Origin of the sequence: Exiguobacterium sp. s194 (assembly GCF_018618275.1) — a bacterium.
Classification (GTDB): domain Bacteria; phylum Bacillota; class Bacilli; order Exiguobacteriales; family Exiguobacteriaceae; genus Exiguobacterium; species Exiguobacterium chiriqhucha.
The window spans coordinates 230686-287290 of record NZ_JACSLT010000001.1; the positions used below are offsets into that span (position 1 = coordinate 230686).

63 protein-coding genes, 1 pseudogene and 1 riboswitch (2 of these 65 running past the window's edge) are annotated in these 56605 nt (G+C 54.3%); of the genes and pseudogenes, 2 read left to right on the plus strand and 62 right to left on the minus strand.

What is annotated here, in order from left to right:
* The 40 genes from KNP85_RS01165 to smc form a co-directional block, all read right to left on the minus strand.
* A protein-coding gene (locus tag KNP85_RS01165; protein ID WP_021067132.1) for a flagellar biosynthetic protein FliO crosses the window boundary here: on the minus strand, positions 1-433 show its 5' portion. 62 nt of this gene lie to the left of the window's left edge; only the first 433 of its 495 coding nucleotides appear in the window; it begins with the start codon at positions 431-433; its stop codon lies off the left edge, out of view.
* Positions 430-795, minus strand: coding sequence for a response regulator (locus tag KNP85_RS01170; RefSeq protein ID WP_021067131.1), 366 nt, complete (start codon positions 793-795; stop codon positions 430-432). The genes KNP85_RS01165 and KNP85_RS01170 overlap by 4 nt, the downstream gene beginning before the upstream one ends.
* A gap of 12 nt (positions 796-807) precedes the next feature.
* Positions 808-1923, minus strand: coding sequence for a flagellar motor switch phosphatase FliY (gene fliY / locus KNP85_RS01175; RefSeq protein ID WP_021067130.1), 1116 nt, complete (start codon positions 1921-1923; stop codon positions 808-810).
* Positions 1920-2909: a flagellar motor switch protein FliM gene (gene fliM, locus KNP85_RS01180; protein WP_214800868.1), complete on the minus strand. Its 990-nt coding sequence runs from the start codon at positions 2907-2909 to the stop codon at positions 1920-1922. Before fliM ends, fliY begins: the two co-directional genes overlap by 4 nt.
* Positions 2910-2918: 9 nt before the next feature.
* Complete coding sequence (locus KNP85_RS01185) at positions 2919-3368, minus strand: flagellar basal body-associated FliL family protein (RefSeq protein WP_021067128.1); 450 nt, start codon at positions 3366-3368, stop codon at positions 2919-2921.
* Complete coding sequence (locus tag KNP85_RS01190; RefSeq protein ID WP_021067127.1) at positions 3361-3579, minus strand: flagellar FlbD family protein; 219 nt, start codon at positions 3577-3579, stop codon at positions 3361-3363. Before KNP85_RS01190 ends, KNP85_RS01185 begins: the two co-directional genes overlap by 8 nt.
* Positions 3579-4370: a flagellar basal body rod protein FlgG gene (gene flgG, locus KNP85_RS01195; RefSeq protein WP_021067126.1), complete on the minus strand. Its 792-nt coding sequence runs from the start codon at positions 4368-4370 to the stop codon at positions 3579-3581. The genes KNP85_RS01190 and flgG overlap by 1 nt, the downstream gene beginning before the upstream one ends.
* Before the next feature lie 11 nt (positions 4371-4381).
* Positions 4382-4813, minus strand: a complete 432-nt coding sequence (locus tag KNP85_RS01200) for a flagellar hook capping FlgD N-terminal domain-containing protein (RefSeq protein WP_021067125.1) — start codon at positions 4811-4813, stop codon at positions 4382-4384.
* The gene (locus tag KNP85_RS01205; RefSeq protein WP_251136175.1) at positions 4785-5831 is read right to left on the minus strand and encodes a flagellar hook-length control protein FliK; all 1047 of its coding nucleotides are present in this window, start codon (positions 5829-5831) and stop codon (positions 4785-4787) included. Before KNP85_RS01205 ends, KNP85_RS01200 begins: the two co-directional genes overlap by 29 nt.
* A 20-nt stretch (positions 5832-5851) precedes the next feature.
* Complete coding sequence (locus tag KNP85_RS01210; protein WP_021067123.1) at positions 5852-6412, minus strand: MotE family protein; 561 nt, start codon at positions 6410-6412, stop codon at positions 5852-5854.
* Between the two features lie 4 nt (positions 6413-6416).
* Positions 6417-6851: a flagellar FliJ family protein gene (locus KNP85_RS01215; RefSeq protein WP_021067122.1), complete on the minus strand. Its 435-nt coding sequence runs from the start codon at positions 6849-6851 to the stop codon at positions 6417-6419.
* Positions 6848-8167 (minus strand): flagellar protein export ATPase FliI, encoded by a 1320-nt coding sequence (gene fliI, locus KNP85_RS01220; protein ID WP_214800873.1) that lies wholly within the window; start codon positions 8165-8167, stop codon positions 6848-6850. Before fliI ends, KNP85_RS01215 begins: the two co-directional genes overlap by 4 nt.
* Complete coding sequence (locus KNP85_RS01225; RefSeq protein ID WP_214800875.1) at positions 8154-8876, minus strand: FliH/SctL family protein; 723 nt, start codon at positions 8874-8876, stop codon at positions 8154-8156. The genes fliI and KNP85_RS01225 overlap by 14 nt, the downstream gene beginning before the upstream one ends.
* Positions 8860-9867, minus strand: a complete 1008-nt coding sequence (gene fliG, locus KNP85_RS01230; RefSeq protein ID WP_021067119.1) for a flagellar motor switch protein FliG — start codon at positions 9865-9867, stop codon at positions 8860-8862. Before fliG ends, KNP85_RS01225 begins: the two co-directional genes overlap by 17 nt.
* A 5-nt stretch (positions 9868-9872) precedes the next feature.
* Positions 9873-11441, minus strand: a complete 1569-nt coding sequence (gene fliF, locus KNP85_RS01235; protein ID WP_021067118.1) for a flagellar basal-body MS-ring/collar protein FliF — start codon at positions 11439-11441, stop codon at positions 9873-9875.
* 21 nt (positions 11442-11462) lie between these two features.
* A complete protein-coding gene (gene fliE, locus KNP85_RS01240; protein WP_021067117.1) occupies positions 11463-11747 on the minus strand; it encodes a flagellar hook-basal body complex protein FliE in 285 nt (94 codons plus the stop codon).
* A gap of 13 nt (positions 11748-11760) precedes the next feature.
* The gene (gene flgC, locus KNP85_RS01245; protein ID WP_021067116.1) at positions 11761-12189 is read right to left on the minus strand and encodes a flagellar basal body rod protein FlgC; all 429 of its coding nucleotides are present in this window, start codon (positions 12187-12189) and stop codon (positions 11761-11763) included.
* Between the two features lie 2 nt (positions 12190-12191).
* Positions 12192-12560 carry a flagellar basal body rod protein FlgB gene (gene flgB, locus KNP85_RS01250; protein ID WP_021067115.1) on the minus strand — a complete coding sequence of 123 codons (369 nt, stop codon included), beginning with the start codon at positions 12558-12560 and terminating at the stop codon, positions 12192-12194.
* Positions 12561-12833: 273 nt separating this feature from the next.
* Positions 12834-13613, minus strand: a complete 780-nt coding sequence (gene codY / locus KNP85_RS01255) for a GTP-sensing pleiotropic transcriptional regulator CodY (RefSeq protein ID WP_016508279.1) — start codon at positions 13611-13613, stop codon at positions 12834-12836.
* A gap of 37 nt (positions 13614-13650) precedes the next feature.
* Positions 13651-15021 carry an ATP-dependent protease ATPase subunit HslU gene (gene hslU / locus KNP85_RS01260; protein ID WP_029595703.1) on the minus strand — a complete coding sequence of 457 codons (1371 nt, stop codon included), beginning with the start codon at positions 15019-15021 and terminating at the stop codon, positions 13651-13653.
* Positions 15018-15566 carry an ATP-dependent protease subunit HslV gene (gene hslV / locus KNP85_RS01265; protein WP_021067113.1) on the minus strand — a complete coding sequence of 183 codons (549 nt, stop codon included), beginning with the start codon at positions 15564-15566 and terminating at the stop codon, positions 15018-15020. Before hslV ends, hslU begins: the two co-directional genes overlap by 4 nt.
* Before the next feature lie 11 nt (positions 15567-15577).
* Entirely contained in the window at positions 15578-16459 is an 882-nt protein-coding gene (locus KNP85_RS01270) for a tyrosine-type recombinase/integrase (RefSeq protein WP_021067112.1), read from the minus strand.
* 186 nt (positions 16460-16645) lie between these two features.
* Positions 16646-17953 (minus strand): FADH(2)-oxidizing methylenetetrahydrofolate--tRNA-(uracil(54)-C(5))-methyltransferase TrmFO, encoded by a 1308-nt coding sequence (gene trmFO / locus KNP85_RS01275; protein WP_021067111.1) that lies wholly within the window; start codon positions 17951-17953, stop codon positions 16646-16648.
* A gap of 2 nt (positions 17954-17955) precedes the next feature.
* On the minus strand, positions 17956-20052 hold the full coding sequence (gene topA / locus KNP85_RS01280; RefSeq protein WP_021067110.1) for a type I DNA topoisomerase: 2097 nt from the start codon (positions 20050-20052) through the stop codon (positions 17956-17958).
* Positions 20053-20117: 65 nt separating this feature from the next.
* A complete protein-coding gene (gene dprA, locus KNP85_RS01285) occupies positions 20118-20909 on the minus strand; it encodes a DNA-processing protein DprA (RefSeq protein ID WP_251136176.1) in 792 nt (263 codons plus the stop codon).
* A 53-nt stretch (positions 20910-20962) separates the two neighbouring features.
* Positions 20963-21880 carry a succinate--CoA ligase subunit alpha gene (gene sucD, locus KNP85_RS01290; protein WP_021067108.1) on the minus strand — a complete coding sequence of 306 codons (918 nt, stop codon included), beginning with the start codon at positions 21878-21880 and terminating at the stop codon, positions 20963-20965.
* A gap of 12 nt (positions 21881-21892) precedes the next feature.
* Entirely contained in the window at positions 21893-23053 is a 1161-nt protein-coding gene (sucC, locus tag KNP85_RS01295; protein WP_021067107.1) for an ADP-forming succinate--CoA ligase subunit beta, read from the minus strand.
* Positions 23054-23164: 111 nt separating this feature from the next.
* On the minus strand, positions 23165-23434 hold the full coding sequence (locus tag KNP85_RS01300; RefSeq protein ID WP_021067106.1) for an EscU/YscU/HrcU family type III secretion system export apparatus switch protein: 270 nt from the start codon (positions 23432-23434) through the stop codon (positions 23165-23167).
* Positions 23431-24276: a hypothetical protein gene (locus tag KNP85_RS01305; protein WP_214713795.1), complete on the minus strand. Its 846-nt coding sequence runs from the start codon at positions 24274-24276 to the stop codon at positions 23431-23433. The genes KNP85_RS01300 and KNP85_RS01305 overlap by 4 nt, the downstream gene beginning before the upstream one ends.
* A gap of 11 nt (positions 24277-24287) precedes the next feature.
* Positions 24288-25040, minus strand: a complete 753-nt coding sequence (locus KNP85_RS01310) for a ribonuclease HII (protein ID WP_214800879.1) — start codon at positions 25038-25040, stop codon at positions 24288-24290.
* Positions 25041-25081: 41 nt separating this feature from the next.
* Positions 25082-25942: a ribosome biogenesis GTPase YlqF gene (gene ylqF / locus KNP85_RS01315; RefSeq protein ID WP_214800881.1), complete on the minus strand. Its 861-nt coding sequence runs from the start codon at positions 25940-25942 to the stop codon at positions 25082-25084.
* Between the two features lie 12 nt (positions 25943-25954).
* Entirely contained in the window at positions 25955-26497 is a 543-nt protein-coding gene (gene lepB / locus KNP85_RS01320) for a signal peptidase I (RefSeq protein WP_214719447.1), read from the minus strand.
* 82 nt (positions 26498-26579) lie between these two features.
* Positions 26580-26933, minus strand: coding sequence for a 50S ribosomal protein L19 (gene rplS, locus KNP85_RS01325; RefSeq protein ID WP_021067101.1), 354 nt, complete (start codon positions 26931-26933; stop codon positions 26580-26582).
* Positions 26934-27046: 113 nt separating this feature from the next.
* The gene (gene trmD, locus KNP85_RS01330; RefSeq protein WP_214800883.1) at positions 27047-27763 is read right to left on the minus strand and encodes a tRNA (guanosine(37)-N1)-methyltransferase TrmD; all 717 of its coding nucleotides are present in this window, start codon (positions 27761-27763) and stop codon (positions 27047-27049) included.
* Positions 27753-28268 (minus strand): ribosome maturation factor RimM, encoded by a 516-nt coding sequence (gene rimM / locus KNP85_RS01335; RefSeq protein WP_214719449.1) that lies wholly within the window; start codon positions 28266-28268, stop codon positions 27753-27755. The genes trmD and rimM overlap by 11 nt, the downstream gene beginning before the upstream one ends.
* 53 nt (positions 28269-28321) lie before the next feature.
* Complete coding sequence (gene rpsP, locus KNP85_RS01340) at positions 28322-28597, minus strand: 30S ribosomal protein S16 (RefSeq protein WP_214800885.1); 276 nt, start codon at positions 28595-28597, stop codon at positions 28322-28324.
* Between the two features lie 81 nt (positions 28598-28678).
* Positions 28679-30019, minus strand: coding sequence for a signal recognition particle protein (gene ffh, locus KNP85_RS01345; RefSeq protein ID WP_021067097.1), 1341 nt, complete (start codon positions 30017-30019; stop codon positions 28679-28681).
* A gap of 11 nt (positions 30020-30030) precedes the next feature.
* A complete protein-coding gene (locus tag KNP85_RS01350; protein ID WP_021067096.1) occupies positions 30031-30354 on the minus strand; it encodes a putative DNA-binding protein in 324 nt (107 codons plus the stop codon).
* A 96-nt stretch (positions 30355-30450) separates the two neighbouring features.
* On the minus strand, positions 30451-31452 hold the full coding sequence (gene ftsY, locus KNP85_RS01355; protein WP_021067095.1) for a signal recognition particle-docking protein FtsY: 1002 nt from the start codon (positions 31450-31452) through the stop codon (positions 30451-30453).
* Entirely contained in the window at positions 31449-35006 is a 3558-nt protein-coding gene (gene smc / locus KNP85_RS01360) for a chromosome segregation protein SMC (protein WP_214800887.1), read from the minus strand. The genes ftsY and smc overlap by 4 nt, the downstream gene beginning before the upstream one ends.
* 115 nt (positions 35007-35121) lie before the next feature.
* Here smc and KNP85_RS01365 point away from each other — a divergent pair, with 115 nt between their 5' ends.
* Positions 35122-35316, plus strand: a complete 195-nt coding sequence (locus tag KNP85_RS01365; protein WP_021067093.1) for a DUF1128 family protein — start codon at positions 35122-35124, stop codon at positions 35314-35316.
* Positions 35317-35367: 51 nt separating this feature from the next.
* Here KNP85_RS01365 and rnc read toward each other — a convergent pair whose 3' ends face one another.
* From rnc to KNP85_RS01420, 11 genes are all read right to left on the minus strand, one after another.
* Positions 35368-36147, minus strand: coding sequence for a ribonuclease III (gene rnc / locus KNP85_RS01370; RefSeq protein ID WP_021067092.1), 780 nt, complete (start codon positions 36145-36147; stop codon positions 35368-35370).
* Positions 36148-36205: 58 nt separating this feature from the next.
* Entirely contained in the window at positions 36206-36445 is a 240-nt protein-coding gene (gene acpP / locus KNP85_RS01375; RefSeq protein ID WP_021067091.1) for an acyl carrier protein, read from the minus strand.
* A 59-nt stretch (positions 36446-36504) separates the two neighbouring features.
* Positions 36505-37245, minus strand: coding sequence for a 3-oxoacyl-[acyl-carrier-protein] reductase (gene fabG / locus KNP85_RS01380; protein WP_021067090.1), 741 nt, complete (start codon positions 37243-37245; stop codon positions 36505-36507).
* A complete protein-coding gene (gene fabD, locus KNP85_RS01385) occupies positions 37238-38158 on the minus strand; it encodes an ACP S-malonyltransferase (RefSeq protein ID WP_214800888.1) in 921 nt (306 codons plus the stop codon). The genes fabG and fabD overlap by 8 nt, the downstream gene beginning before the upstream one ends.
* Positions 38159-38176: 18 nt before the next feature.
* On the minus strand, positions 38177-39166 hold the full coding sequence (plsX, locus tag KNP85_RS01390; RefSeq protein ID WP_021067088.1) for a phosphate acyltransferase PlsX: 990 nt from the start codon (positions 39164-39166) through the stop codon (positions 38177-38179).
* Positions 39163-39732 carry a transcription factor FapR gene (fapR, locus tag KNP85_RS01395; RefSeq protein WP_021067087.1) on the minus strand — a complete coding sequence of 190 codons (570 nt, stop codon included), beginning with the start codon at positions 39730-39732 and terminating at the stop codon, positions 39163-39165. The genes plsX and fapR overlap by 4 nt, the downstream gene beginning before the upstream one ends.
* Before the next feature lie 92 nt (positions 39733-39824).
* Positions 39825-41855: an ATP-dependent DNA helicase RecG gene (recG, locus tag KNP85_RS01400; RefSeq protein ID WP_214800889.1), complete on the minus strand. Its 2031-nt coding sequence runs from the start codon at positions 41853-41855 to the stop codon at positions 39825-39827.
* Entirely contained in the window at positions 41842-42729 is an 888-nt protein-coding gene (gene sdaAA / locus KNP85_RS01405) for an L-serine ammonia-lyase, iron-sulfur-dependent, subunit alpha (protein WP_021067085.1), read from the minus strand. The genes recG and sdaAA overlap by 14 nt, the downstream gene beginning before the upstream one ends.
* A 12-nt stretch (positions 42730-42741) precedes the next feature.
* On the minus strand, positions 42742-43404 hold the full coding sequence (gene sdaAB / locus KNP85_RS01410) for an L-serine ammonia-lyase, iron-sulfur-dependent subunit beta (RefSeq protein WP_021067084.1): 663 nt from the start codon (positions 43402-43404) through the stop codon (positions 42742-42744).
* Positions 43405-43467: 63 nt separating this feature from the next.
* The gene (locus KNP85_RS01415; RefSeq protein ID WP_214800890.1) at positions 43468-45159 is read right to left on the minus strand and encodes a DAK2 domain-containing protein; all 1692 of its coding nucleotides are present in this window, start codon (positions 45157-45159) and stop codon (positions 43468-43470) included.
* Between the two features lie 22 nt (positions 45160-45181).
* Entirely contained in the window at positions 45182-45544 is a 363-nt protein-coding gene (locus KNP85_RS01420; protein WP_016509701.1) for an Asp23/Gls24 family envelope stress response protein, read from the minus strand.
* 253 nt (positions 45545-45797) lie between these two features.
* On the opposite strand from KNP85_RS01420, the gene rpmB reads away from it, so the two are divergent.
* Complete coding sequence (gene rpmB, locus KNP85_RS01425; protein WP_015881349.1) at positions 45798-45986, plus strand: 50S ribosomal protein L28; 189 nt, start codon at positions 45798-45800, stop codon at positions 45984-45986.
* Between the two features lie 58 nt (positions 45987-46044).
* On the opposite strand, the gene KNP85_RS01430 is transcribed toward rpmB, so the two are convergent.
* The 11 genes and pseudogenes from KNP85_RS01430 to priA form a co-directional block, all read right to left on the minus strand.
* Positions 46045-46632: a thiamine diphosphokinase gene (locus KNP85_RS01430; protein WP_058763355.1), complete on the minus strand. Its 588-nt coding sequence runs from the start codon at positions 46630-46632 to the stop codon at positions 46045-46047.
* Complete coding sequence (gene thiT, locus KNP85_RS01435; RefSeq protein WP_021067081.1) at positions 46632-47204, minus strand: energy-coupled thiamine transporter ThiT; 573 nt, start codon at positions 47202-47204, stop codon at positions 46632-46634. The genes KNP85_RS01430 and thiT overlap by 1 nt, the downstream gene beginning before the upstream one ends.
* 76 nt (positions 47205-47280) lie before the next feature.
* A riboswitch (TPP riboswitch) is annotated at positions 47281-47381 on the minus strand.
* A 19-nt stretch (positions 47382-47400) separates the two neighbouring features.
* Complete coding sequence (gene rpe / locus KNP85_RS01440) at positions 47401-48057, minus strand: ribulose-phosphate 3-epimerase (RefSeq protein ID WP_029595716.1); 657 nt, start codon at positions 48055-48057, stop codon at positions 47401-47403.
* Between the two features lies 1 nt (position 48058).
* On the minus strand, positions 48059-48943 hold the full coding sequence (rsgA, locus tag KNP85_RS01445) for a ribosome small subunit-dependent GTPase A (RefSeq protein ID WP_021067079.1): 885 nt from the start codon (positions 48941-48943) through the stop codon (positions 48059-48061).
* Positions 48944-48987: 44 nt separating this feature from the next.
* The gene (gene pknB, locus KNP85_RS01450; protein ID WP_021067078.1) at positions 48988-50931 is read right to left on the minus strand and encodes a Stk1 family PASTA domain-containing Ser/Thr kinase; all 1944 of its coding nucleotides are present in this window, start codon (positions 50929-50931) and stop codon (positions 48988-48990) included.
* A gap of 5 nt (positions 50932-50936) precedes the next feature.
* A complete protein-coding gene (locus tag KNP85_RS01455; RefSeq protein WP_021067077.1) occupies positions 50937-51671 on the minus strand; it encodes a Stp1/IreP family PP2C-type Ser/Thr phosphatase in 735 nt (244 codons plus the stop codon).
* Positions 51672-51679: 8 nt separating this feature from the next.
* Positions 51680-52765 carry a dual-specificity RNA methyltransferase RlmN gene (rlmN, locus tag KNP85_RS01460; RefSeq protein ID WP_021067076.1) on the minus strand — a complete coding sequence of 362 codons (1086 nt, stop codon included), beginning with the start codon at positions 52763-52765 and terminating at the stop codon, positions 51680-51682.
* 2 nt (positions 52766-52767) lie between these two features.
* Entirely contained in the window at positions 52768-54096 is a 1329-nt protein-coding gene (rsmB, locus tag KNP85_RS01465; protein ID WP_021067075.1) for a 16S rRNA (cytosine(967)-C(5))-methyltransferase RsmB, read from the minus strand.
* 1 nt (position 54097) lies between these two features.
* Positions 54098-55012: a methionyl-tRNA formyltransferase gene (fmt, locus tag KNP85_RS01470; RefSeq protein WP_353048901.1), complete on the minus strand. Its 915-nt coding sequence runs from the start codon at positions 55010-55012 to the stop codon at positions 54098-54100.
* A 45-nt stretch (positions 55013-55057) separates the two neighbouring features.
* Positions 55058-55483: pseudogene (gene def, locus KNP85_RS15850) on the minus strand (peptide deformylase); the annotation flags it as partial.
* Positions 55484-55494: 11 nt separating this feature from the next.
* A protein-coding gene (priA, locus tag KNP85_RS01475) for a primosomal protein N' (RefSeq protein ID WP_214800892.1) crosses the window boundary here: on the minus strand, positions 55495-56605 show its final stretch. 1214 nt of this gene lie beyond the right edge of the window; only the last 1111 of its 2325 coding nucleotides appear in the window; the start codon falls outside the window, past its right edge; it ends in the stop codon at positions 55495-55497.

The following is a 56605-nucleotide window of genomic DNA, read 5'->3' on the forward strand; positions in this document are numbered from 1 at the left end:
CCGACGAGTTCGACTGGTTCAAGGTCGGGGCATCGAGCGCCGCCTCGTCCATCGCTTCGGCATCAATCCGGTCGAGCAATTGAATTGAGTCGCCGACACCGAGCACGTACACTTGTTCACCGAGCTTGACGAGTTGCACCGAACGGTCTTTGCCGAGCGGGACACCACCGAGATGGGTCAAATGCTGAGCCGACTTCACGCCTTGTGTCCGTGCGTTCAACCATCGCACGAGGACGAGGAACCCACCGATGACGACGACCAGGCTCAAGATGAGCTTGATGGCCGTGCCGACCGATGAGACGGCCGATGTGACCGGTTCCTCTTTCGTGTCTGGTTGTTGCTGTTCGAACTGTTGGTCGACGGTGGCGGCCTCGACCGTGGCCGGGACGAATAACCCAGCCACGAGAAGGATAATCAACCACCACTTGTTCATTGTGCGACCGTTTTTGAGACTGCCTCGACGACGCGTTCAGCGTTGAACGGTTTGACGATAAAGTCTTTTGCTCCTGCTTGAATCGCATCGATGACCATCGCTTGTTGTCCCATCGCCGAACACATGATTACTTTCGCGTTCGAATCGAACCCGCGGATTTCCTTCAAGGCTGCCAAGCCGTCCATTTCTGGCATCGTGATGTCGAGCGTGACGAGATCGGGCATGAGCTCACGATATTTCGCGACTGCATCGACACCGTTCTCCGCTTCTCCGACGACTTCAAATCCATTCTTTGTCAAGATATCCTTAATCATCATGCGCATGAACGCCGCATCATCTACCACTAAAATTTTTGCACTCATTGTTCTTCCTCCTTAAACGATGCCAATCCGCTCGTGCGGTTGGATAATTTCTGTTACACGGACGCCGAAGTTCTCTTCGATGACGACGACTTCGCCCCGGGCGATCCGTTGTTGGTTCACATAAATATCGACCGGCTCACCGGCCAACTTATCGAGTTCGATAATCGAACCTTGTGACAGCTCAAGCACTTCTCGGACCGAACGTTTCGTCCGTCCAAGTTCGACCGTCACGTTGAGCGGCACGTCATACAACAATCCCAGATTCGCTGGAATCGAGTCGTTCGTCGCCGGTGCGTGGAGCGGCATGAACTCGGCCTGGCTGACCGCGACTTCCGGTACCGACTTCGCTGCCGGACGAACCGGTTGTTGGGCGGCGGGAGCCGGTGCCTTCGGCGCTTCCTGCTTCGGCGCGACCGGGGCAGCTGCCGGAGCTGGTGCGACAGGGGCTGGCGATGTGGCGGCCATCAGTTCGTTGACAAGTTGTTTCCCGAACTGGACCGGGGCAATTTGAACGATTTTCGAATCGATTAACGTACCGACCTTCAAGTTGAACTCGATTAAGACCATCGTCTCCCAAAGCTCGAGGCGGTCGATAATCGTCTGGTTCTTCGTCGCATCGAACACTTCGACGAGCGGTGGTGAAATATCAATCTTTTTCGAGAATACGGTCGACAATGATGTCGCTGCCGCACCCATCATTTGGTTCATCGCCTCTTGGACGGCTGAAAGACGAATTTCATCGAGTCCTTCCGGATCGACGCCAATCCCAGTTCCACCGAGCATCAAGTCTGAGATGATGGCGGCGTCTTCACGTGTCAATACGAGCACGTTCTCGCCTTTCAAGCCTTCCGTATAGCCGACTCGAAGTGCCACGTGCGGCGTCGGATAACGCTCACGGAGCGCATCGATTGTGACCTCACTGACGATTGGAGTCGTGATTTCTACTTTTTGTTGCAGTAACGTCGATAGCGCCGTCGCCGAGTTACCGAACGAGATATTCCCGATTTCCCCTAAGGCGTCGCTTTCCATCGAATCAAGATGTTCTTCAGGATTCGCCTCCGGTTTTGACGACTCGCTCGTCCCGCGCAATAACGCGTCTATTTCATCTTGTGACAACATCTCACTCATTGCTCTTCCTCCTTCACCCGGTGGAGCACTTGGACCGCCATCCGCTTCCCGCTCACACCGACTTGCCCTCTGAACACTTTATTTTCCCCTACCATGATCGATAACGGGTCTTTCACCAATTGATCGAGGGTCAAACAGTCCCCGACCTCTAAATGCAACAAGTCACCGAACGTGATCGTCGTCTCCCCGAGCAGGGACACGACTTCGACCGACGAGTTTATCAACTGGGCTTTGAGCGGTTCTTTGCTGTTCCCGCTCGCATTGCGGCGATTGGCCTCTTGCATCCAGTAATGACTCGACAGTTTCGATAACACCGGCTCAATCGTCACGAACGGTAAGCAGACGTTGATTGTCCCGCTCACTTCGCCGATGGTGACACCGATCGAGACGAGGACGACCGTCTCGTTTGGCGAGACGAGTTGGAGGAACTGGGGATTGACCTCGACCGCTGTCATCTCTGACTTGATCTCGGCAATCGATTCCCAGGCGTCTCCGTATCCTGCAAACGCTCGTTTATATAATTGCGTCAAGATGCGCATCTCGATTTCCGTGAAGCTCTCGACTTTTTCAATCTCGACCCCGGGACCGCCGAGTAGGCGATCGAGCATCGCGTACGAGATGTTCGGATTCACTTCGATGATGAAACGGCCGTTGAGCGGCGGCGCTTCAATCAAGTTGATCATCGTCATGCTCGGAATGGAATGAATGAATTCGTCATAAGGAAGCTGCTCGACTGAGTTGACCGTGAACTGGACGTACGTCCGGAGCTGGGCCGAGAAGAACGTGGTCAGCATCCGTGTGAAATGCTCATGAATCCGGGTCAAGCTTCGGATTTGGTCTTTCGAGAAGCGGACCGCCCGTTTAAAGTCATACTGCCGGACTTTCCGCTCTTCTTCCTGGGCCAAAAAGGAGTCGGCTTCGACGTCGCCACTGCTTAACGCCGATAGCAAGGCATCAATTTCTTGTTGAGATAAGACTTCTCCCATGATGCCACCTCACTGTATGATTTTCTTCGTCATGTAGACTCGTTGGACCTCACCTGACTCCAACAGTCCGTTTAATTGTTTGCGGAGCGACTGCTCAAACTTCTGCATGTCTTCTTTCGTCGTGAGCTTCGCTTTCGTCATGCCGGCCAAATCGCCGAGGATGACGTTATGCACTTGGAACTTTCGAAGTTCGAGATCTTCTTTCGTCTCCGCAGCATCCGTCACGATTGTGAACTGGACGTTGATGAAACGCTCATCTTGGATGTTCGTCGTCATATCGTCCGTCGTGAAGCTGCGTTCGGCCAATTCTTCGGCGGTGACAGGTTTCGTCTTCGCCGTCACGTTGTCACCGAACAAGTATTTATAAGTCATGAATCCGGCCCCGCCCATGACGAGCAGGACGACTAGCAGGATGAGCACCATCTTCATGGCGCCGCCTTTTTGTTTTTCTTCACTCATCTTCTTCACCTCGTATGCCTATCGTTCCAACCAGACCGACCGAGGCATAGAACGCCGTCGTCCGGTCGATGATTTGTTGTTTCGTCTCGCGGACGATATACGTCTTTCCGTTATACAAGTGAATGATCGTATCGGGCTCGGCTTTGACCGTCTCGATGAACAAGGCGTTCAGCACAAGTTCTTCACCCCGGAGCGTCGTGACGCGAATCATCAGCGTTTCAAGTTGACGAGTTCTTGGAGAATCTCGTCCGATGTTGTGATGATTCGTGTGTTCGCTTGGAAACCACGCTGCGCGACAATCATTTCTGTGAACTCTTCCGACAAGTCGACGTTCGACATCTCGAGCGCACCCGAGACGAGTTCGCCACGCCCATCTTGTCCAGGGATACCAATGTTCGGCTCACCTGAGTTTTGCGATTGAATGAAGTTGTTCGCGCCGACTTTTGACAATCCGGCGTTGTTGGCGAACGTGACGACTTGGATTTGGCCGACGACTGTCGAAGCTCCGGCGTTATCGACGTAGCTGACTTGTCCGTCTTTCCCGATTGAGAGCGACTTCGCACCGGCAGGGATGTTGATTCGGTCTCCTGTCATGCTGAGGACATACGCACCGTCTCCGTTGACGAGGTCTCCTGTGTTATCCGTATAGAAGTTACCGGCCCGCGTGTATTGTGTCTGGCCGTTCACGTCCAAGGCGAAGAATCCTTCTCCTGAGATCCCGACATCAAGCGCTCTCCCTGAGTTTTGCATGGCGCCTTGGTTATAGACGTTATCGACGGTCGCCATCGTGCCCCCGAGACCGACTTCTTTCGGGTTGACCCCACCGCTGACACCGTTCGCCGCCGTCGCACTACCGACTTGTTGGCTGACGAGGTCTTTGAACGTGACCCGGCCCTTTTTATAGCCGAACGTGTTGACGTTGGCGATGTTGTTCCCGACGACATCAAGCTTCGATTGGAAGTTCTTTAAACCACTGATTCCTGAGTACATTGCTCTTAACATGATGAATCCCCCTATGCTTGTTTGATGGAAGTGATGTTGTACACGTTGACGGACGTTCCGTCTTCAAGGTCGGCCACATAGCCGGCTTCGGTCTTCGAAATCGAGAGAACACGTCCCGAGCCTTTAATCGTCTCGGTTTCCGTTTCGTTTGTATAAGCGACCGTTTGCCCGATCATATTGCTGAACTCCGAAATCGAGGCCATTTGTCGATCGACGAGCGCGGAATCGAGTTGTTTCGAAATCGTCTGCATCTGTTCGAGAGAAGAGAACTGAGCCATCTGAGAGATGAACTCACGGTCTTCCATCGGTGACATCGGGTCTTGGTTGGCGAGTTGGGCGAGCAACAGTTTCAAGAACATGCTTTGATCGTATTGGTTCGTCGCTTTCGGCATCGATTGATCCGGTAGCGTATAGTCATTCGTCTTCGGCTGGATTGTCGTCATCGTCAGGGTCTCCTTTCGGTTGTTCATGGTGTTCCGGTTCAGGTTGGTCGAACTCATTGAAGCTCGAGTTTTTCGTCTCTAGCGCTTGTTGGGTCAAGTTGACCTCGACGCGGACGTTCGGGTTCGCGGGCTGGAGCGTCTGTTGCAACTGTCCTAGTTGTGATTGCAATAACTGCTTCGCCTCTTGGTTACTCGCAAACAGCTTGACGACGAGTTCCCCGTTCTGCCGTTCGAGTTTGACGACGAGTTCCCCTAACTGTTCCGGATAAAGACGGACCGTGAACACTTTCGACCCATCGGCCCCGCTCTTGAACGGTGCCCGGTGCAAGGCCGCTTCGATGCGGGCCTGCATGTTCTCAGGTAATGAGCCTTTCGAGGCGTACATCACCATCTCAGAGTCGATATTCGGTTTCGACCACGTCATGCTTTTCGGCATCCAGTCGGTTTCTTTGATCGGCTGTTGCATCTGTGCGGATTGCGTTTCAGTTTGCGTCACACCGGGTAAAGGTTTTGGGGTCTGTCCGAGCGTCCCTTTAAACTGCGCAACGACTTGCTGGATGATGCGCACGTTCTCCTCTACTTGATCGACCGGTACCGTTTGGACGAGTGTGTCCGTCTCTTTCTTCGTGAGCGTGAACGAGAGCGTCGGCGCTGCCGTTTGACCCGTTAGCAGGGCAGGGATTGCGTCCGGGGCCTTGGCCATTGCAGGTTCCGGGGCGACTTGATTCAAAATCCCGATATAGGCATCCATGAACTTTCGATACGCATCGGCCGGCAACGACTTTAACCATTGCAGGCTATCCGGCTGTTGAAGCCACTGCTCTAACCGATTCGATACGTTCTCGAGCGGGAGCGATGCTTCGTCTTCCGGAACAGCCATAGCTTCAGGCGACGCGGTCGGCGTCGTTCCGAGCATGGCCGAGAGCAATTCTAAAAACTGTCCGGTCGGGGTCGCACTCGCGTCCCCGCCTTTTTGTGGTGCCCCTTGCATCGATTGGGCCAGTAAGGCGATATTCATCATCATGTCCTCCTTTCCAGTCACTGGAGCAACTGGGTGACGACGGCGGCCTGTTGGGCATCCATCCGTCCCAATATGTCGGCTTGTTGCTTCGGCGACAATTCCTTCAATAGGTTCGCCACTTGCGGACTCTCGAGTTCGTTCATGATGGCAGCGGCTTGTTTCGCTGACATCTCCTCATAGACACGAGACACGTCCGAGGTTTCTTCTTCGACCGCACTGGCCGTCGCCAATTCCGCGACGAGTCGGTCACGTTCCTGAATCAACTTCGAGACTTCTTCTTGTCTAGCCTTCACTTCGTTCGTCAACTCGGCGTTATCGGCCCGAAGCTTCTCAATCTCGGCATTCGCCACTTTCAAGCGATTCGCGGCATCAGTATCCACACCGGTCACGTTCACGTTCGTCTTCACTTTTTCTTCCGGCTCTTGTTTTGAACCGGTCTCTAGAAACGGGACCGATAACAACGGACGGTCCATCGCATAGTTCATGACGACAATCCCTCCAACGAGTAGAAAGATGGCCGGGACGAGAACGAGCGCGACCAATAGCTGTCTGCCTCGCTTCGTGTTGTCTTTTTCCATCGGTTTACTTCCCTTTCCCGTGATGAATCACTGCCAACTCATCGATGAAATGCTGTTCGATGAGCTTTGTCGCGGCCACTTCATCTTGACTGACTTTTTCATGCAACGTTACATATTTCTTTTCCTCGACGACTTTTCCGAGCAGACGTTCCTGCGACAAATGGTAGCGGTTACGCGCCTGCTGGACGACGAGTTGTTGTGTCTCGATTTGGCGTTTCAACCGTTCGCGTGTCTGTTCACGGTATTGCGACATGAGCAAATCAATGACGCCAGCTTGTTCGTCTTGACTCTTCATGAGCGACTCGTACGTCAACACGAGCCGATACAGCGTCTCCATCTCTGTCTCGAACCGCGCTTTATGTTGTCTCATCTCCGTCGCCGACTCTTCTTTCTCGTGTTCTGCGATCGGCATGATGCGCTCTAACAATAATCTGTTCATCGTTCACCTCGCACGATTTGGGCCAGGCGCTCTAACGATTCCTCGAGCGGGGCCTCTTCTTCGATGGATTGCTTTAAAAACGTCAACAAGTTCGGATACTGCTCGATGGCGGTATCGATGGCCGGTTTCGTCCCTTTTTTATAAGCACCTATATTGATTAAGTCTTCGGCATCCAAATACGTGGCCAGCCACCCCCGGAACGTCTGCGCGACCTCCCGATGCATCGGCGTGGCAATTTGGTTCATGACGCGGCTGATCGACTTCAAGACGTGTATCGCCGGGAACTGTCCACGGTTCGCGAGCGAGCGGTCCATGACGAAGTGTCCGTCTAAAATCCCGCGCACCGCATCCGCAATCGGCTCGTTCATATCGTCCCCGTCGACGAGGACGGTATAGAACGCAGTAATCGATCCTGTCACGGCGGTCCCGCTTCGTTCTAACAGTTGCGGCAACATCGCGAAGACGGAAGGCGTATACCCTTTAGACGTCGGTGGTTCCCCTGTGGCGAGTCCGATTTCCCGTTGCGCCATGGCGAACCGGGTCACCGAATCCATCATGAGGACGACTTCTTTGCCTTGGTCGCGGAAGTATTCGGCGATGGCTGTCGCCGTATAAGCTCCTTTCAACCGCACGAGCGGAGGTTGGTCGCTCGTCGCCACGATGACGACCGAGCGGGCCATCCCTTCTGGTCCGAGTTCTTTCTCGATAAACTCTTTCACTTCCCGGCCACGCTCTCCGATTAAGGCGATGACGTTGATGTCGGCCGATGATCGTTTGGCGATCATGCCGAGCAATGTCGACTTCCCGACGCCGGAACCTGCGAACAATCCGACCCGCTGTCCTTTCCCGACTGTCAAGAGACCGTCGATGACGCGAACGCCTGTCGAGAGGACGTCTAAAATGCGGGGCCGCTCAAGTGGGTTCGGCGGCTTACGAAGCACGTCGTAACGTGCGCCAGGCATTGCACCCTCACCGGACAAAGGACGGCCGAGACCGTCGAGCACTTGGCCAATCAACTCGTCGCCGACCGGCACTTGAAGCATACGGCCTGTCCCTTTGACCATACATCCCGGTGCGATTTGGGTCGTTTCGCCGTAAGGCATGAGGAGGACGCGTGCCTCATTGAATCCGACAACTTCGGCTTCGACGTGTTGACCGGATGGTAGCTCGATCAAACAACGTTCTCCGATAAAAGCACTCGGTCCATTCGACTCGATCATCAGACCGACGACCCGACAGACGCGTCCGACTTTTCGGACGTACTCGTCATCGGGCGAGGACACAATCGACTCGAGCACGCGGTCAATAAGCGCCATCGGCCAGGACCTCCTCGATTTTGGAACGTACGCGATCAAAGCTATAGCTCAAATCGAGCTCATCCCCGTGATGCGGGGTCTCAATCCTTACGCTCGTCTCATCCAAGCCTGCATCCGCCCGGTATTTGATGCCCGGGCCGTCTGGGATGACCCAGTCCGCTTCAAAGCGTTGAATCGAGGCGAGTCGCGTTGGATGGACGTACACCGTCAATGATTCCGCATCGAGTTGACGGAGCAACTGTTCACGGACACGATCGGCGAACAACGCCTCATCGTTTCGGACGAGTTCTGTCGTCACGCGAGCGCTGACCTCGACGGCGAGGGCGACGAGCTGTTGCTCGGCGTCCCGCCATTTCGTGTCAAACAACTGCTCGAGTTCGACGCTGACCGTGTTTAAGCGGGTCGTCAATTCCTCATACTCGGCCTTGCCGTCCCGTCTTCCTTGGTCAAAGCCTGCGTCGTAGCCTTCTTGTCTAGCCGACACGAGCACTTCTTCCCGTAAGTCGGCGAGTTCTTGTTCCATCGCCGTGCGGCGCGCTTCGAGTGTGGCTGCTTGCTCGTCTAGTTGCGCACGCGTTTGGGCCAACCGCTCCCGCTCTTCATCCTGGTGTAGCATACTCACCGGCTCGAGGAACGGCTTTGAATCAATCCGTTGCGGCTCGAGTGGTGTCGCATAGTGGCGTTTGATTACGTTAGACAACGATGTCATCTCCTCCACCGCGGCTGATCACGATTTCTCCGACGTCTTCTAGGCGACGGATGATGCCGACGATACGGCTTTGTGCCTCTTCGACGTCACGCAACCGGACAGGCCCCATGAATTCCATGTCTTCTTTGAACGTTTCGACCATTCGTTGCGACATGTTTTTGAAGATGATCTGTTTGACTTCGTCGGACGAGACTTTGAGGGCGAGCAAGAGATCGTCGTTCGCCACTTCGCGGATAATCCGCTGAATCGCCCGTGAATCGAGTGTAACGATATCCTCGAAGACGAACATCCGTTTTTTGATTTCTTCGGCCAATTCCGGGTCTTCGATTTCAAGCGCATCGAGAATCGTGCGCTCGGTCGTACGGTCGACGCCGTTGAGCACTTCGACGACCGCCTCGATGCCACCAGACTGGGCATAATCTTGCATATCCGTTTGGGACAAGTTCTTCTCGAGAATCTGTTCAATCTCATGAATCACGTCCGGGTTGAGTCGGTCCATCGTCGCGATCCGCTTGGCGACTTCCGACTGAATCTCAGGCGGGAGCTCAGACAAAATTTGTCCTGACTTGACCGGTTCGAGATGCGCCAAAATCAAGGCGATCGTTTGCGGATGCTCGTTTTGGATAAAGTTCAACAGCTGTTTCGGGTCGGCCTTGCGGGCGAACTCGAATGGTCGGACTTGAAGCGTCGAGGTGAGGCGGTGGATGAGGGCCATCGCCTTCTCTTCTCCGACCGCTTTCTCGAGCACCGTTTTCGCGAATCCGATGCCCCCTTGCGTGATATAGCTCTGCGCCATGGCGAGCTCGTGGAACTCGCCCATGATGGCTTCTTTTTGTTCGGATGATACTTTTTTCAACGCCGAAATTTGTAGCGTCAATTGCTCCATCTCTTCTTCGGACAGATGCTTGTAGACGCTCGCTGCCACTTCAGGTCCAAGCGAGATCATGAGCATGGCCGCTTTTTCTCGGTTCGGTTGTTTGGCGTAATTCACAGTACTCACTCCTCAGACATCCATGTACGGAGAAGTTTGGCGAACTCTTCAGGGTTGCTCTCTGCCAATTTCTCCAACTGTTTCTTCTTGACGGCCCCTTCGCCCCGTTCTTCGAGGTCGAGGTCCGGCACTTCGTCTTCATATGGGACTTCCCACTCGTTCGACTCGGCGACTGGTTCGCGGTTGCGCTTGCGCATCGCGAAGAACAAGAGCGCGAGCAAGACGACGGCACCGGCTGCGGCGGCATACATCCACCATTGGGTCGGTTGTTCGACCACGGCCGCTTCTTCCGTTTCTGCGAACGGACGTGAGACGACGACGACTTTCTGTTCAAGTTCCGCCTCAGTGAGTGCCTCTCCGGTCTTGGCGAGTGACGTCCGGATAATCGAGTACATCATCGTCTCGAGGTCACCCTCGAGTTGAGGGTCGATTGTCGTCGCCCCGTTCGGTGGTTCGACGATCAATTGGACGCCGAGGTCACGAATCGAGTACGGTGCGTTCTGAATCTGTTTCGTGATTCGGTTGACTTCATAATTGATGATTTCATGATTCTTTTCGCTCTCTTCTTCCCCAGTGCCCGTGGCGGCCGGGAAATTGACCGTATCGTTCTCGGCCGTCCCGGCAGCAGTTGCTGCGCCGGTTCCGCCTGTATACGCTTCAGCAATCCGCTCGGCCGAAGTGACGATGCCTTCCATGCTGTCCTCATTGACAGGCGTCACGAGGTTTTGCTCTTCAGCCGCTTGCGTCGTGTCGATATCGGCTGTGACCGAGACGAGCACGCTTCGTTCGCCGAGCAACACCGACAACATTTGTTGAATCTGTTGACGGACATCTTTCTCGACTTGGCGTTTCAAGACGAGCGGGTCGGTCGATGATCCACCGGCCGTCGTCGTCTGGTCTAAATCGTAATACGTGAAATATTGGTCCATGACCGATATGTTTTCAGGCTTCAAGTTCGGTACGCTCTTACTGATTAAATGATAGAGCCCTTTCACCGTCGCCGGCTCGAGATTCGTACCAGCTCCTAAATTTAAGACGATGGAGGCCGTCGGTTCACCTTGATCTTCGGCCAAGAAGACCGATTTCTCTGGAATCGAGATGATGACTTTCGCCTGGTTGATTCCTTCGATTTGCGTGATCAACCGTTCGAGCTCGGTCTGCATCGCGCTCCGTTCGATGACGGCCATCTCACGGTCCGTCGTTCCGAAGCCAGCGTTCTCGCTAAAGAAGCTATAATCGATTGCACCCGACTTCGGGATGCCTGCTGCCGCCAGACTGACTTTCAGTTGGTCGACTTGCTCACTCGGTACGTATACACTGACACCGTTCGAAGTCGCTTTAATCTCAGCCTTTACTCCGTCGGCCGTCAACTGTTCCGTCACCTCGCCCGCCTCTTGAGCGGACAGGTTCGTATAGAGCGGGGCCATGTTCGGGCGCGACAGCCAGACGGTCAAGAGCACCGCGACAAGAATCACGCCGACGATGACGAGACCCCAAATGATTTTTCGGTTCGTTTTCATCGTTTGAAGCGAACCGGTCAGTGAACCGAATCGTTCTTTTAACTTTTCATTCATCGTTACTCGTCATCCTCTACTTTAAACTTGCATTCGCATCATTTCTTGATAGGCCTCGACCGCTTTGTTCCGCACCTCTATGGCGAGTTGCATCGCAATCGATGACTCTTCGCTTTGAATCATGACTTGATGTAAATCGGCTTTGCCGACGGCAAGATCGGCTCGGGCCGAGCTCGTCGCTTGTTGGACGTCATTTAATGAGCGCATCGCCTCGTTCAAATACGTTCCGAACTGGGATGGCGTCTCTTTCACAGCCGGCGCGACTGTCGGTTGTGTGCCAATCAATTGAATGGGGTTAATCTGCATCCTCGATCACTCCTTATCCTTTACCAATTTCCATCGCTTTGACGAGCATCGCCTTCGTGGCGTTCATCGCGGCGATGTTCGCCTCGTACGACCGTGTCGCTCCCATCAAATCGACCATTTCTTTCAACAGGTCGACGTTTGGCATCTGGACATAGCCCCGGTCATCCGAATCAGGATGGCTCGGGTCATAGACGAGCTTGTACGGGCTCTCATCTTCCACAATCTGTGAGACTTCGACCCCGCCGCTGACAGCGGACAGCTGTTGGCGAAACGGTGCTTCCTGCATCACGGTCATCTTTCGCGTGTACGGTTGCCACTCCCCGTCGACTAACTTGCCGCGTGTCGTCTGGGCATTCGCGATGTTCGCGGACACCGTGTCCATCCGTAACCGTTGCGACGTCAGTGCCGTCGCCGAGATATGAAAACTATCAAACATACCCATCGTCAACGCCCTCCTCTAATGACGGTTTTGAGTCCGCCGAGCCGGCGGTTCAACTGTTCCATCATCGCTTCGTATTGAAGCTGGTTCCGTGCCAACTCGCTCATCTCGTAATCGAGATCAACGTTATTGCCGTCACTTCGCATCGCGCCTCCGGCCCGGTCCGTGATCGTCGTCGCCGAGCGCTCACTCGGACGACCGCCTGCCAGCTTGAGACGCATCTCGTTGTTCAGCGTCTGTTCAAACACGGCCTGCTTCGCCCGGAAGTTCGGGGTATCGATATTCGATAGGTTATGGCTGATGACTTTTTGATTTACGACCGAATGATTGATCGCTTGCTTCATTAATTGATAGTCGCTACCGATCCAGTTCATGCGTTTCACTCGCTTTCACTAAAAGAATGCATGTATATACCTTATTTGGAAAATCCACTATTTCATTGAAACAAATCTGTAACAGTGTTGAAAGATATTTTTATTAAAACAGGTAAATGCTGTCTTCTGTTTTTGTCGAATTTACGACGAATTCTGAAAATAATTACTTTTGCACTAAAAAAAGTCGCTCCCATTACGTCGGGAGCGACTTTGTAAGTCTAAAGTCCTAATTCGATAGACTTTCTAGTATTCGTCAGTTGAATCTAGTTTATTTCAATTCGATTTCAACTTTTGTAATTCGAACAAGAAGTTGTCATTCAGTATCTTAATATACGTTCCTTTCATACCGAGAGAACGTGACTCGATGACACCCGCACTTTCCAATTTACGGAGTGCGTTAACGATGACCGAACGAGTGATTCCCACACGGTCGGCAATTTTGGAAGCAACTAGTAAACCTTCGTTGCCACCAAGCTCTTCGAAGATGTGCTCGATCGCTTCAAGCTCAGAATACGAGAGCGAGTTGATCGCCATTTGGACGACCGCTTTTTTACGGGCTGACGCCTCCGCTTCGGCCGCTTTCTCACGAAGAATCTCCATCCCTACGACGGTCGCGCTATATTCGGCCAAGACGAGGTCATCTTCCGTGAACTCGTTGTTGAGCCGACCGAGCACGAGTGTACCGAGACGCTCGCCACCACCGATGATTGGAACGATCGTCGTCATCGAGTCGAGGAACAACTCACGGTTCTCGACCGGGAACGCCGTATACTCACTGTCGATGCCGATATTTTCCGTCGTCTCTTTGACGTTGAACAAGTTTGAGGCGTATGGCTCCGGGAATTGACGGTCGACCAAGAACGCCTTCATGCGTTCGTTCTCGATTTGTTGTTTGATGGCAAAGCCGAGCAAACGGCCCCGACGACTGACGATGAACGTGTTTGCTTCGAGTACTTCGCGCATCTTATCCGCCATTTCTTTAAAGTCTACGTGCGCGCTTGCCTCTTGTTGAAGCATCGTGTTCAATTGGCGTGTTTTGTCTAGTAAGTTCATAATTCTTATTTTCCTCCCTGTATGTGCATACAGAATCTTATAGTATAAATTGGCTAAGGTCTCGATCTTCCGCAATCGAGCCGACTTTCTCTTTCACATAGGCCGGTGTGATTTGAACATGCGTTTGCGGCATGTCGGCCGCCTCGAACGACAAGTCCTCGAGGACGCGCTCCATAATCGTATACAGACGGCGGGCCCCGATGTCATCCGTCTCTCGGTTGACGTGCGTCGCGATGCGCGCAATCTCTTCGATGGCTGGATGCGTGAACTCGACGCTAATTTCCTCCGACTCGAGGAGTGCCGTGTACTGCTTGATGAGCGCCTGGGACGGCTCCGTCAAAATCTTGACGAAGTCCTCTTCGGTCAGGCTGCTCAGTTCAACGCGAATCGGGAAACGTCCTTGTAGCTCAGGAATCAAATCGGACGGCTTCGCCATATGGAATGCTCCGGCGGCGATAAAGAGCACGTGGTCCGTCTTGACTGGTCCATACTTCGTGACGACGGTCGATCCTTCGACGATTGGCAAGATGTCACGTTGGACGCCCTCTCGTGAGACGCCGGCATGATCTTGCGACTTCGTCGCAATCTTGTCGATCTCATCGACGAAGATGATACCCATCTGCTCACTACGGCGCACGGCCTCGTCATGAACTTCGTTCATATCGAGCAAACTCTCCGCTTCCTCGGCGACGATGAGCGGACGTGCTTCGCGGACCGGCAACTTGCGTTTCTTCCGTTTCTTCGGCACGATTTGACCGAGCATGTCCTGCAAGTTCGATAAACCTTCCATGCCTTGTCCTTGGAACAAGTCGACGGTCTGCTTTTCTTCGAGATTGACCTCGATTAATCGTTCTTCGAGTTCACCGAGCTCGAGCAAGCGACGCAACTGTGCGCGGTCGGACGACTGCGTGTTAGTCGGCTCTTCGGTCTTTTGAGCTTGGCCGCCGAACAACGCCTCGAACGGGTTCGATGCGGTCGGTTCGACTTTGGCCTTGCCTTGCAAAGCGTCAAGGATGCGTTCCGTCGCAGCGACTTCCGCTTGCTCTTTCACGCCTTCTTTCTTCTCTTCCTTCACGAGACGGACCGACGCCTCGACAAGGTCACGGACCATCGATTCGACATCGCGGCCGACGTAGCCGACTTCAGTGAATTTGGTAGCCTCGACTTTGACGAACGGCGCGCCAACGAGTTTGGCCAAGCGGCGTGCGATTTCCGTCTTCCCGACACCGGTCGGGCCAATCATCAAGATGTTCTTCGGTGTCACTTCATCACGCAGGTCGGCACTCAATTTTTGGCGACGATAACGGTTGCGGAGTGCGATCGCGACGGCGCGCTTGGCATCCTTTTGTCCGATGACGAAGCGGTCTAGTTCCGCTACGATTTGGCGTGGTGTCAGTTCACGTTTCATTCAGAATCGCCTCCGATCGTTTCTACGATGACTTGGTCGTTTGTATAGACGCACAACTCTCCGGCAATCTCGAGAGCGGCGCGGGCTATGTCTTCCGCTGATTTCTCAGGCGAATGGCGTACGAGGGCGCGCCCGGCAGCGAGCGCATAGTTCCCGCCCGAACCGATCGCTAAAATGCCATCATCCGGTTCGATCACTTCGCCGTTCCCAGACACGAGCAGTAGGTGCTCACGGTCCATGACGATCAAAAGCGCTTCGAGTTGACGGAGCATCTTATCCCCGCGCCACTCTTTAGCCAGCTCGACGGCCGCACGCGGCAAGTTCCCGTTGTACATCTCTAGCTTCGATTCAAACTTCTCGAAGAGCGTGAATGCGTCGGCCACGCTTCCGGCGAACCCGGCGACGACTTTACCGCCGTAGAGACGTCGTACTTTTTTGGCCTTGTTTTTCATGATGACGGCGTTTCCGAACGTGACTTGTCCATCCCCGCTCATGGCACCATGCCCGTTGTGGCGGACTGCGAAAATCGTGGTTGCGTGAAACATCTGATGACCTCCTACTTTCTCGGATGTGTGGCTTGATAGACCGCTCGCAAGCGCTCCGTCGAGACGTGAGTGTAACGACCCGTCGTCGAGAGTGACTCGTGACCGAGCAACTCTTGGACGGCACGGAGGTCAGCCCCGCGCTCGAGCAGGTCCGTCGCAAAACTATGACGGAGCGAGTGAGGCGTCAACGGCTTATGCAGGCCGCCTTGCTTCCTCAGACGCTTCATGACGTAGCGAATTTGGTCTGTTGTCACTCGATTCCCTTTTTGACTGAGGAATAATGCCGTTTCTTGGGGGGAAGCGCATGTTTGGCGCACGTCGAGGTAACGATCGAGCGCCGCGATGGCGAACTGTCCGATTGGGATGTAGCGTTCTTTCTTCCCTTTCCCGACGACATGCACGAAGGCGAGGTCGGCATCGTAGGACGACACGTCCATCCCGCACAACTCGGCGACGCGCATGCCCGTCCCGTACAACATCTCGACGATGGCGACGTCACGGGCCCGCAGGAACGGATCATCTTGTCCGTCCGCGGTCGCGATGAGCTGTTCGACTTCGCTAGGCACGGCGAACGTCGGCAGCGTCTTGCGCCGTTTCGGAGACGTTAGTCCGTGGAACAGAGGCTCGACACCCGTCTCACGTGCCACAAATTTCCCGAATTGCTTGAGGCACGATACTTTTTGGGCGACCGTCGTCGTGGCGCTGTCGGTCTCATAAAGGGCATATAAATAACGCCGCGCCGACTGCACATCATACGGATCTTGATGTGTCGATTGGCAATAAGCGGCGTACTGGTCGAGCGTCTGCTCGTAAGAGCGTTTCGTGTGAGGAGACAGCCGGCGTTCGACTTGGCAATAGCGCAAAAATGACTGTTGATCGTCACCGAATCCCATTCTCTCGCCCCCTCGTTTTCAACTTAAAAACGCATGTTCTCGTCAAATCGAAATTAGCATAGCATACCCCGTCAGAGGTGACAATAGATAGCCCCTCAATAATCTGAAAATTTTCAAAGTGTTGTACAAATTACACAATTGAAATTTAAATTCACAAAAAAGGAGCCAAAAAATGGCTCCTTTCCCTTAAATCTCTTTATATTGCTGAATCGTTTCAAGGGCACGGTTCGCGTAACGTTCGTACCGTTCTTGTTTCTTCATCTTCTGCGGTGCATCCTCGAGCGACGGCACGAGACCGAAGTTTGCGTTCATCGGTTGGAAGTGCTTGCCGTCCGTCGTCGTGATATAGTGCGCCATCGAACCGAGCATCGTCTCGCGTGGCAAGACGACGAGGTCTTCACCGGCAATCAGTTTCGCTGCGTTAATCCCAGCGAGAAGTCCTGACGCCGCCGATTCGACATACCCTTCCACACCGGTCATCTGCCCGGCGAAGAACAACGTGTCGCGTGTCCGCGCCTGATACGTCGGTTTCAACAGGCTCGGTGAGTTGATGAACGTGTTCCGGTGCATGACACCGTAGCGCACGATCTCCGCGTTCTCGAGACCCGGGATGAGTTGAAGGATTCGTTTCTGCTCACCCCATTTGAGGTGGGTCTGGAATCCGACCAAGTTAAAGAGCGTGCCGGCCGAGTTATCTTGCCGTAACTGCACGACCGCGTGCGGACGTTTGCCCGTCTTCGGGTCTTCGAGGCCGACGGGTTTCATCGGTCCGAACAAGAGCGTCTTCTTGCCGCGTTGGGCGAGAACTTCAAATGGCATGCAGCCTTCGAAGTAAATCTCTTTCTCGAACTCTTTGAGCGGGACGACCTCTGCTTTGACGAGCTCGTCGTAGAACAAGTCGAACTCTTCTTCCGTCATCGGACAGTTGAGGTACGCCGCCTCACCTTTGTCGTAACGTGATTTCAAGTAGACCTTGTCCCGGTCGATCGTCTCGCCGTCCAAAATCGGCGCCGCGGCGTCGTAGAAGTAAAGGTAATCTTCACCTGTGAACGCTTTGAGCGAAGCCGAGAGGTCCGGTGACGTGAGCGGACCGGTCGCCATGATGACGATCCCGTCCGGAATCGCCGTGATCTCTTCGTTGTGCACGGTCACGTTCGGATGGTTCTTCAACGTGTCCGTCACGAATCCGGCGAAGTCATGACGGTCGACGGCGAGAGCGCCGCCGGCCGGTACACTTGCCGTGTCGGCCGCTTTCAAGATGAGCGAGTCGAGCGTGCGCATCTCTTCTTTCAAGACGCCGACCGCGTTTTGTAGCCCGTTCGCTCGAAGCGAGTTCGAGCAGACCAGTTCAGCGAATTGGTCCGTATGGTGTGCCGGAGTTTTTCGGACCGGTCTCATTTCATACAAATCGACTTGAATTCCGCGTTTCGCGAGTTGCCAAGCCGCCTCGGAGCCGGCGAGGCCCGCTCCGATCACAGTTACACGTTGCTGCAAAGTTAATCCTCCTCTAACTGATGTACCTCGGCATGGGTACAGTTCGTACATTGATATTTCACACCGTCTTTAATTTTTTTCTCGACCATCATCTTACCACATTCCGGACACGGTTTCGCGACCGGCTTGTCCCATGAGACGAACTCACAGTCTGGATAGTTCGAGCAACCGTAGAACAGACGACCCTTCTTACTGCGTCGTTCGACGACTTGTCCGTCTTTGCAGCTCGGACATGGGACGCCGATTTCGACTTGTACCGGTTTCGTGTTCGTACAGTTGGGGAAGTTCGAGCATGCCATGAATTTCCCGTAACGGCCCATCTTGATGACCATCGGCGAACCGCACACTTCGCAGTCGATGCCGGCCGGTTCATCTTTCACTTCGATTTTCTCAATCTCTGACTCGGCTCGTTTCAGACGTTTCTCGAAACTGCGATAGATTGGAGCGACGACTTCCGTCCATTCGACTTCCTCGTTCTCAATCGAGTCGAGGAGCGTCTCCATGTCGGCCGTGAACTGGACGGTGATAAAGTCGTTGAAGTACTCATCGATCATCTCGATGACGAGTTCGCCAAGTTCTGTCGGGACGAACTTCTTCTCTTCAAGGACGACATATCCGCGTTTTTGAATCGTATCGAGCGTCGGTGCATACGTCGACGGACGACCGATTCCGAGTTCTTCCATCGCCCGAACGAGACGCGCCTCACTGTAACGTGGCGGCGGCTGTGTGAAGTGCTGCTTCGGTTCGATTGTCTCGAACTTGACGAGGTCATCCACTTCGAGCGGTGGGAGCAACCCTTCTTTCTCCGGGTTCGTGTCTTCGATATCTTCATCTTTCGATTCGATATACACTTTCATGAAACCAGGGAATTTGACGGTCGACCCGTTGGCACGGAAAATCATGCCGTTCGACTCGACGTCGATTTTCACCGTGTCGAGGATGGCCGGCGCCATTTGGCTCGCGACGAGGCGCTCCCAAATCAACTTGTACAAGCGGAGCTGGTCACGCGACAAGTACGCTTTCACCGAGGCCGGGTCGCGTAACGCCGAAGTCGGACGAATCGCTTCGTGTGCGTCCTGGGCGTTCGCGGCTTTCTTCTCTTTTTGCTTCTGCAACGCGACGTACTCTTCTCCGAATGTGGATTCGATATACTCTTTCGCTTCCGCTTTCGCCAAATCTGAGATACGCGTCGAGTCGGTACGCATATACGTGATCAAACCGACGGTGCCTTCTTTCTTCCCGAGGTCGATCCCTTCGTATAGCTGTTGCGCGAGCATCATCGTCTTCTTGGCACGGAAGTTCAATTTACGAGCCGCATCTTGCTGGAGCGAGCTCGTCGTGAACGGGAGCGACGCGTTGCGCTTCCGCTCTTTCTTCGTGACGTCGATGACTTTGAATGAGTCATCAATCGCTTTGAGCACCGCGTCGGCATCTGCCTCGCTCTTGAGCTCCATTTTTTTCCCGTCTTTACCATAAAACGAAGTCTCGAACGATTCGCCTTCATGGTTGAGGGTGAGTTTGATGGTCCAATACTCTTCTGGGTCGAAGGCATTGATCTCCCGCTCCCGGTCGATAATCATTTTAACGGCCACGGATTGAACGCGTCCGGCCGATAATCCTTTTTTGACTTTCTTCCATAGTAATGGGCTCATCCCGTATCCGACGAGACGGTCCAAAATTCGACGCGCCTGCTGGGCGTCGACGAGGTCATGGTTGATTTTACGCGGGTGTTTGAACGACTCTTTAATCGCATCTTTCGTGATCTCGTTAAAGACGACGCGACATTCCGTCGTTTCGTCGACACCGAGGGCACGTGCTAAATGCCAAGCAATCGCTTCCCCTTCGCGATCCGGGTCAGCCGCGAGAAAGATTTTCGTCGCTTTTTTGGCTGCCGTCTTCAATTCTTTCAAAACTGGGCCTTTGCCACGGATCGTGATGTACTTCGGTTCGAAGTCATGTTCCACGTCGACACCGAGTTGACTCTTCGGTAAATCGATGACGTGACCCATAGATGCCTTGACCGTGTAATTCGATCCTAAATAACGTTTAATTGTTTTCGCTTTCGCGGGTGATTCGACGATCACCAAGTATTTTGCCATACATCTGCTCCCCTTTTAGAGGTCATTTAAATCCCTACCATAATATTCATGTTGTCGATGGTTTGTCAACGTCCAATCCTTGAACATGTTAGAATTTGATCGGCAGTCGTCAATGAAATCGCCCCGTCTTCAATCAATTGATTCGGACCAGCCGCGAGCGGATCGAGCGGGCTTCCAGGCACCGCGAATACCGTCTTTCCTTGCTCGAGGGCATGTCCGACCGTGTTCATCGTCCCGCTCTTTTGACGAGCCTGGATGACGACGAGACGATCGGCAAGTCCGCTGACGAGACGATTTCGTTCTAAAAATTGAAATTTTTTGACAGGTGTTTCCGGTGTGTATTCCGTGAGGAGTAACCCGTGTCGCGAAATCCGCTCGAACAAGGGCGAATGGACCTGTGGATACAAGTGCGAAAAGCCCGCTCCGAGGATGGCGATGGTCGGCCGGTCATGATCGAGCGACAGCTCATGGACGAGACCGTCGATGCCGAGCGCCCCACCCGAGACGGAGACAGTTTCTTCTATTAAAGGACGGAAATGTTCGACAAGTCGACGGCTGATGCGATTCAATTCACGGCTTCCGACCAATGCGGTCGTTTGTTGATGTAGTACCTCTAAATCGCCTCGATAAAACAAACAATACGGCGGATTCGGGATGTGGAGCAGCGCGGACGGGAACAATTCGTCCTCCCACGTCAAAAAACGATCGTACGTGACCGTGGAACGAAGCGCCCGTTCGGCCTTGCTCCGGACGCGCGGATGGAACTGATGCATGTTCATATGCGTGTGAGACAAGTAATGATGGACGAACTCGACCGGCAACCGTTCGGCTGCGAATCGAGCGATTGTTTGATTCATCACAATCACCTCTAAAAAATGAGGGATGCTGCGCATCCCCCATTCCGAATGGTTTACGTTGTCGGTTGACCCGTCACGCAAGCTTCATACAAACCTTGTTGTTTCAACACCCGGATGAGCGTCTCTCCGATGACGGCAGGCGTCTCGGCGACTTCAATCCCGTTGGCGTTCAACGTCTTGATTTTCTCAGCGGCCGTACCTTTTCCGCCCGAGATGATGGCGCCGGCATGGCCCATCCGTTTGCCTTCAGGGGCTGTTTGACCACCGATGAAACCGATGACCGGTTTCGTCATGTTCGCCTTCACCCATTCCGCAGCCTCTTCTTCAGCCGTTCCACCGATTTCACCAATCATGATGACCGCTTTCGTGTCCTCGTCTTCATTGAACGCTTGGAGCGTGTCGATGAAGTTCGTGCCGTTGACCGGGTCTCCACCGATTCCGACAGCTGTCGATTGTCCGATTCCGGCAGTCGTCAACTGATGGACCGCCTCATACGTGAGCGTCCCTGAGCGCGAGACGATACCGACGTGGCCTTTCGTGTGGATATAGCCTGGCATGATACCAAGTTTCGCTTCCCCTGGCGTGATGATCCCCGGGCAGTTCGGTCCGATGAGACGGGCCGGTTTGTCCTCGAGGTAACGCTTCACTTGAATCATATCGATGACCGGGATACCTTCTGTGATACAGATGATCAACTCGATACCGCTATCGGCCGCTTCCATAATCGAATCGGCTGCGAATGCAGGTGGCACGTAGATGATTGACGCGTTCGCGCCAGTCGCTTCGACTGCCTCGGATACCGTGTTAAAGACCGGTACGCCGTCAAGGACGGTCGTGCCACCTTTACCAGGTGTCACTCCTCCGACCAATTTCGTGTTATATGCCAGCATCTGTTCGCCGTGGAACAGACCTTGTTTCCCCGTGATCCCTTGAATGATCACTTTTGTATCTTGATTCGCCCAAATACTCATGTCGTTTCCCCCTTATCGAACGAGTGCCGCGATTTTTTCTGCACCGTCAGCCATCGAGCTCGCCGAAGTGATCGCAAGTCCAGATTCATCGAGAATGCGTCGTCCCGCATCCACGTTCGTACCTTCTAACCGAACGACGAGTGGTAAATCGAGACCGATTTCTTTCGTCGCCGCGACGATACCTTCAGCAATGATGTCACACTTCATGATGCCACCAAAGATGTTCACGAAGATTCCTTTGACTTGGTCGTCTGACAAAATCAATTTGAACGCTTCCGTTACTTTTTCTTTCGTTGCACCGCCGCCTACATCGAGGAAGTTAGCGGGTTCGGCGCCGTAATGCTTGATGATATCCATCGTCGCCATGGCCAAGCCAGCCCCGTTAACGAGGCAACCGATGTTGCCATCGAGCGCGATATAGCTAAGGTCGTGTTTTGACGCCTCGACTTCACGCGGATCTTCTTCTGTCGTGTCGCGAAGGTCGACGATGTCTTTATGACGATAAAGTGCGTTGCTGTCGAAGTTGAGCTTCGCATCGAGTGCGATGACGTTGCCGTCTTTCGTCGTGACGAGCGGGTTGATTTCCGCAATCGTGCAATCTGTCTCGACGTACACTTTATACAATTTCATGACCATGTCGCTGAATTTGTTGACGAGTTTGGTCGGCACTTCCATCTTGAACGCGAGACGGCGTGCTTGGAATGGACGGAGTCCGACGACTGGGTCGACGACTTCTTTATGAATCTTTTCAGGTGTATGTTCAGCGACTTCCTCGATGTCCATACCGCCTTCTGATGAACCCATGATGACAATTCGGCCGATCGAACGGTCAAGCACAAGTCCTAAGTAAAATTCTTGGTCAATGGCAGAGCCTTCTTCAATGTAAAGGCGTTGCACGACTTTTCCTTCTGGTCCAGTCTGATGCGTGACGAGCGTCTTGCCGAGAATCTCTGACGCGTACTGTTTGACTTCTTCATCTGACTTCGCAAGTTTGACACCGCCGGCTTTCCCGCGGCCTCCTGCGTGAATCTGAGCTTTGACAACTTTTAGTTCACCGTCTAGCTTGGCGGCGGCTGAGACTGCTTCTTCAACCGTGAACGCTGGATAGCCCGTAGGTACGGCCACTCCAAACGCCCGAAGCAATTCTTTCGCCTGATACTCATGGATATTCATTTCGTTTCCCCCTTAGTCCCCTTTAATATCGGCACGTCTATTGTAACGAAAAACTGAAAGCGCTGTCTATCGTTCTTGCTTTAAGTTTTCATCTTTTTTTCACATCTACCCCTAGACATCCTCGATTTTTCCTTGTTCCATCTGATAAAGAAACACGAAAAGCTCGGCGATGACCTGGTACAGGTCGTCTGGAATCTGCTCTTCAATCTGTAGGGCGGACAAAAGTGACAGTAAGGCCGGGTCCTCATGAATCGGCACACCGTTCGCTTGCGCGAGCGCGAGCATGCGCTCGGCGACGAGTCCGCCCCCTTTGGCGACGACGCGCGGTGACTCCATCGATTGCTCATAGGACAAGGCGATGGCTTGTTTGCGATCGGTCATACGCGTTGGTCCACCTTTCCGAGTGGGGCGAACGTGTCCGGCACCGTTTCCCGCTTTGCTTCGAACGAGAAGCGGGACAGCTCATAGCCGCTCGCTTCGAGTGCCCGACCGAGCAACGGCTCATAGGCGTTGACGAACGGACTCAAGTCATGTTGCTCGTTGAACACTTTAACCGACACGTGCCGCTTCTGGACGAGCAAATCGATGCCCGTCTCTCCATACTTCGGGGTCTCGAGGAATAGAACGATACGGGCGTGGTCGGAGTCGATGACCTCGCCTTTCGGCGCCTCGAGACGGAACCGCACTTGTTCAAACGGCCCTAAATGCGGTATGTGAAATGCTTGAACGACGAACGGCGGGGTCTGCACGGCGTTGAACGTCTCCTGGGCCCGGACGAACTGTTCGAACTTCGGGTCGCCTTTCGCTTTGAACAGCTCGCCGACGAGTTGCTTCACGTCAGCACCGGCCCCGCTCTCGAGCAGTTGCCGGCCTTGCGCCTGGAGCGGCTCGGGCGTAGCGAGTGGTTGGCGAGCCAGGCGCCCGAGCTCGCTGCCGAGCTGGGCGAGCGGTGACCGTTGGGCCTGCTGCGCCTCGATTTGTTGCGGCACGACCTTCAAGACGAGTTTCGGTTCGAGCTCGGTGACGACCATCTTGTACGTCACGTTCTCTTTGACGTCGGCGTTCACCCCGACCCGGAACATGCCTTGCGGCAGCTGCATGACCGCCTCGCCTCCCGGCAACAGTTGGAGCACCCGGCCGACGACCGTATTGCCGACGAGCAGTTGCCGTGAATTTTGTTCGGTGACCTTGAACGGCAGGACGCCTTGGTGATCGATGCGCATCGTTTCCCCTCCTACATCTGTTTAATCGGTGCGAACGACTTCCGGTGAATCGGTGTGATGCCGTGTTCCGCGAGGCCGGTCAAATGGTCTTTCGTGCCATAACCCGCATTCCGTTCGAACCCGTACCCGGGATAGAGAATAGCGTAATCCTCCATCATGTTGTCGCGCACGACTTTGGCGACGACGCTCGCCGCCGCAATCGAGACACTCCGGGCATCCCCTTTGATGAGCGACTGCTGCGGGATGTCGAGATCGAGGCGCATCGCGTCAATCAACAGCGCATCGACCGTTCCGAGCTGCCGGACCGCTTCCACCATCGCCAGTTTCGTCGCCTCATAAATATTGACCTGGTCGATCACGTCAGCGTCGACGATGCCGACACCGACCGATGCCTCGTCCATGAGGATGCGGTATGCCAGTTCCCGCGCCCGTTTCGACATCTTTTTCGAATCGTTCAGGCCGGGATGATAAAACCCTTCGGGCAAGATGACAGCCGCCGCGACGACTGGTCCCGCGAGCGGCCCTCGACCGACCTCGTCGACGCCGCCGATGAGACGGAACCCTTGGGCCTTCCAATCGTCTTCGAACGCCTGACGGGCCGTATAGTCGGCACGGAGGGCATGTTCTTGTGCGAACTGTCGCTCCCGTTGCCGGATGAGCGTCTGGACACCCGTCCGCGGGTCGTCTTTCAACTCGGCCCGTACCTGCTCCCACTCTTCATATCGGACCGTCTGTAGCCGTTGTTTAATCGCTTGAATCGTCATTCCGTTCCTCCTATTCAAAAAAGCCCTGTCTGCACAGGACTTCACGCCATGTCATGGTCGGCCGGCGTCTCGAGGGAGACGCGTCCGATTTTCTCATGACGCAGTTCGTTCAATAGTAATTCGCTCGCTTTCTCGAAATCGACGTAACCGCCGCTGACGAGTCCACGTTTCTTCCCAATCAATTCGAGCAGTTCGACGGCATCTTCCGGCAGTTGATCGATTTTGAATCGCTCTTTCAACTGGTCCGGATAGCGGGCCGACAATTCGCGGGCCGTATAGAGCGCGATATCATCAAGGTTCAAGATATCATCTTTGATGGCACCGGTCGCCGCCAAGCGATAGCCGACCATCTGGTCCTCGAACTTCGGCCAAAGAATCCCTGGCGTATCGAGCAATTCCATCTCGCCGCCTTTCATCTTGATCCATTGCTGACGCTTCGTGACACCCGGACGGTCGCCGGTGACAGCGATGTTACGTCCGGCGAGACGGTTGATGAGCGTCGACTTGCCGACGTTCGGGATGCCGATGATGAGCGCGCGGATCGGGCCGGGGTTCCGGCCTTTCTCACGCATGCGGTCATGCTTCTCTTTCATGAGCTTCTCGGCGCCCGACATGAGCTGTTTCAAGCCTTTGCTATGTTTCGCGTCGACGGCGACGACCTCGATGTCATCGCGCTTCAAGGCGCGGAGCCAGGCGTCAGTGACGACCGGATCGGCCATATCGGCTTTATTCAAGACGATGAGACGCGGTTTGCCTTCCGTGATCTCATCGACCATCGGGTTACGGCTCGATTGTGGAACACGTGCATCGACGAGTTCGATGACGACATCGATGAGCTTTAACTTTTCTGTTACTTGTCTTCGTGCCTTGGCCATGTGGCCAGGGAACCATTGAATTGCCAAACAAACACCACCTTATTCTTGTACGGTCCCGAAATCGCCGAGCGGCCAGAACACGAAGTTCGTTTTGCCGACGACGTCCTCTTTCGGGACAAAGCCGATTTCACGGCTGTCTTTCGAGTTTTGACGATTGTCACCCATGACGAAGTACGAGCCTTCAGGGACGACCGTCTCGCCCGTCACTTGTTCGAGCGTAAAGTTTTCGGTAAGAGGAAAACCGTTCATCTGTGCCTTAAAATCCTCTAAATACGGTTCTTCGACCGCCTCACCGTTCAAGTAGAGCGTATCGTCCCGATATTCGAGCGTATCGCCAGGAATGGCGATGACGCGTTTAATATAGTCTTTCGATTCTGTCGCGTGGAAGACGATAATATCGCCTCGGTCGAGCTCACCGACGTAGTTCGAGATTTTGCTGACGATCATGCGATCGGCATTTTGGAGCGTCGGCATCATCGACTCTCCTTCGACGATGACAGGTACAAAGATGAACGTCCGGATCACGAACGCGATGACGAGCGCAACGACGATCGCCTTAAGCCAACTGAACACTTCTTTCAACTTGCCTCACTCCTCTGTCCGTTTGAACTTATTGTACTAGAAAAAAAGAAGCTTGTCGCAAGCGACAAGCTTAATCCCCATCTTAACGACGGATTTCTTTAATACGTGCTGCTTTACCGCGAAGGTTGCGGAGGTAGTAGAGTTTCGCACGACGGACTTTACCGTAACGAACGACTTCGATTTGCGCGACACGTGGTGAGTGAAGCGGGAATGCACGCTCAACACCTACGCCGTAAGAAATCTTACGAACTGTGAATGTTTCGCCGATGCCGCCACCCTTACGCTTGATGACTACGCCTTCGAAGATCTGGATACGCTCGCGCGTTCCCTCTACGACTTTAACGTGGACACGTACTGTGTCACCAGGACGGAAAGCAGGTACGTCTGATTTGAATTGTTCTTCTGTGATTTCACGGAACAGTTTTTGTGTGTTCATGAATAGTTCTCCTTTTTCTTCAATGTTCATATCTTCATCTGCCCAAGCATCCAACAGCGGAACATCGGTAATTGGTGGGGTTAACCCACATGCTCAAACATAGCACAATTCGGTCAATCGCGCAACGATTCAATGAATTTTTTATCTGCCTTCGACAGTTCAATGCGCTCAAGCAGGTCCGGTCGCCGGCGATACGTGCGCAGGAGCGACTGCTCTCGGCGCCACGCTTCGATTTTGGCGTGATTGCCCGACAAGAGCACGTCAGGCACTTTCAGACCACGGAACTCCGCTGGGCGTGTATAGTGCGGATACTCGAGTAGCCCTGTCGAGAACGAGTCATCTTCATGGCTCGCCTGATCGCCGAGCACTTCCGGGATGAGACGGACCGTCGCATCAATCATGACCATCGCGGCGAGCTCACCGCCGGTCATGACGAAGTCACCGATTGACACTTCGTCCGTCGCGAGCTCGTCATGAATCCGTTGATCGAACCCTTCATAATGGCCGCATAAAAAGATCAAGTGTTCCTCGGTCGCCCATGCTTCCGCCATCTGTTGGTCGAAACGGCGTCCAGTTGGCGTCGTGACGATGACGCGGGGACGCTTCTTATTGATAGCGTCGAAGGCGTCAAAGATCGGCTGTGGGGTGAGCAACATGCCCGCCCCGCCACCGTACGGGTAATCGTCGACCTTATGGTGTTTGTTCGTCGAGAAGTCACGGAAGTTCGTGAACGCCATCTCGACTTGTCCGAGTGTACGGGCCCGTCCGACGATTGAATGATCGAGCGGGGCGAACATCTCGGGGAATAACGTTAAAACATCAATCTTCATCGTCAATCATTCCCGGAATCGGGGTGATGACGACACGTTTCGCCTCGACATCGATGTTGCTCACGACCGATTCGATGTACGGGATGAGGGCGTCCGACTTGCCAGGGCGTTTGATGACCCAGACGTCGTTGGCACCAGTCTCGAAGATATCGTCGACGACACCGATGACCTCACCGTCGACGACGGCCTCGCAACCGATAATCTCGTGATAGTAAAACTCATGCTCCGGTAACTCGTGGACGTGCTCGACATGAACGTATAGTTTCATCCCTTTATACTTCTCGACGAGATTGATATTCTCAAGTCCTTTGAACGTCACGAGATGGAACTGCTTATGCGGACGATACGTCGTCACCTCGAACGGGAGCTTCTTGCCATCGACGTCCAAATAGAGCGTCTCGCCTTTCTTGAAGCGTTCGGCTGGGAAATCGGTCGCGGCGAGCAACTTCAGTTCCCCTTTCAAGCCGTGGGTATTGGCGATCTTACCTACGTATAACCATTCCATTGTTGTGCCTCCTCAAAAAAATGGGCCGACCTCATAAAAGGTCGGCCACATCCTTACTTCGCGTTTTTCGCGTTGTGGAATTTCTCCATGATCCCTGCTTTAGAGAACAAGTTACGTACTGTGTCAGATGGCTTCGCGCCGTCTGCCAACCATTTGAGAGCGAGTTCTTCGTTGATGCGAACATCTGCTTCTGGTTTTGCAACCGGGTTGTAGTGACCGAGTTGCTCGATGAAACGGCCATCACGTGGTGAACGTGAATCAGCTACAACGATCCGGTAGAAAGGTGATTTGTTTGCGCCCATGCGCTTGAGACGAATTTTAACTGCCATGGTAATATACCTCCATCATGTGTTTAAGAATTGACAACTTTAATAGTATACTGTTTTTTTGCCCGACTGACAAAAGTTTTCTTAGAAGAACGGAAGGCCGAGACCTTTTTTCTTCCCTTTCATTTGTCCTGACATCTGCTTCATGAGCTTCTTCATGTCATCGAACTGTTTGATGAGACGGTTCACTTCCTGGATGGAACGACCGCTCCCTTTTGCGATCCGCTTGCGACGACTCGCGTTGAGCACTTCAGGATTGGAGCGCTCATGCTTTGTCATCGAGCGAATGATCGCCTCGACATGATCGAGTTGCTTCTCGTCGATTTGGACGTTTTTCAACCCTTTCATCTTACCTGCACCAGGTAACATCGAGAGCAATTCATCAATTGGGCCCATGTTTTTCACTTGACCCAACTGCTCGATAAAATCATCGAACGTGAACGATGCATCGCGAATTTTGCTTTCAAGCTCCTTCGCAGCATCTTGGTCCATCTGTGACTCGGCTTTTTCAATGAGTGTGAGCACGTCCCCCATCCCAAGAATCCGTGACGCCATGCGTTCCGGGTGGAATGGTTCGAGGGCATCCAACTTTTCACCGAGACCGACGAACTTAATCGGCGCTCCCGTGACTGCCTTGATTGAAAGGGCTGCCCCACCACGTGTATCACCGTCGAGCTTTGTGAGCACGACGCCGGTGATTCCGAGTTTCTCATTGAAGCTGTCGGCCACATTGACCGCATCTTGACCCGTCATCGCATCGACGACGAGGAAGATTTCATTTGGTTTGGCAATCGTCTTCACGTTTTCGAGTTCGCCCATGAGCGTCTCGTCGATGTGAAGGCGACCGGCCGTATCGATCAACACGAAATCGTGATGATTGGTTTTGGCGTACTCGAGCGCTTTTGTGACGATTTCTTCCGGCTTCACTTGGTCGCCAAGTGAGAACACCGGTAAATCGAGTTGCTTGCCGAGTGTCTCGAGCTGTTTGATGGCCGCGGGCCGATAAATATCCGCCGCGACGAGAAGTGGACTCCGGTTATGCTTTTTGCGAATCAAGTTCGCGAGCTTCCCGGTCGTCGTCGTTTTCCCCGCACCTTGTAACCCGACCATCATGACGACTGTCGGTGGTTTTGGGTTAAATGTGATCGGGACGACGTCGCTTCCCATCAAAGTCGTTAGCTCTTCATGAACGATTTTGACAACTTGTTGGCCCGGTGTCAACGATTTCATGACGTCTTGGCCGATGGCCCGTTCTTTCACGTCGTTGACGAACTGTTTGACCACTTTGAAGTTGACATCGGCTTCAAGGAGAGCGAGACGAACTTCTCTCATCATCTCTTTGACATCTGCTTCGGAAATTTTACCTTTCCCCCGCATTTTCGCCAGTGTCGATTGCAACCGTTCGGATAATCCTTCAAATGCCATGCTTCAGCCCCCTACTCTAAATTCTCAAGCGCCGAAATCGTTTCCGTCGCGTCGGGCGAATGCTCGACTTGACGTTTGAGCGTCTGAAGCAGTTGTTGCCGCTGTTCGAACTTCTCGAACAAGGCCAACTTCTCCTCATACTGCTCAAGCATCGCTTCGGTACGCTTTATGTTATCGTAGACCGCTTGACGGCTGACTTCAAACTCTTCCGCAATCTCTCCGAGCGAGTAGTCATCTAGGTAATAAAGAGACATATAGTTGCGCTGTTTCGGTGTGAGTAGTGCTTGATAAAAATCGAACAAGTAGTTCATTCGATTCGTCTTTTCGAGCGACATGACCTCCACCTCCACATGTTAAGTGAAATCCCTTTACAACTACCAATAGTACAGCCGTCCCTAGCTCTTGTCAAGTTTTTTTCTTAACAGAGAAACTTAGGCGAGGTCATCGTTTGTCTGTTGTTTTTCTTCGAAGATGTCCCCGAATAATCCGTATACGAACTGTTCCGGGTCGAACGCTTGTAAATCATCGATTTTCTCGCCGAGCCCGACGTATTTGACCGGAATATCGAGCTCGTTTCGAATCGCGAGCACGATGCCGCCTTTGGCCGTGCCATCGAGCTTCGTCAAGACGATGCCGCTCACGTTCGTCGCTTGTTTGAACGCTTTCGCCTGGACCATCGCGTTCTGCCCTGTCGTCGCGTCAAGCGCGAGCAACACTTCATGCGGTCCGTTCGGCACTTCGCGCTCGATGACCCGCTTCACTTTTTCAAGCTCGTTCATCAAGTTGACCTTGTTTTGCAAACGTCCGGCCGTGTCACAAATCAAGACGTCGACACCGCGTGATTTCGCTGCCTGGACGGCGTCGAACACGACCGCGGCCGGGTCCGAACCTTCGGCTTGACGGATGACCGGGACTCCGACGCGTTCGCCCCATACTTGGAGCTGGTCGATGGCACCGGCCCGGAACGTGTCGCCCGCCGCAAGCATGACCGAACGGCCTTCTGACTTCAATTGATGGGCGAGCTTGCCGATCGTCGTCGTCTTGCCGACGCCGTTGACGCCGACGAACAAGATGACCGTCAATCCGTCTTGCATGTTCAACTCACGGTCCGACTCGTCCTCTTGGAGTCGCTTCGCCACGACTTCGACGAGCGCATCGCGGACAGCGACCGGATCTTTCAAGTTGCGGCGCTTCACTTCTTCTTTCAAATCTTCGACGAGGTCCATCGTCGTCGTCACCCCGACGTCCGCCTGGATGAGCAGATCCTCGAGTTCATCGAAGAAATCCTCATCGACTTCGCGGAATCGATAGACGAGATCGTTGACGGCATTCGCGAACCCGTCGCGGGTCTTTGTCAATCCATCGGTAAACTTTTGTGACGCTTCTTGCGTCGAGGTCGTCAATTTATCTTTTAGCTTCTTAAAAAAACTCAACTTAATTCCTCCATCTCTTCTTCCGTCTCGACGACGCGCTTCGCTTCAGATAGTTCGACCGAAAGCACCTCGGAGACCCCGTTTTGTTGCATCGTCACGCCATAGAGCGTATCCGCCGCCTCCATCGTCCCTTTCCGGTGCGTGATGATGACGAACTGCGTATCAATCGACAGCGTCCGGATATACTCCCCGAACCGATGGACGTTCGCCTCATCGAGCGCTGCCTCGACTTCATCGAGCACACAGAACGGCACCGGACGCGTCTTCAAAATCGCGAATAAGAGCGCGATCGCCGTCAAGGCCCGTTCTCCCCCCGAGAGCAGACTGAGCGTCTGCAGTTTCTTCCCGGGTGGTTTGGCGACGATATCGATGCCCGTATTGAGCAAGTCGGACTCGTCGACCAATTTCAAATCGGCCTCGCCGCCACCGAACAGTTCCTGGAACGTCTGTTTGAAGTGACCGCGGACGAGCGTATACGTCTCTTTGAACAATCGTGTCACTTCACGGTCCATCTCGTTGATGATGTCGTACAAATCCTCTTTGGCGCTGACGAGGTCGTCCCGCTGTTCAGACAAGAACATGAACCGCTCATTGACGAGGTCGAACTCTTCAATCGCATTCAAATTGACCGGACCGATCTCCTCGATTTGGCGGACGAGCAGTTTGAACTCCTCTTTCGCCTCATCGAGCGGGACCGTGAGCGTCGGCAGCAAATCGAAGACGAGTCCACGTTCGTCGAGCGCATCGAGTTTCCACTTCCGTTTCAACTCCAGTTCGTTCACGTCGGTCTCGAGTTTACGGACGTCCGCATCGAGTCGACGACGCACGTCCGTCGCCTGTTGTTCGCGCTGCCTTAGAATTCGGTATGATTCTTCTTCGGCATGGAGCTGGTTCAACTGTTGCGTCAGGCGCGCTTTGAGCGCATCCATCTGTTTGACCGCCTCGACATGTTCGAGCTCGAGTTCGGCTGAAGAGACGACCCGGCCGCTCGCCACATGTTCGAGCTCACGTTCGATTTGATGAAGGCGTGCCGTCTGTTTGGCGACCTCGGCCTCGAGCCGTTCGACTTCCGAGCGGACCCGGTCGAGGTCGAGCGTGTGCCGTTGGCGATCGAGTTCGTTTTGACGGATGGCTTCTTGCAGTTGCCCCGTCGTCGCGGCACCTTTCGCCTGCTCACCGCGGAGCGCCTCGAGCTCGGTCCGAATCGAGGCTTGCAACGCATCGGTCGCCTCGAGCTCTTGTGCGAGCCGCGTCAATTCGTTCGTTGCGGCTTCAATCGTATGGGCATAGCGGGCCATTTCATGATCGAACAGTTCAAGTTGCGCCTTGGCGTCTTGTGACACCCTCTCCAAGCTTCGGTACGCCTGTTCCGTCGACCGGAGCGTCTCTTCGGCCTCGCGCTTCTTGAGTCTGATTGACTGGAGCGACTCCCGCAACCGGGACATCTCATCGGTATACGTCGTCACGCGCAACTGTTGCTCATGGAGCATGGCCAGCCCTTGCGTCAATCCGTGCTTCAAGTCATCGAGTTCACGCGATTGCGTGAACAAGGCGACGCCTTGCTTCCGGCTACCCCCGGTCATCGAACCGCCGACGTTGACGATGTCCCCGTCGAGCGTGACGATGCGATAGCGATACCCGGTCGTCTGGGCGATCCGGTTGGCGACTTCGAGTGAGCTGGCGACGATGACGGCACCGAGAAGGGACCGTTTCAATTTGTCATAGGCCGGGTCCGTTTCGACGAGGTCGGCGGCGATGCCGACGAATCCGTCGAGCGATTCGAGCCGGTGCGCGACTTCACTCGGGACGTAACGTTCCTTCACGCTCGTCATCGGCACAAACGTGGCCCGTCCAGCATTCGCCTTCCGTAGCCGATCGATTTCTCGGCGACCGACCACATCCGTCTCGACGACGATATGTTGTTGTGTCTGACCGAGCGCCGTCTCGATGGCGGCCTCGTAGGACGGGAGAACGCGAATCAATTCCGCGACCGCACCGAGCACGCCCGGCCCCCGTTCTTTCAACACGAATTTAACGGCATGGAAATAGCCTTCATATGACTGCTTCATCCGCTCGAGCAATTCGATGCGGTCCTCGGTCTTCTGACGCCGGCGGTCGAGGTCGTGGTACGACTGCTCGGCCCGGGCCAGCTTGTCCCGCAGTGTCGTCTCTTGTTCGGTCAAATCGGCTTCTTGCGCGAGCAGCGTCTCCCACGTCGTCCGCGCTTCGTCGAGACGAGCCTGCTCGGCCTCGAGCGAAGCCGTCTGTTCGGTCCGCACATCGAGGCGATCCTTATTCTCACGCAGGAGGCGGGCTTTCGCTTCCTCGGCTTGTTCGATATCCCGGCGTTCCCGCTTCTGTTGATTGCTGAGCGTGGCGCGAGTCGTCGCTAGTTCGAACGCCTCACCTTGGAGCTGTTCGATTTCCGCGTTAAAATCGCGTGTCGCTGCCGTCAATTGTGTGTCGAGTTTGACGCGTGCCGATTCGACGGTATGTAACGCCTCGGTTTTAGACGCCAAATCCGCCTCGGCCACGTGCAATTTCTGCGTCAACTGTTCGGCCTCTTCGGCCAACTCGACCCGTTGGCGCTCGAGACGTTCTTTCGTTTCCGCCCCGTGCTCTTCCCGGGCTTTCGCGAGCTTGATTTCGCCGGTCAATCGTTCTAGTTCGGTCGCCTGCGTCCGTTCGTCCTGGTGGAGCGTATCGAGCGTTTCCCGATCGACGGCGAGTGTCGCCTCGAGCTCCGTCCGTTCCGCCACAATCGCGTTCAACGCGCCGTCTTGCTCGGCGAGATGGGCGGACGCCGTCCCGAGTTGTTCGTTCGTACGGGTGATTCCTGTTCCGAGTTCCGTAATCTCGGCACCGAGAATACCTGTCTCGAGCTCATCGTGCCGAGCTTTTGCGACTTGATACTCACGGGCGAGCGCGGCTTGTTCACGGAGCGGTTCGACCCGGTCGGCGAGTTCATACAAGATATCGTCGACGCGGGACAAGTTCAATTCAGTGTCCTGCAGTTTCCGTTCCGCTTGTTTTTTACGCTGGCGGTATTTCAAGACACCGGCCGCTTCTTCGATGACGGCCCGGCGGTCTTCCGGTTTCCCGGAGATGACCTGCTCGACCCGGCCTTGGCCGATGATGGCAAACGCATCACGCGACAGACCCGTATCCATGAACAGGTCAATCACATCTTTGAGACGGCACGGCTTCTTGTTCATAAAGTAGTCGCTGTCGCCGCTCCGCGTGACACGGCGCGTGACGCTCACTTCTTCATACGGCAGCCGCAAATGGGCGTCCGTATTGTCCAACACGAGCGTCACTTCGGCGACGTTACGATGGTTCTCCCCTTCACTGCCGGCAAAGATAACATCTTCCATTTTCGCTCCGCGGAGCGATTTGGCCGACTGCTCACCGAGTACCCAGCGAACAGCGTCCGATATATTTGATTTTCCGCTCCCGTTCGGTCCAACCACGGCTGTGACGCCGGGACGAAAATCCAGTTCAATCCGCTTGGCAAACGATTTAAAGCCAGCGAGTTCGATTCGTTTTAAGTGCATCGTGACCATCCTATCCTCAGTAAGCATTCATTTGTTTATTTTACCACAGTTGCCAGTTCGTCAAAATGCTAGAATCATGCTATTCTAAAAAGAACTGTAGAAAGGGGTACGACCGATGACTAACGAACAAATGATTGAGGAAATTCTCGACAAAATGAACATCATCAACCGCGGCGCCATCAAAGCGGAAGAATATAACCGTGCCGACGCCTCGGCCGTCAAAGAGATTTACGACTACGTGATGAATCGTTCATCGTTGTCGATTTCTGAAGTGGATGGAATCGTCGAAGAACTCGGGCAATTGACGTAACTAGATGATACAAAAAGGAGTGGACCCGTTGAGAGGTCCACTCCTTTTGTGTTAGAGGCCGGCGTATTGCCGATTGAATTCGATTAACGCTTCTTTCGCCGCAAGCTGCTCGGCTTCTTTCTTCGATCGGCCGATGCCTTCCCCGACGATGTCGTCAGACAGACGGGCGTGGGCGACGAACTCCCGGCTATGGGCCGGCCCGCGCTCTTCGATAATCGTGTACGAGACGGGCCCGAGCCCTTCGCGTTGCACGCTCTCTTGGAGCTGGCTCTTATAATCAGTCTGTTCTTCAAACACACCGGCTAAGACTTTCGGAAAAACCGCTTCGGCGAGGAACTGTTCGACTGGTTCAATCCCTTGGTCCAGATAGAGCGCACCGATGTAGGATTCGAACACATCGGCGAGTAACGCCGGACGCTTGCGACCGCCGGTCAACTCTTCGCCTTTCCCAAGCAAGATAAAATCAGAGAAAGCATAGGCTTCCGCGAAGTTGACGAGTGACGGCTCACAGACGATGGCCGCCCGCAACTTCGTTAATTCCCCCTCGGAGCGCTCCGGATACGTCTCATACAAAAACCGAGACACCGTCAACTCGAGCACCGCGTCGCCTAGAAACTCTAAGCGCTCATTGTCTTTTTTCAGACCGCGTTGTTCGTTGACGTATGAGGAGTGGGTGAACGCTTGCATCAATAAATCTTGATTCGTGAATCGAACGGATAGCCGTTCTTCAAGTGTCTTGAACTGCTCGAGAATCCGAGACCGTTCGAGCTCATTTCGTCGGCGTCGTTGCGCCGACCCTTGACGGTCAAACCGTCGCTTGTCCTTTGTCATAATTCCCTCCGTGAATAAGCACAAGCCCACCGCTCATGACGAGCGGTGGGAGGCTTGATTACAATTTAGTTTCGATGTAAGCGACAACGTCGCCGACAGTTGCAAGTTTCTCTGCATCTTCATCTTCGATTGTGATATCGAATTTGTCTTCAAGGTCCATGACCATTTCCATAACTTCGAGCGAATCCGCACCGAGGTCGTCTTTGAATGATTTGTCGGCTGTGATCTCAGATACATCTTTCCCGAGTTTCTCTGCCACTGCTGCTTGTACGTCTACTAAGATTTGTTCTGTTGTCATGATAAAACCCCTCCAAATTAAAGTATATAAAATGTGATTCGATTGGTAAAGTTCTGATTTTAAGCCATCGTCATCCCGCCGTCAACGGCGATCGTCTGACCCGTCACGTAAGCCGCTTGGTGTGAAGCGAGGAATGAGACGACGTTCGCCACGTCTTCGACTTGGCCAAAGCGGTTGAACGGGATTTGTCCGAGCGTCGCCTCACGCTGGGCGTCGGTCAAGGCATCGGTCATGTCCGTCTGGATAAATCCAGGACAGACGGCGTTCACCGTGACATGGCGTCCGGCGAGTTCACGCGCGACTGATTTGGTCAGGCCGATTAGCCCGGCTTTCGCCGCCGCATAGTTGGCCTGTCCGGCGTTGCCCGTGATGCCAACGACCGAAGCGATATTGATGATGCGGCCCGACTTCGATTTCAAGAGCGTCCGCGTCGCAGCTTGCGACGTCAAGAACGCACCTTTCAAGTTCGTCGACAAGACATCGTCAAAGTCAGCCTCTTTCATGCGCATGAGCAGACCGTCACGCGTGATGCCCGCATTGTTGACGAGGCAATCGATGCGGCCGAACGTGTCGACCGTCGTCTTGATGAGCGCCTTCACGTCATCCGCGTTTGAGACGTCCGCTTTGACGGCGATGGCCTCGCCCCCGTTCGCTTCAATCTCACTGACGACAGCCTTTGCTTTCTCAACACTACCCGAGTAATTCACGACGACCCGAAAGCCGTCTTCCCCTAAACGCTTCGCGATGGCGGCCCCGATCCCCCGGGACGCGCCTGTCACGATTGCTACTTGGTCATGCACGTACTTCTCCTCCTAACGCGGCCACCTCTTCGAGCGTCGTCGCCTGTTTGATCGTCACGTTCGCGTCGATTCGCTTGATGAGACCCGACAATGGCGACGTCGGACCGAATTCGATGAACGTGTCGACGCCAGCGTCGATCGCTTTGCGGACACACGCCTCGAATCGGACCGATGCGTACAGTTGCTCGGTGAGGAGTGCTTTCAATTTCTCCGGGTCGGTATGGACCTCGGCATCGACGTTCGAGACAATCCCGATCGCCGTCGGTTTGAACGGTGATGAAGCGAGCACGTCTTTGAACCGCGTCGCGGCTGGCATCATGTACGAGCTATGGAACGCACCAGAGACGTTGAGCGGTAAGACGCGTTTCGCGCCGGCCTGTTTCAAGTCCGTCTCGGCTTGTTTGACCGCGTCGACGTGTCCCGAGATGACGAACTGACCCGGACAGTTGTAGTTGGCGATTTGTACAAGGTTCCCGCTAGCACTGATTTTCTCCGTCACATGGAACGCCTCGTCGACATCGGTCATCCCGATGACGGCTGCCATCGCCCCATCCTTCACTTCTGACATGAGCTTACCGCGTTCGTGGACGAGCACGCTCGCCTCTTCCAAATCGATGACGCCGGCGATGACGAGTGCCGCATATTCTCCGACGCTGTGACCGATCACCATGTCTGGCGCGGCCCCTGTTTTGGCGTGAGCTTGTGCGAGTGATGCCGCATGCGCCACGATGGCCGGTTGGGCCAGTTCTGTCCGTTGAAGCTCTTCTTTTGATCCTGCCGCCATGGCGTCGAGTAAATCAAATCCGAGGCGACGGCCAATCGCGTGCAGTTGCTCAGGATTGTCGAGGAACGTTTGGCCCATGCCGACGGCTTGTGACCCTTGTCCTGGAAATACCCATGCTGTTTTCCCCATGTACTCACCTTCTTTGAATTAGTTTGTGGCTTTGGCTTGCTTGATCTTCGCGACGACGTCGTGATCGACCATGATTTTCGCCTGTTTGAGCGCGCTCATGATGGCGAGCGCATCGCTCGAACCGTGCGCTTTAATGACCGGGGCGTTGATGCCGAATAACCCGGCTCCACCGTGTTCCCGATAATCTAATGTTTGTTTCAATCGTTTCAACTTCGGTTTTAAGACGAGAGCGGCGAGCTTCGAGACGAAATCGCTCGTGAACTGCTCTTTCATCATCTTCATGAGCATCGATGACGAACCTTCGACACCTTTGAGCAAAATGTTTCCGGCGAACCCTTCGGTGACGATGACGTCCACGTCACCGGACATCGCCTCACGTGCTTCCACGTTGCCGACAAAGTGGACCGGTGCTTGTTCAAGGAGGGGGTACGCCTCTTTCGTGAGGGCGTTTCCTTTCCCAGCCTCGGTCCCGATGTTCAGTAGCGCGACGCGCGGGCGCTTGACGCCGCGGACGTGCTCAGCGTAGAGCGAGCCCATGATCGCATAGTCGACCAAGTGCTCAGGCTTAGCGTCCGGGTTGGCCCCGACGTCTAAAATGACGACACCGCTACCCGTATATGTAGGGAACGTAGGTGACAACGCGGGACGCTCGATGCCGGGAATCCGTCCGATGACGAATAGTGACGCCGCCATGAGGGCGCCGGTATTCCCAGCCGAGACGAGGGCGTCGGCCTCTCCGTCTTTGACGAGTTTGGCCGCCACGACGAGCGAGCTGTCCTTTTTACGGCGGACGGCCCGGACCGGCTCATCGTCTCCGGTGATGACTTCACTTGCCGGAACGATTTTGATTCGCGGGTCGGTCAACCCATAAGAGGCGAGTTTGACCTCATCTCCGACTAAAAACAGTTCCATCTGCTCATTCGGGAACGCGTCGGCAAACTGTTTGACGCCTTCCACGATTGCTTTCGGGGCATGATCCCCGCCCATTGCATCGATTGCTAATTTCATGCCTGTTCCTCCTCACCGCGACGATAGATCGTGAAGTCTCCGCTAAAGACACACTCTTCGCCGACATAACTATCCACTGTGACGTCCGTTCTTCCGTCCCGACGTAGTTTGATTACACGAGCCTTGGCAACGACTCGCTCTCCAAGATGGACCTGGCGACTAAACCGGATGTCCGCTTTAGTGGTCAACGCCAATTCATCATTGATGAGCGCCACCGCTAACGAGTTGGCCTGGGCGAACAATACGTGTCCCCGGGCGATCTCGTTGCGGCTAAAGACGTGTTCTCTCTCAATGTCGAGAACCGAGATGGCCGATTCATCGAGCTTCAAGTCAATCATATCACCGATGACCTCGCTCATGGCGAGCGACTTCACTTCATCGAGGTGTTCTGAGGCAACGTGCTTGATCCGTTCTCTCACTTCCGGAATCTTTAACTCCATCCGATCGAGTCGAATCGTTTGAATACTGACTGCAAACTGTTTCGACAGCTCTTCGTCTTTGATGAACGGGTTGCGATCAATCGTTTCTTGCAATAAGCGTTGCCGCTCTTTCTTAGGTACCCGCATTCAGTTCCCTCCTAAACTCTATGCTAAAGAACTTAATACCTGGTACTAATAGCAGTATATATTCTTTAGATTTTATTTTCAAGTGTTGTTTGTCATTCCAATCGTTCTCCGACGAGTAAGTCGAGTCGTTTCAAATAGTGTCGGAGCGGGGCATACGTCGCCTCGTTCCAAAACGCCTCGCTCCCGAGTAGCCGGACGGCGTCTTGCATCGCCACTTCCATCACTTTTAAATCGAGTACTGGATCAGCGACGCGGAAGCTTGGCAGACCGCTCTGGGCCGTCCCAAAGAAGTCACCGGCCCCGCGGAGTTCCAAGTCTTTCTCGGCGAGCACGAATCCGTCATTCGTCTCGGTCATCGTCTTTAAACGAAGTTTCCCGACGTCGGACTTTGGATCCCCTACCAATATACAATAAGATTGATCGGCGCCTCGACCGACACGCCCACGCAGCTGGTGCAGTTGCGCCAAGCCGAATCGTTCGGCGTCGTGGATGATGATGAGCGAGGCGTTCGGCACGTTCACCCCGACCTCGACGACCGTCGTCGAGACGAGGATTTGGAGGGCGTTGCTAGCGAAAGCCTTCATGACCTCGTCTTTCTTGGTGCTCGACAGTTTACCGTGCATGAGACCGACCGCATAATTCGGGAAACGCTCCCGTAACATGTCGTAGAGCGCGGTCGCGCTCTCGACTTCGAGCGTGTCCGATTCCTCGATGAGCGGCGCGATGACGTACGCTTGACGTCCGAGGGCGAGCTCACGGTTCACCATCGCATGGACCCGGTCAATTTGATCGGTCTTGGCCCAATACGTCTCAATCGGCTTCCGCCCGGCCGGCATCTCATCAATCGTCGAGACGTCCATCTCCCCGAAAGCGCTGATGGCGAGCGTCCGTGGAATCGGCGTCGCTGTCATATAGAGCACGTCGGCGAGTTCCGCCTTGTCACGGAGCATTTTCCGCTGTTCGACCCCGAACCGGTGTTGCTCATCGGTGATGGCCAGATGCAGACGCGAAAACTCGACCGGCCCTTGAATCAAGGCGTGCGTCCCGACGATGATATCGACGTCGCCGTCTTTAATCGCCTGGAGCAATTCGTTCCTAGCCTTGCCTTTGACCGAACTCGTCAGTAGCCCGACGCGCATGCCGTACGGTTCGAACAGCGCCTGCAACGAGGCGAGATGCTGTTCGGCCAAAATCTCCGTCGGGACCATGAGCGCCCCTTGATAGCCGGCGCACACCGTCGCATACAAGGCGATCGCGGCAACGACTGTCTTTCCGCTCCCGACATCCCCTTGTAACAACCGATTCATCCGTTCTGGCTTTTCTAAGTCGCCGACAATCTCCCGGATGACACGTGTCTGTGCCCCTGTCAACGGGAACGCGAGCTGTTTGACGAACTCGTTCAACCGCTGCTTGTCGAGCGTGAGCGCGCGCCCTTTCCCCGCCCGCTCCATCTTACGGAACGCCTGGAGTTTCAACTGATAGAGCAGACACTCTTCATAGACGTAACTTCGGCGTGCCTGTTTATACGTCTCGACCGAATCAGGGAAATGCATCCCTTTCAACATCGTCTCCCGGTCCTCGAGACGATAACGTTGCCGAATCGATTCGGGCAAGCGATCCTCGAACGAGGTCGTCTGTTCGAATGCGAGTTTGACGATGCGTCCAAAATTCTTTTGGGTCAATCCGGCCCGGAGCGAATAAATCGGTTGCAACCCATCCGAGAGCTCACCGAACTCGAGGTCGGTCGCACTGATCGTCATCCGGTTCATATCCCATTTCCCTTTGACCGTCACCGTGGCGCCGAGCGCGAGCTTGTCTTTATAAAAGGCCCGGTTGAACATCGTCACGTGGACGACGTAGCGCTCCTCGAGCAACAAGCGGAATTGGAGCCGGTTCTTGCCTTTGCTGTAATAGCGTACGAGCGGTGCCGCCTGTACGGTGCCGCTCCATTTGACGAGGTCGCCGTGAATGGCCGTCGTCACCGTGCCGCTATTATAATTTTCATAACGAAACGGGACGTGCTCCAGCACGTCCTCGATTCGTTCGAGACCCATCGTCTCTAATTTTTTGGCCATCTCTGGCCCGACCCCTTTCAGCGTCGTCAACGCCTCACTTCTGGACATTTTCTTTCTCTCCAAAGATGTTTCGTTCGAGACGGCGTGCCGTCGGCGTATTGGCGAGACCACCACGCGCTGTCTCTTTCAACGCGGTCGGCATCATCTGACCAATCTCATGCATCGCGGAAATGACCTCGTCGCAAGGGATGCGGGACGTGATTCCGGCGAGTGCCATATCGGCCGCAACGATGGCGTTCGCCCCGCCCATCGCGTTCCGTTTGACGCACGGTACCTCGACGAGCCCAGCTACTGGATCACAGACGAGACCGAGCATGTTTTTCAGTGCGATTGCAAACGCCGTCGCCGATTGTTCCGGCGTCCCGCCGGCCGCTTCGACGATGGCCGCGGCGGCCATCCCGGTCGCTGATCCGACTTCCGCCTGACAACCACCAGCCGCTCCCGAAATCGAGGCGTTGTTGGCGACGACGAAGCCGAACGCTCCTGACGTGAACAAGTAGCGGACCATCGCGTCACGGTCCATCTCCAGACGTTCTTTGACCGCAAACAACGTACCCGGTACGACACCGGCGCTTCCGGCGGTCGGGGTCGCGCAGATGCGTCCCATCGCCGCGTTGACTTCATTCGTGCCGATCGCTTTTGCGACCGCATCTAAAATCAAGTCTCCGGCGAGCGATTTGCCGGAACGGATATAGTCGGTCATGAGCACGGCATCGTTCCCCGTGAGACCCGTCACGGACGTCACGCCTTCGAGTGCCCGGGCGACCGCTTCTTCCATCACTTCTAGATTGCGCTCCATCATGCCGACGACTTCTTCCCGCGTCGAGCGTCTGACGTGCACTTCTTGCTCGATCATCACTTCTGAAATCGGAATGCCTCGCTCTGTTGCCGTTCTGACTAATTCTTCTACTGATTTAAACATATTGGTTTCTCCTTATTCCCCAAAGATGGCTACCCGCTCGATTTGAGGTAACCGTTCAATTTCCGCTAACACGTCTTTTGACAGATGTTCATCAATCTCAATCGCCATAAGCGCTTGCTTGCCTTTCTCGTGACGACTCACTTCCATATGCCCAATATTCAACTCATGCCGGGCCAAGATGCCGGTCACGGCCGCGATCGCCCCGAAGCGATCATGGTGCAACACGACGAGTGCCGGACCGCCGCCTGACAGTTTGAGCGGGAATCCGTTCAACTCGGTAATCTCGATCGTCCCGCCGCCGATTGAAATCCCGACGATTTCGAACGTGCCATCCTCGTCTTCGAGGTGGACCCGGGCCGTGTTCGGATGGTCTGTCAACGCATCGCTCGTCTCAAAGACGACCTCGATACCGCGCTCTTTGGCGATATCGAGTGCTTGCGGGATGCGCAAATCGAACGTATCGAAGCCCATGATGCCGCCGACGATGGCAACATCGGTACCGTGCCCCCGATACGTATCGGCGAACGACCCATAAAACGTGATGTGCGCGAGCCGTGGCGTACGCCCGAACAACTTCCCAGCCATGAGGCCGATGCGCGCGGCTCCGGCCGTATGCGAACTCGATGGACCGACCATGACCGGACCGATGATATCAAACACACTGCGATATTTCATCGCATTTCCCCCTTTCAAAAAAACCCTACCTTCATTATACAGAAGGTAGGGCTGAGTTACAGCTTATTCCACACTAAAAATGTAGGAGTAGAGCGGTTGTTTCCCGTCATGGACCTCAATTTCAATCTCGTCGTTCTTCGACTCGATATACGCCGAGAGTGCTACGACGTCTTCCGCTGACGAACCTTCGCCCGTCAAAATCGTGATGATTTCGTCATCGGCATCCACGAGCGCGTCGACAAGCGCTTTCGCCGCTTCGAGGCTCGAAGCCGATGAGGCGACGATTTTCTTCTCGGCAATCGCCATGTGGTCGTCTTTACGAATCTCGACACCGTCGATGCTCGTATCACGAACCGCATACGTCACTTGACCAGACTTGACGGCGCTTGCCGCAGCCTTCATGACGCTCTCGTTCGTTTCCACATCCGCTTCCGGATTGAAGGCGATCGCTGCCGCGAGTCCTTGTGGCACCGTCTTCGTCGGAATGACCGAGACGCCGCAAGGTGCGACCGAGGCCGCTTGTTCAGCAGCCATGATGATGTTCGAGTTGTTCGGGAAGATGAAGACGTGATCCGCGTTGGCCGCTTCAATCGCCTTGACGATATCTTCCGTCGATGGGTTCATCGTCTGACCGCCCTCGATGACGTGGGCCGCCCCGAGTGAACGGAACAATTCGCTGACACCTTCGCCCATCGCGACCGTAACGATCGCGAACGGCGCTTTCGCCTTCGGAGCCGTCGGAGCAGCCGTTTGAACGCCGTGCTGGTTGGCGCCATGTTCTTCTTCTAAGATGGTCGAGTGCTGTTGACGCATGTTCTCGATTTTGACAGCGACGAGTTCCCCGTAACGCTGTCCTTTCGTGATGACGTCACCTGGCGTCTCGACGTGAACGTGAACTTTGAGCAACTCTTCGTCTGCGACGACGAGGAGCGAGTCACCGAGTTCAGACAATTCATTGCGGAACGCGTCCTCGTTGAACGGCACGTCCTTCAATTTCTCGTCTTGGAACCGGACCATGATTTCCGTGCAATAGCCGAATTCGATGTCTTCCGTCGACATGAATCCTTGCGCGGCGTGGGCATGATGTTCAGCTTCAATGAGCGCATCCATGACCGGTGCATGTGGTTTCTCAAGTTCTTTGCCTTCGAGGCTCGCGAGGAACCCTTCATAAATGACGAGCAAGCCTTGGCCGCCTGAATCGACGACGCCGACTTCTTTTAAGACCGGCAATAAGTCCGGTGTCCGTTCGAGTGAAGCTTTCGCTTCGACAATCACGAGTTCCATGAACTCGTTGAAGTCGCTCGTCGACTCTGAAGCACGGAGCGCTTCGTCGGCCGCTTCACGAGCAACCGTCAAAATCGTTCCTTCAACCGGTTTCATAACCGCCTTGTATGCCGTATCGACGCCACGTTTCAACGCTTCGGCGAAATCGACTGTCGACACTTCTGTCTTGCCTTCGATTGCTTTACCGAAACCACGGAACAACTGGCTCAAAATAACGCCCGAGTTCCCACGTGCCCCCATCAAGAGACCGCGTGCAAACTTCGATGAGACGTCAGCGATATTCGCCGAGTTGAGTGCGGCCACTTCTTTCGCACCCGATGTCATCGTCAAATTCATGTTCGTCCCCGTGTCGCCGTCCGGCACCGGGAAGACGTTAAGCGAATCTACATAATCCGCATTCTGGCTCAAGTTGGCTGCACCGTTCGCGACCATGTTCGCGAACACCAATCCATCTAAACGTTTTAAACCCACACCAAATCCTCCTTCGTTCTCGTCAGTCATTCGTCAGACGAACGCCTTGTACGAATATGTTTACCGACGAAACGTTTAATCCTAAAGTTTCACCGAGCGTGTATTTTACACGGCTTTGCACGTTGTATGCGACTTCCGACACTTTCGTCCCGTAGCTTACAATGATGTGCATGTCGATATGTACGTCTTCTCCATCTTGACGTACGACCACGCCTCGGGCGTAGTTTTCACGTTTCAATAGTTCTGCGATCCCGTCTTTCAATTGAGCTTGAGACGCCATTCCCACAACGCCGAAACATTCCATCGCCGCACCGCCTGCGAGTGTCGCGACCACGTCGTTCGTGATGTCAATATTGCCATATGTTGTCTTCATTTCAATTGCCATATGGAGTAGCCTCCTTTATTCGGAATGATTCCTTCACTACATTCTACAATAAGTACCTAGTTATTAAAAGAACCTGCTCCATAAACTCGGTCAATTATAGCCGTAACCCTCATTCATTATTAAAATCCTTTCCAGTAATGTCAAGTTTTTTTCTTGTCATCCTATGATTTTCTAGTTGCATCGTGAAAAAACCCGTGCTAATATAAACGAGTGTCTATTAGGACGAACCCACATAAAAAAGGAGGGGAAACGCATGGCACGTAAATGCTACGTAACAGGTAAATCACCTAAATCAGGTAACAACCGTTCGCACGCACTCAACAAGACAAAACGCACTTGGGGTGTAAACGTACAAAAAGTTCGTATTCTCGTTGACGGTAAACCTAAACGAGTTTGGGTTTCAGCTCGCGCTCTTAAATCAGGTCTCGTTGAACGCGTATAATTTTTATACACGAACGAAATAAATCCCAGCGGCATTCGCCGATGGGATTTTTTTGTGTTCATTTTTTGACATACAGCACGAGCACCATGCCTTCGTGCACGATCAAATCCGCCGCTTCATCGTCCCATTCGTTCGAGATGGTGAGCGCCTCATGGCTGACGACATCGTGACGGTCGAGCGGATATTTGACGCCGCGGATGGTCACGTTCGCCTGCTTCCATGGGATGAGCGACAAATAGTGACCGTCTTGACGCGGGAGTTCATAGCGTCCCGACCCGACGAGTCGTACCGTCTGCCCTGCCGTGACGAGACGCATCTCCGGATACGCCTCGAGCAGACCGATATTGCTGAGCGTCATATCGAGCCGGCCGCCGAGCGCACCGTAGACAATCATCTCCGTCGCGCCATGCCCCCGTGCCGCCTCGAGAGCGATCTCGAGGTCGGTCACATCTTTCTCAGATGGATAGCGGACGGCGTCGATCGGCACTTCGCCCGTGAAGGAGTCGAAATCGCCGACGACGAGATCTGGGTTCAGCCCGTGGTTCAACAGTGTCTCGTACCCCCCATCGACGCCGATGATGTAATCGACGTCACGCGGGAGTCCCGAGATTGGTTCCGGGCTGGCCGCCACAATCAACACCCGCATTAGCGGACGTCCCGGGTCGCGAGCGTCGCGAAGCGCGGCGCCGAGACGAACAAGAGGACGAGGACGACGGCCGACACGAGGAAGGACGGGAGCATGTACGTCATGTTATAGGCGAACGAGTAGGCGACGACCGGACCTTCCGCGTATTCGGCGAAGAAGACGATCCCCGACAAGACGTGGGCGCCGTAACGAAGCAGTGAACCGAGGAGCGCGCCGAGCACCAAATAAACGACGAGCGTCTTTTTCGCCTCATCCTTGGCGGCTCGTTTCACTTGACCAGCAAACAGTCCCGCCATCCCGACGACACCGTAAGCGAACGTGTAGTCGAGCAGGAACTGGACAGGCGTGAAGATATAGGCCCCGAACAGCAGTTGCAGCGTTCCGACAAGTGCACCGGTCGCAAGTCCGCCTTTCAAACCGTGACGATACGCCATGACGAAAATCGGCAACATCGCCAAGCTGATTGACCCGCCTTGCGGCATCCGGAACGGGATGAGCAAATCAAAAATCAAACCGAGTGCGGCGAACAATGAGATTTCAATGAGCGCCTGTAATTTTAAACGTTGTTTCATCTATTTCCCTCCTTAAAATATGAGCGAACGACAAAAAGCAGCATGACGTAAACGCCATGCTGCTATCGAGTAGCAACGTGCATTTTCGCCACATCCCTACGTCCGTGTGAACGGAACAGGTTCAAAGGGTTAGCGTATGCCTCTCAGCCACAGAATGTGACACCCCTTGCGACAATATTTGTTGTTCTATGGACGATTATACACGAGATGCGTTGCGAATGCTATCGATTGCATCTTTATAGCTCGGCTCGTTATAGATGGCCGAGCCGGCCACGAGCACGTCAGCACCGGCATCGATACATAATTTCGCAGTCTCCGCGTTGACGCCGCCGTCAATCTCGATTTCAAAGTCGAGACGGCGCGCTTGGCGCATCTCGTTCAACGCCGCGATTTTCGGCACGACCGATTCGATGAACTTCTGACCCCCAAAGCCAGGGTTCACCGTCATGAGAAGTACCATGTCGACGTCACCGAGCACGTGTTCAATCAATGACAGCGGCGTATGCGGGTTGAGAACGACGCCACACTTGGCTCCGGCCGCCTTAATTTGTTGAAGCACGCGATGCAAATGGTTCGTCGCTTCGACGTGGACGGTGACGATGTCCGCTCCCGCCTTGATGAAGTCTTCGACGAAGCGCTCCGGTTGGTCGATCATCAAGTGGACGTCTAACACCATGTCCGACTTCTTCCGTAAGCTCGCGAGCACCGGGAGACCGATCGAGATGTTCGGGACGAATTGACCGTCCATGACGTCAAAATGGATATAATCCGCGCCGGCCTCTTGGACCGCCTTCACTTCTGCCTCTAGGTTGGCGAAGTCCGCCGCTAAAATCGAGGGTGCAATTTTAATCATGTCAGTACCTCCGTTGTCTATCGTTTAACTCTGCCATAAACGTAACATAATTCTCATAACGGGTGGAAGCGATTTCTCCCGCCTCGACGGCCGCTTTGACGGCACAACCCGGTTCGTTCAAATGGGCACAGCCTCGGAACTTACAGTCGTCGTGCCGCTCGACGAACTCAGGGAAGCACCAGCGCATCTCCTCGACTTCGAGTTCTTCTGGGAACTCGAGGCTTGAGAAACCAGGCGTGTCAGCGACGAGCCCGTCAGCGAGCGTGATGAGCGTGACGTGACGCGTCGTGTGCTTGCCTCGGCCGAGCGACTTCGAGATTTTCCCGGTCGCGAGTTCTAGTTCCGGCGCGACCGCGTTCAAGAGCGAACTCTTGCCGACTCCGGTCTGTCCGGCAAACACGCTCGTCTTCTCTTTAAACGACCCACGAATTTGTTCAATCCCCGACCCGGTCTCCGTCGACGTCTCGATGACCTCATAGCCGATTGACCGATATAAGGCCGCTGCCGCTTGAATCGTTTCGAGTTCCGACTCCGTCAACAAGTCCATTTTCGTTAAGACAATAATCGGATGGACTTGCTTCGATTCGATTAAGACGAGGAAACGGTCGAGCAGATGGAACGAGAATGCCGGTTCCTTGACCGAGAACAGCAAGAACGCTTGATCGATGTTAGCGATCGGCGGGCGGACGAGATGGTTCGACCGCTCATCGACGGCCAAGATATAGCCTGTGCCGTCCCCTTGGTCTTGAATATCGACATCGTCGCCGACGACCGGCGAGATGTTCCGGTTGCGGAAATTGCCGCGGGCGCGACAACGGATCTCTTGTTTCTCTTCCGTCATGACATCATAAAACCCGCCTTGTAATCGAATAATCGTACCTTTCATCCTATGACCTCCTTAGAAAAAGAGGCGACGCGCGCGCCACCTCTTCATTGTGAATCTTTTGCTTGTGCGTACGTCACCGTATCCGTCCGGACGACTTCCCCGTCGACTTCGATCGTCGCGGTTCCGACTTCGTCCGGTGCAATGACGAGCGTATACGAGTAAGTCGTCGTCTCCGTTATCTTATCACGCAACACTTCGACTTCGCCACGGGCGTCTACCGTCCGAATGACGACCTCGAGTGCCACAGGTTCTTCGCCTTCAGCAGGCGGATCGATTTCGACGTTGACTTCCCGTTCAATCGAGACGTCGGTCGGTTCGACCCCTTGCGACACGATGACGGTCAATTCCGTCCCCGGGTCGACGGCTGTTCCGGCCGTCGGTAACTGACGAATGATTTGGTTGGCGGGCACGCTCGTTGAATACTCGTCTCGTTTGACGATTTTCAAGCTATTCTGTTCGGCGTACGTCGTCGCTTCCTCAAACGTATACCCGGCTAAATTGGCGAGTTCGACTTTATTGCTACCGGTCGAGACGACGAGCGTCACCGTCTCTTCAGACGGGACGACCTCGTTGTCCGGAGCAATCGACTGGGAGATGACATCGCCGCTATCGACCGTCTCCGACGCCTCGGATTGAATTTCGATATCCGCAAAGTCGAGGTCTTTGAGCGTCCGCTCGGCCGCCGACTGAGACAATCCTTCGACGTCCGGCATCGCGACCGTCTCTTTCCCGGCCGACACGACAATCGTCACGGTCGTTCCGCGTTTCGGTTTCCGACCGGCTTGCGGTGTCTGCGAAATGACGTCGCCAGCGGCGATGTTATCGCTCGCCCGCTCTGTCGCTTCGACGACAAAACCGGCTGTTTCGAGTTCGGTCGTCGCTTCGTCGTTCGTCATCCCGACGACGTCTGGCACGACGGCACGGGACATCTCATCGGCGATGACATATGCCCCGATTCCGCCGCCAATCAACAAGAAGAGGAGTAGGAGCCAAAGCCACCACTTCTTCTTCCGTTTCGGCTTCGGGTTCGCTGTCTCAGGTTCGCTCGGTGCGACCGGTTGTTCCGGTGTCTCTTTGACGTTCGGTTCGTCCGGGACGACCGGTGACATGACGAGCGTCTGATCGAATGCGTCCTGTTCCGTACTGAGGCGTTTCGGTTCGTTCGCACGTTCCGGGTCGAGCGCCGTCATGCAATCCTTCTTAAAGGCGGCGACCGATGTGTGACGGGCGCCCGGTGATTTCGCCAGCGCCTGCATGATGCAGTTCTCAAGCGCTTGCGGGATGTTCGGGTTCAAATCCATCGGTCGAATCGGGTCGTCTTGCAAATGTTGAAGTGCGACGGCGACTGGCGTCTCGCCGATGAACGGAACGCGTCCGGTCACGAGTTCATACAGGACGGCACCGAGTGAATAAATATCTGACTTCTCATCGGCGAACTTTCCGCGCGCCTGTTCTGGAGAAAAGTAATGGACCGAGCCGAGCACTGACATCGTATGGGTCAGCGTCGCGTTCGACATGGCCACCGCAATCCCAAAGTCCGTCACTTTGACGTTGCCGCTCTGATCGATCATCATGTTTTGCGGTTTGATGTCCCGATGAATGATTCGATTCGCATGGGCATGGTCGATGGCATCACAAATCTGTCCCATGATGCGAAGCGCCTCGTCGACAGATATGTACTCTTCTTGCAAATATTGTTTGAGCGTCATCCCATCGACGTGTTCCATGACGATGTAATAGATGTCACGCTCGTCTCCGACGTCGTAGATGGCGACGATATTCGGATGGTTCAGACTAGTCGCCGCGTGGGCTTCCCGTTCGAACCGGCGTATAAATTGTTCGTTATGCGAGAATTCAGATCGCAACACCTTGATGGCGACGGTTCGGTTTAAAATCTCATCGTGAGCCCGGTAGACATTTGCCATGCCGCCGCTGCCGATTTGCTGTTCGATCCGATAACGATCGTTGATTCGTTCTCCACTTCGCATCGGATTCATCCTCTCTTTCTATCTGTGAACTGGACGAGGGCAACGGTGATGTTGTCACTCCCACCCAAACGGTTGGCTTGATCGATCAATTGATCCGCCTTGACGTCCGCCGAGACGGGACGTTTCAAGACTTGCTTGATTTCCTCATCAGTCAAATGAGTCGTCAAGCCGTCCGTACAGATTAAAATCGTGTCAAACTCGGGTTCGGCAAACACTTGCAGATCAGGTTCGACATGCTCATTCGAGCCGATTGAACGGGTGATAATGTTACGTTTCGGATGGACGCGCATCTCTTCCTCGGTCAATTCGCCGAGTTGTTTCAACACGTTCACGTAGGAATGATCTTCCGTCAATTGCTGCAGCTTATCATCTCTCAAGGCATATACACGACTATCCCCGACGTGGACGATGACGATCGTCTCGTCGTGCCAACAGACACCGGCAATCGTCGTCCCCATCATGAGGAGGTTGGCTTGTTTCGAGAAATCGAGCACTTGATCATTGGCCAGTTCCACGTTTTGGCGGAACCAATTCTCCATCTCCATCGGCGAGGCCGGAAGCGTCGAGAAGGCACGGCGAAACTGCTCGATGACGAGCTGACTCGCGACCTCCCCGGCTTCATGTCCCCCCATCCCGTCGGCCACGAGAGCAATTCCGGCATGTTCGTCCCCTAAAATCAAGACGGCATCCTCGTTCTGTGCTCTCACTTGGCCTCGGTCGGTTCGGTATGCTAATTCCATCTTCGTGATTACCTCGTTTCTTGTTCGCGCTCCTTCGCTCGAAGCTGCCCACAAGCCGCATCGATATCCGAACCTTGTTCGCGACGAATCGTCACGTTCACTTTTCGATCTTTGAGCACTTTTTCAAAGGCAAAAATTTGTTTACGTGGTGTGCGGACGTAATCGCGCTCGAGCACGTGGTTGACTGGAATCAAGTTGACGTGGCATTTGACGCCTTTCAACAAGTCAGCGAGTTGATGCGCGTGTTCTTCCGTGTCGTTAACCCCGCCGAATAAACCGTATTCGAACGTGATGCGGCGACCGCTCTTCTCTGTATAGTAGTTGACGGCTTCCATCAACTTGTCCAAGTTGTAAGCACGGTTGATTGGCATAAGGCGTGTCCGAATCTCCGTCGTCGGCGCGTGAAGCGAGATTGCGAAGTTGATGCGCATGCCTTCATCGGCAAACTTGTAAATCTTCGGTACGATCCCACTCGTCGACACGGTGATGTGACGTGAACCGATGTTCAAGCCGTCATCGTGGTTGACCGTGCGCAAGAAGCGCATCAATTCGTCGTAGTTATCGAACGGTTCGCCGATTCCCATGACGACGACCGAGTCGACCCGCTCTTCGCTCGCGTCGAGCGCGCGCTGGACGTCGAGGACTTGGGCCGTGATTTCACCGGCCTCTAAGTTACGTTTCAAACCACCGAGCGTCGAAGCACAGAACGTGCAACCGATGCGGCAGCCGACTTGCGTCGTGACACAGACCGAGTTTCCGTACTCATGGCGCATGAGTACCGTCTCGATAGAATAACCGTCTTGAAGCTCGAACAAGAACTTGATTGTCCCGTCCTTTGATTCTTGACGGACGAGTTCTTTCAATGTCGTCAATTGGAACGCCGCGTCTAATTTCTCGCGGAGCGGTTTCGAGACGTTCGTCATATCGTCGAACGATGTCACACGCTTGACGTACATCCAGTCATATAACTGTTTCGCGCGGAACGATTTTTCTCCTGCCTCAATCAGCCATTGTTCGAGCTCTGAGTACGTGAGGGAATAGAGTGACGGCTTGGCACCGACTAATGGATTTTTTTCAACTGCTTTTGGATTCATGTTTATACCTCTTTCTTGAATGCGGCGATATAGAAACCGTCCGTCCCGAACGACGTCGGGAGTAATTTGAGTTCAGCGCGGTCCGATGACATCATCGGGTGCAATACTTGTGGAAGACGGTCTTGGAGTGTCTCATCCCACGTCAATCCGTTCGACAAAATGTAATCTGCCTGCTGTTCATTCTCAGTAGGGTCGATGGTACATGTCGAGTACACTAGCGTACCACCTCGTTTAAGCAGTGGCAAGACGGCGTCAATGATTTCACGTTGGACTTTCGGCAGTCCGGCGAGGGCGGACTTGTCTTTCGTCCATTTGATATCGGGCTTGCGACGGATGACACCGAGTCCCGAGCATGGGACGTCGAGTAAAATCCGGTCGAAGCTCTCCGGTTCAAATTTATCCCCGGCCTGGCGGGCATCGAGGGCAAGTGCGGTCACTCCATCGATATGCAGACGCTTCGCTTGACGTTCAATCAACTTCGCTTTATGCGGATGCAAGTCGAGGGCGACGAGCGTTCCACCGTCCATGCGTTCTGCCGTATGCATCGCTTTTCCACCTGGTGCGGCACACGCATCGAGGACGCGTTCCATTTTCCCGGCTTGAAGCGCATCGGCGACGATCATCGAGCTCTCATCTTGAATCGACAACAAGCCCATATCGATGAACGCTGTCGAGTGAACGTTTCCGGATTCGATGATGAGTCCGTCCGCTGACAGCTCCGAGCGTGTCGCGACGACATCGACTTCGGCGAGCCGTTCAATCATCTCTTCGACCGTGACGCGCTGGCGGTTGACCCGAACCGTGACCGGAGCAGGCTCATTGTTTAATTTACACATCGCCTCGGTCGCTTCGACACCGTACGTTTCCACCCATTCGGCGACGAGCCAATCGGGATGGCTATGTTCGATGGCAATCCGTTCAGCGTCCGGAAGCGTGCTCAAATCCGGGAACCCGTCCCGAATGACGTTGCGCAACACGCCGTTGACGAACTTACCGGTACCCGAATGGCCCCGTTTTTTCGCAATCTCGACCGCTTCGTGCAAGACGGCCCGATCCGGAATCTTGTCGAGGTAAAACAGTTGATAGACACTCATCCGTAAGAGCGGCAAGACGAAACGGTCCAATTTTTTCGGGTTTTGAACCCGCTTCTCTAAAATATAATCGAGCGTCCGTTTCCGGCCGAGCGTCCCATAGACGAGCTCTGTGTATAGGCCGACATCTTTCGTCGCCAATTTCTTCTGTTTCAATAAATCGTTGACCGCAATCGTCGAATAGGCGCCGCCTTGTTCGATTTTGATTAGCGTATCCAGTGCTGCAACTCGTACGTTCATATTATCCTCCTAGTCGATCGCCGACTTGTAACTTTTGGCCGGCCCCACGCATAAATGTGGCCCCGTCCATTCGTTTTTTACCAGATGGTTGCAAGTCGACCACTTTAATGGCGACCGCGTCGCCTGTCGCGACGACAAATCCATCCTCTTCAAGTCGTACAATCGTTCCCGGTTCACCCGTCCCTGTCGTTTTCGACCCGAAGAACAGTTTGACCCGTTCCCCGGCAATCGTCGTATACGCCGTCGGGAACGGATTCATCCCTCTGATGTGGTTATAAATATCTGCACCGGCACGGGTCCAGTCAATCTGTTCCCGCTCTCGGCTAATGTTCGGTGCGAACGTGACGTCACGCTCGTCTTGCGGTACGGCTTCAATCCAACCAGCGAGGAAGGCAGGAAGCGTCTTGAGCAACAAGTCTGATCCTGCGACCGCGAGCTTGTCGAACAACGTACCGACCGTGTCCAATTCTTCAATCGGGACGACCGTGTTGGCAATCATGTCGCCAGCATCGAGCTTATCGACCATATACATGATGGTGACACCCGTCTCTTTGTCCCCATCGAGGATGGCTTGATGAATCGGCGCGCCACCTCGATATTTCGGCAACAGCGAGGCATGGACGTTGATGGCGCCATGTTTCGGTGCTTCTAACAGTTCGGTCGGGACGATTTGTCCGTACGCCGCCGTCACAATCAAGTCCGGTTCGAGTGCCAAGATATCCGCGTAATCGGTCCGCACCTTTTCAGGCTGTAACACCGGGATATTGTGGCGCAGGGCACACTCTTTCACCGGCGTCGGTTTCAGTTCGCGTTTACGGCCGACCGGTTTGTCCGGTTGCGAGACGACACCTACGACATTGTATCCTTCTTCGAGCAAGCGCTCAAGTACGGATACGGCAAACGTCGGCGTCCCCATGAAGACGATACGCTGATCCGTCCCTTTGTCCGGCACGGCGAGCTTGTCCGTGAACAATACTCCGTCCAAATGGTCGATCTCATGTTGAATCGCCCGAGCGAAGAATCCGCTCGCCTTCACTTGTTGGGTGCGGCCTTTCAAATCCTGCGTCTTGACGACGATCGTCTCATGCCGTTCGACGAAACCGAACTCACCCGGGATACTCAAGCAGCCTTCAAGACCGATCTCGGTCCCGGACGTCTCGATGATTTCCGGATTGATCAACACGAGCGGTCCCGTCTCATCATCCGTATGGACGACAGCGAGCCGTTGATTCAAATTGACCTGTGGGGCGGCCACGCCGACCCCATCATATTCATACATCGTGTCGAACAGTCGATCGACCGTCTGACGCAATTTTTTATCAAACTTTGTCACCGGATCACACGTGACCCGTAAAATCTCATTTGGAATCTCTACTACTTTATACATCTGGTTCCACCTCACATGAATACGTATGGGTTTACGTCGATACTCAATTGATATTCTTTTTTGCTAATCGCCTTTGCCCGTGCCTGTTGCAGCGTGGCGAGGACCGGATATAACGCTTCCGGATGTTTCGTCTTGATGAACAACTGATAGCGGAACAAGTTCTTCAGTTTCGACAACGGTGCCGGCATCGGCCCGTTCAGTCGCGACTGGGCCACGTGCGCCTCGACGAAATCGGCGGCGAACAGCTCGGCCTCGGCTTGGGCGACGAGCGGACTTTCCGCCGCGAACGTGACGAGCGTGACGTACCAATATGGGGGATGATTACCGACTTGGCGCAGTTGCATCTCCCGGGCGTAAAACGATTCATAATCATGTTCACTCGCCGTCTCGATGACATAATGGTCCGGGTTGTACGTCTGAACGTACGCCTCACCCGGCAGACTACCGCGTCCGGCCCGACCGGCGACTTGGGTCACGAGTTGGAACGTACGCTCGGTCGCCCGGAAATCGGGCATGCCGAGCGTCGCATCCGCCGCGAGCACGCCGACGAGCGTGACGTTCGGGAAATCGAGCCCTTTGGCGATCATCTGGGTACCGAGCAAAATGTCGGCCTCCCCATCCTCAAAGCGTTTCAATAGTTGTTCGTGCGACCCTTTGCGTGACGTCGTGTCTTGGTCCATCCGAATGATCCGCGCCTCAGGGATGCGATTCAACAGCTCGGTCTCGATCTTTTGCGTCCCGGTGCCGAACTGTTTGATTTTCTTGCTGTCACACGACGGGCACTTCGACGGCATACCGATCTCATAGCCGCAGTAGTGGCATTTGAGCCGGTCGCCGTGTTGGTGATACGTCAAGTTGACGGCGCAATGCGGACAGGTAAGCCCTTCCCCACAGTCGCGACACATGACGAACGTCGTGAAACCACGACGGTTGAGCAAGATGACGCACTGTTCTTTTTTCGCGATGCGGTCGTTGATGGCGACAAATAAATCTTCTGAAAACATCGTCGTGTTGCCTTTGGCGAGCTCACGCCGCATGTCGATAATATGGACAGGCGGCATCTCGCCACCGTACCGTTCGCTCAGTTGCAAATAGCGATAGACGCCTTTTTGGGCGCGGGCG

What these genes read in the sequence shown, in the direction of transcription:
- KNP85_RS01170 (WP_021067131.1), bottom strand. Translation starts at nt 795, where the DNA reads ATGAGTGCAAAAATTTTAGTGGTAGATGATGCGGCGTTCATGCGCATG.
- fliY (WP_021067130.1), bottom strand. Translation starts at nt 1,923, where the DNA reads ATGAGTGAGATGTTGTCACAAGATGAAATAGACGCGTTATTGCGCGGG.
- fliM (WP_214800868.1), bottom strand. Translation starts at nt 2,909, where the DNA reads ATGGGAGAAGTCTTATCTCAACAAGAAATTGATGCCTTGCTATCGGCG.
- KNP85_RS01185 (WP_021067128.1), bottom strand. Translation starts at nt 3,368, where the DNA reads ATGAGTGAAGAAAAACAAAAAGGCGGCGCCATGAAGATGGTGCTCATC.
- KNP85_RS01190 (WP_021067127.1), bottom strand. Translation starts at nt 3,579, where the DNA reads ATGATTCGCGTCACGACGCTCCGGGGTGAAGAACTTGTGCTGAACGCC.
- flgG (WP_021067126.1), bottom strand. Translation starts at nt 4,370, where the DNA reads ATGTTAAGAGCAATGTACTCAGGAATCAGTGGTTTAAAGAACTTCCAA.
- KNP85_RS01200 (WP_021067125.1), bottom strand. Translation starts at nt 4,813, where the DNA reads ATGACGACAATCCAGCCGAAGACGAATGACTATACGCTACCGGATCAA.
- KNP85_RS01205 (WP_251136175.1), bottom strand. Translation starts at nt 5,831, where the DNA reads ATGAATATCGCCTTACTGGCCCAATCGATGCAAGGGGCACCACAAAAA.
- KNP85_RS01210 (WP_021067123.1), bottom strand. Translation starts at nt 6,412, where the DNA reads ATGGAAAAAGACAACACGAAGCGAGGCAGACAGCTATTGGTCGCGCTC.
- KNP85_RS01215 (WP_021067122.1), bottom strand. Translation starts at nt 6,851, where the DNA reads ATGAACAGATTATTGTTAGAGCGCATCATGCCGATCGCAGAACACGAG.
- fliI (WP_214800873.1), bottom strand. Translation starts at nt 8,167, where the DNA reads ATGGCGCTTATTGACCGCGTGCTCGAGTCGATTGTGTCCTCGCCCGAT.
- KNP85_RS01225 (WP_214800875.1), bottom strand. Translation starts at nt 8,876, where the DNA reads ATGACATCGTTGTCTAACGTAATCAAACGCCACTATGCGACACCACTC.
- fliF (WP_021067118.1), bottom strand. Translation starts at nt 11,441, where the DNA reads ATGAATGAAAAGTTAAAAGAACGATTCGGTTCACTGACCGGTTCGCTT.
- fliE (WP_021067117.1), bottom strand. Translation starts at nt 11,747, where the DNA reads ATGCAGATTAACCCCATTCAATTGATTGGCACACAACCGACAGTCGCG.
- flgC (WP_021067116.1), bottom strand. Translation starts at nt 12,189, where the DNA reads ATGGGTATGTTTGATAGTTTTCATATCTCGGCGACGGCACTGACGTCG.
- flgB (WP_021067115.1), bottom strand. Translation starts at nt 12,560, where the DNA reads ATGAACTGGATCGGTAGCGACTATCAATTAATGAAGCAAGCGATCAAT.
- codY (WP_016508279.1), bottom strand. Translation starts at nt 13,613, where the DNA reads ATGAACTTACTAGACAAAACACGCCAATTGAACACGATGCTTCAACAA.
- hslU (WP_029595703.1), bottom strand. Translation starts at nt 15,021, where the DNA reads ATGAAACGTGAACTGACACCACGCCAAATCGTAGCGGAACTAGACCGC.
- hslV (WP_021067113.1), bottom strand. Translation starts at nt 15,566, where the DNA reads ATGTTTCACGCAACCACGATTTTCGCAGTCCGCCACAACGGGCATGGT.
- KNP85_RS01270 (WP_021067112.1), bottom strand. Translation starts at nt 16,459, where the DNA reads ATGGGATTCGGTGACGATCAACAGTCATTTTTGCGCTATTGCCAAGTC.
- topA (WP_021067110.1), bottom strand. Translation starts at nt 20,052, where the DNA reads ATGGCAAAATACTTGGTGATCGTCGAATCACCCGCGAAAGCGAAAACA.
- dprA (WP_251136176.1), bottom strand. Translation starts at nt 20,909, where the DNA reads ATGAATCAAACAATCGCTCGATTCGCAGCCGAACGGTTGCCGGTCGAG.
- sucD (WP_021067108.1), bottom strand. Translation starts at nt 21,880, where the DNA reads ATGAGTATTTGGGCGAATCAAGATACAAAAGTGATCATTCAAGGGATC.
- sucC (WP_021067107.1), bottom strand. Translation starts at nt 23,053, where the DNA reads ATGAATATCCATGAGTATCAGGCGAAAGAATTGCTTCGGGCGTTTGGA.
- KNP85_RS01300 (WP_021067106.1), bottom strand. Translation starts at nt 23,434, where the DNA reads ATGACCGATCGCAAACAAGCCATCGCCTTGTCCTATGAGCAATCGATG.
- KNP85_RS01305 (WP_214713795.1), bottom strand. Translation starts at nt 24,276, where the DNA reads ATGCGCATCGATCACCAAGGCGTCCTGCCGTTCAAGGTCACCGAACAA.
- KNP85_RS01310 (WP_214800879.1), bottom strand. Translation starts at nt 25,040, where the DNA reads ATGACGATTCAAGCGATTAAACAACGGCTACAGACGGTCCGATATGAA.
- rplS (WP_021067101.1), bottom strand. Translation starts at nt 26,933, where the DNA reads ATGAACACACAAAAACTGTTCCGTGAAATCACAGAAGAACAATTCAAA.
- trmD (WP_214800883.1), bottom strand. Translation starts at nt 27,763, where the DNA reads ATGAAGATTGATGTTTTAACGTTATTCCCCGAGATGTTCGCCCCGCTC.
- rimM (WP_214719449.1), bottom strand. Translation starts at nt 28,268, where the DNA reads ATGGAATGGTTATACGTAGGTAAGATCGCCAATACCCACGGCTTGAAA.
- rpsP (WP_214800885.1), bottom strand. Translation starts at nt 28,597, where the DNA reads ATGGCAGTTAAAATTCGTCTCAAGCGCATGGGCGCAAACAAATCACCT.
- ffh (WP_021067097.1), bottom strand. Translation starts at nt 30,019, where the DNA reads ATGGCATTTGAAGGATTATCCGAACGGTTGCAATCGACACTGGCGAAA.
- KNP85_RS01350 (WP_021067096.1), bottom strand. Translation starts at nt 30,354, where the DNA reads ATGTCGCTCGAAAAGACGAATCGAATGAACTACTTGTTCGATTTTTAT.
- smc (WP_214800887.1), bottom strand. Translation starts at nt 35,006, where the DNA reads ATGCACTTAAAACGAATCGAACTCGCTGGCTTTAAATCGTTTGCCAAG.
- KNP85_RS01365 (WP_021067093.1), top strand. Translation starts at nt 35,122, where the DNA reads ATGACTAACGAACAAATGATTGAGGAAATTCTCGACAAAATGAACATC.
- rnc (WP_021067092.1), bottom strand. Translation starts at nt 36,147, where the DNA reads ATGACAAAGGACAAGCGACGGTTTGACCGTCAAGGGTCGGCGCAACGA.
- acpP (WP_021067091.1), bottom strand. Translation starts at nt 36,445, where the DNA reads ATGACAACAGAACAAATCTTAGTAGACGTACAAGCAGCAGTGGCAGAG.
- fabD (WP_214800888.1), bottom strand. Translation starts at nt 38,158, where the DNA reads ATGGGGAAAACAGCATGGGTATTTCCAGGACAAGGGTCACAAGCCGTC.
- plsX (WP_021067088.1), bottom strand. Translation starts at nt 39,166, where the DNA reads ATGAAATTAGCAATCGATGCAATGGGCGGGGATCATGCCCCGAAAGCA.
- fapR (WP_021067087.1), bottom strand. Translation starts at nt 39,732, where the DNA reads ATGCGGGTACCTAAGAAAGAGCGGCAACGCTTATTGCAAGAAACGATT.
- recG (WP_214800889.1), bottom strand. Translation starts at nt 41,855, where the DNA reads ATGTCCAGAAGTGAGGCGTTGACGACGCTGAAAGGGGTCGGGCCAGAG.
- sdaAA (WP_021067085.1), bottom strand. Translation starts at nt 42,729, where the DNA reads ATGTTTAAATCAGTAGAAGAATTAGTCAGAACGGCAACAGAGCGAGGC.
- sdaAB (WP_021067084.1), bottom strand. Translation starts at nt 43,404, where the DNA reads ATGAAATATCGCAGTGTGTTTGATATCATCGGTCCGGTCATGGTCGGT.
- KNP85_RS01420 (WP_016509701.1), bottom strand. Translation starts at nt 45,544, where the DNA reads ATGGCAATTGAAATGAAGACAACATATGGCAATATTGACATCACGAAC.
- rpmB (WP_015881349.1), top strand. Translation starts at nt 45,798, where the DNA reads ATGGCACGTAAATGCTACGTAACAGGTAAATCACCTAAATCAGGTAAC.
- KNP85_RS01430 (WP_058763355.1), bottom strand. Translation starts at nt 46,632, where the DNA reads ATGCGGGTGTTGATTGTGGCGGCCAGCCCGGAACCAATCTCGGGACTC.
- thiT (WP_021067081.1), bottom strand. Translation starts at nt 47,204, where the DNA reads ATGAAACAACGTTTAAAATTACAGGCGCTCATTGAAATCTCATTGTTC.
- rpe (WP_029595716.1), bottom strand. Translation starts at nt 48,057, where the DNA reads ATGATTAAAATTGCACCCTCGATTTTAGCGGCGGACTTCGCCAACCTA.
- rsgA (WP_021067079.1), bottom strand. Translation starts at nt 48,943, where the DNA reads ATGAAAGGTACGATTATTCGATTACAAGGCGGGTTTTATGATGTCATG.
- pknB (WP_021067078.1), bottom strand. Translation starts at nt 50,931, where the DNA reads ATGCGAAGTGGAGAACGAATCAACGATCGTTATCGGATCGAACAGCAA.
- KNP85_RS01455 (WP_021067077.1), bottom strand. Translation starts at nt 51,671, where the DNA reads ATGGAATTAGCATACCGAACCGACCGAGGCCAAGTGAGAGCACAGAAC.
- rlmN (WP_021067076.1), bottom strand. Translation starts at nt 52,765, where the DNA reads ATGAATCCAAAAGCAGTTGAAAAAAATCCATTAGTCGGTGCCAAGCCG.
- rsmB (WP_021067075.1), bottom strand. Translation starts at nt 54,096, where the DNA reads ATGAACGTACGAGTTGCAGCACTGGATACGCTAATCAAAATCGAACAA.
- fmt (WP_353048901.1), bottom strand. Translation starts at nt 55,012, where the DNA reads ATGGGGACGCCGACGTTTGCCGTATCCGTACTTGAGCGCTTGCTCGAA.